This window comes from Vibrio sp. SCSIO 43135, from assembly GCF_023716665.1.
Classification (GTDB): domain Bacteria; phylum Pseudomonadota; class Gammaproteobacteria; order Enterobacterales; family Vibrionaceae; genus Vibrio; species Vibrio paucivorans.
Map to the genome: position 1 here is coordinate 173,015 of NZ_CP071859.1, position 57,671 is coordinate 230,685.

Annotated in this window: 52 protein-coding genes (2 of these 52 running past the window's edge); 37 read left to right on the forward strand and 15 right to left on the reverse strand. The window is 42.6% G+C overall.

Annotated features, from left to right (window positions below; all coding sequences use genetic code 11):
- The 3 genes from metF to J4N42_RS00815 all read right to left on the reverse strand — a co-directional run.
- A protein-coding gene (gene metF, locus J4N42_RS00805; RefSeq protein WP_252029042.1) for a methylenetetrahydrofolate reductase crosses the window boundary here: on the reverse strand, nucleotides 1–673 show its 5' portion. 218 nt of this gene lie to the left of the window's left edge; only the first 673 of its 891 coding nucleotides appear in the window; it begins with the start codon at nucleotides 671–673; the stop codon falls past the left edge of the window.
- Nucleotides 674–930: 257 nt separating this feature from the next.
- Nucleotides 931–3,342, reverse strand: a complete 2,412-nt coding sequence (locus tag J4N42_RS00810; RefSeq protein WP_252029043.1) for a bifunctional aspartate kinase/homoserine dehydrogenase II — start codon at nucleotides 3,340–3,342, stop codon at nucleotides 931–933.
- A 3-nt stretch (nucleotides 3,343–3,345) separates the two neighbouring features.
- Nucleotides 3,346–4,515 carry an O-succinylhomoserine (thiol)-lyase gene (locus tag J4N42_RS00815; protein ID WP_252029044.1) on the reverse strand — a complete coding sequence of 390 codons (1,170 nt, stop codon included), beginning with the start codon at nucleotides 4,513–4,515 and terminating at the stop codon, nucleotides 3,346–3,348.
- A gap of 247 nt (nucleotides 4,516–4,762) precedes the next feature.
- On the opposite strand from J4N42_RS00815, the gene metJ reads away from it, so the two are divergent.
- Nucleotides 4,763–5,083 (forward strand): met regulon transcriptional regulator MetJ, encoded by a 321-nt coding sequence (gene metJ / locus J4N42_RS00820; protein ID WP_006963343.1) that lies wholly within the window; start codon nucleotides 4,763–4,765, stop codon nucleotides 5,081–5,083.
- A 120-nt stretch (nucleotides 5,084–5,203) separates the two neighbouring features.
- On the opposite strand, the gene J4N42_RS00825 is transcribed toward metJ, so the two are convergent.
- Nucleotides 5,204–6,496: a malic enzyme-like NAD(P)-binding protein gene (locus J4N42_RS00825; RefSeq protein WP_252029045.1), complete on the reverse strand. Its 1,293-nt coding sequence runs from the start codon at nucleotides 6,494–6,496 to the stop codon at nucleotides 5,204–5,206.
- Between the two features lie 306 nt (nucleotides 6,497–6,802).
- Nucleotides 6,803–7,021, reverse strand: a complete 219-nt coding sequence (rpmE, locus tag J4N42_RS00830) for a 50S ribosomal protein L31 (protein WP_176286715.1) — start codon at nucleotides 7,019–7,021, stop codon at nucleotides 6,803–6,805.
- 311 nt (nucleotides 7,022–7,332) lie between these two features.
- Between rpmE and priA the strand changes: the two genes are divergently transcribed.
- The 6 genes from priA (at nucleotide 7,333) to J4N42_RS00860 (ending at nucleotide 14,487) form a co-directional block, all read left to right on the forward strand.
- Nucleotides 7,333–9,534, forward strand: a complete 2,202-nt coding sequence (priA, locus tag J4N42_RS00835; RefSeq protein WP_252029046.1) for a primosomal protein N' — start codon at nucleotides 7,333–7,335, stop codon at nucleotides 9,532–9,534.
- Nucleotides 9,535–9,792: 258 nt separating this feature from the next.
- On the forward strand, nucleotides 9,793–10,800 hold the full coding sequence (cytR, locus tag J4N42_RS00840; protein ID WP_252029047.1) for a DNA-binding transcriptional regulator CytR: 1,008 nt from the start codon (nucleotides 9,793–9,795) through the stop codon (nucleotides 10,798–10,800).
- A gap of 153 nt (nucleotides 10,801–10,953) precedes the next feature.
- Nucleotides 10,954–11,499, forward strand: coding sequence for an SPOR domain-containing protein (locus J4N42_RS00845; RefSeq protein WP_252029048.1), 546 nt, complete (start codon nucleotides 10,954–10,956; stop codon nucleotides 11,497–11,499).
- A gap of 215 nt (nucleotides 11,500–11,714) precedes the next feature.
- Nucleotides 11,715–12,257 carry an ATP-dependent protease subunit HslV gene (gene hslV / locus J4N42_RS00850; RefSeq protein WP_049842976.1) on the forward strand — a complete coding sequence of 181 codons (543 nt, stop codon included), beginning with the start codon at nucleotides 11,715–11,717 and terminating at the stop codon, nucleotides 12,255–12,257.
- Nucleotides 12,258–12,307: 50 nt separating this feature from the next.
- Nucleotides 12,308–13,642: an ATP-dependent protease ATPase subunit HslU gene (gene hslU, locus J4N42_RS00855; protein WP_252029049.1), complete on the forward strand. Its 1,335-nt coding sequence runs from the start codon at nucleotides 12,308–12,310 to the stop codon at nucleotides 13,640–13,642.
- A gap of 164 nt (nucleotides 13,643–13,806) precedes the next feature.
- A complete protein-coding gene (locus J4N42_RS00860; RefSeq protein ID WP_252029050.1) occupies nucleotides 13,807–14,487 on the forward strand; it encodes a nitroreductase family protein in 681 nt (226 codons plus the stop codon).
- A gap of 59 nt (nucleotides 14,488–14,546) precedes the next feature.
- Here the strand turns inward: J4N42_RS00860 and frdD are convergent, their stop codons facing one another.
- From frdD to frdA, 4 genes are read right to left on the reverse strand one after another with little or no spacing between them, the layout of a single operon-like run.
- Entirely contained in the window at nucleotides 14,547–14,927 is a 381-nt protein-coding gene (frdD, locus tag J4N42_RS00865; RefSeq protein ID WP_252029051.1) for a fumarate reductase subunit FrdD, read from the reverse strand.
- A gap of 13 nt (nucleotides 14,928–14,940) precedes the next feature.
- On the reverse strand, nucleotides 14,941–15,324 hold the full coding sequence (gene frdC / locus J4N42_RS00870) for a fumarate reductase subunit FrdC (protein WP_252029052.1): 384 nt from the start codon (nucleotides 15,322–15,324) through the stop codon (nucleotides 14,941–14,943).
- A gap of 2 nt (nucleotides 15,325–15,326) precedes the next feature.
- Complete coding sequence (locus J4N42_RS00875; protein ID WP_252029053.1) at nucleotides 15,327–16,082, reverse strand: succinate dehydrogenase/fumarate reductase iron-sulfur subunit; 756 nt, start codon at nucleotides 16,080–16,082, stop codon at nucleotides 15,327–15,329.
- On the reverse strand, nucleotides 16,082–17,899 hold the full coding sequence (gene frdA, locus J4N42_RS00880; RefSeq protein ID WP_252029054.1) for a fumarate reductase (quinol) flavoprotein subunit: 1,818 nt from the start codon (nucleotides 17,897–17,899) through the stop codon (nucleotides 16,082–16,084). Before frdA ends, J4N42_RS00875 begins: the two co-directional genes overlap by 1 nt.
- A 420-nt stretch (nucleotides 17,900–18,319) precedes the next feature.
- On the opposite strand from frdA, the gene epmA reads away from it, so the two are divergent.
- Nucleotides 18,320–19,291, forward strand: a complete 972-nt coding sequence (gene epmA, locus J4N42_RS00885) for an elongation factor P--(R)-beta-lysine ligase (protein ID WP_252029055.1) — start codon at nucleotides 18,320–18,322, stop codon at nucleotides 19,289–19,291.
- A gap of 172 nt (nucleotides 19,292–19,463) precedes the next feature.
- Here epmA and J4N42_RS00890 read toward each other — a convergent pair whose 3' ends face one another.
- The 4 genes from J4N42_RS00890 to J4N42_RS00905 all read right to left on the reverse strand — a co-directional run bounded on the left by J4N42_RS00890 (nucleotide 19,464) and on the right by J4N42_RS00905 (nucleotide 23,548).
- Nucleotides 19,464–21,725: a YjbH domain-containing protein gene (locus J4N42_RS00890; protein ID WP_252029056.1), complete on the reverse strand. Its 2,262-nt coding sequence runs from the start codon at nucleotides 21,723–21,725 to the stop codon at nucleotides 19,464–19,466.
- Nucleotides 21,725–22,531, reverse strand: coding sequence for a capsule biosynthesis GfcC family protein (locus J4N42_RS00895; RefSeq protein ID WP_252029057.1), 807 nt, complete (start codon nucleotides 22,529–22,531; stop codon nucleotides 21,725–21,727). Before J4N42_RS00895 ends, J4N42_RS00890 begins: the two co-directional genes overlap by 1 nt.
- Nucleotides 22,500–23,219, reverse strand: a complete 720-nt coding sequence (locus J4N42_RS00900) for a YjbF family lipoprotein (protein WP_252029058.1) — start codon at nucleotides 23,217–23,219, stop codon at nucleotides 22,500–22,502. The genes J4N42_RS00895 and J4N42_RS00900 overlap by 32 nt, the downstream gene beginning before the upstream one ends.
- Before the next feature lie 77 nt (nucleotides 23,220–23,296).
- Nucleotides 23,297–23,548, reverse strand: a complete 252-nt coding sequence (locus tag J4N42_RS00905) for a hypothetical protein (RefSeq protein ID WP_252029059.1) — start codon at nucleotides 23,546–23,548, stop codon at nucleotides 23,297–23,299.
- A gap of 364 nt (nucleotides 23,549–23,912) precedes the next feature.
- On the opposite strand from J4N42_RS00905, the gene J4N42_RS00910 reads away from it, so the two are divergent.
- From J4N42_RS00910 to cysE, 29 genes are all read left to right on the forward strand, one after another.
- Nucleotides 23,913–24,293, forward strand: a complete 381-nt coding sequence (locus J4N42_RS00910) for a hypothetical protein (protein ID WP_252029060.1) — start codon at nucleotides 23,913–23,915, stop codon at nucleotides 24,291–24,293.
- Nucleotides 24,294–24,297: 4 nt separating this feature from the next.
- Nucleotides 24,298–26,079, forward strand: coding sequence for a polysaccharide biosynthesis/export family protein (locus J4N42_RS00915; protein ID WP_252029061.1), 1,782 nt, complete (start codon nucleotides 24,298–24,300; stop codon nucleotides 26,077–26,079).
- On the forward strand, nucleotides 26,079–26,864 hold the full coding sequence (locus tag J4N42_RS00920; RefSeq protein ID WP_252029062.1) for an ABC transporter permease: 786 nt from the start codon (nucleotides 26,079–26,081) through the stop codon (nucleotides 26,862–26,864). The genes J4N42_RS00915 and J4N42_RS00920 overlap by 1 nt, the downstream gene beginning before the upstream one ends.
- A 79-nt stretch (nucleotides 26,865–26,943) precedes the next feature.
- Nucleotides 26,944–28,518, forward strand: a complete 1,575-nt coding sequence (locus J4N42_RS00925) for a KpsE/RkpR family capsule polysaccharide export protein (RefSeq protein WP_252029063.1) — start codon at nucleotides 26,944–26,946, stop codon at nucleotides 28,516–28,518.
- Nucleotides 28,519–28,520: 2 nt separating this feature from the next.
- Nucleotides 28,521–29,585 carry a dTDP-glucose 4,6-dehydratase gene (gene rfbB, locus J4N42_RS00930; RefSeq protein ID WP_252029064.1) on the forward strand — a complete coding sequence of 355 codons (1,065 nt, stop codon included), beginning with the start codon at nucleotides 28,521–28,523 and terminating at the stop codon, nucleotides 29,583–29,585.
- Nucleotides 29,585–30,454 (forward strand): glucose-1-phosphate thymidylyltransferase RfbA, encoded by an 870-nt coding sequence (gene rfbA / locus J4N42_RS00935; RefSeq protein WP_252029065.1) that lies wholly within the window; start codon nucleotides 29,585–29,587, stop codon nucleotides 30,452–30,454. The genes rfbB and rfbA overlap by 1 nt, the downstream gene beginning before the upstream one ends.
- A complete protein-coding gene (locus J4N42_RS00940) occupies nucleotides 30,455–31,522 on the forward strand; it encodes a DegT/DnrJ/EryC1/StrS family aminotransferase (protein WP_252029066.1) in 1,068 nt (355 codons plus the stop codon).
- Nucleotides 31,519–32,214: a WbqC family protein gene (locus tag J4N42_RS00945; RefSeq protein WP_252029067.1), complete on the forward strand. Its 696-nt coding sequence runs from the start codon at nucleotides 31,519–31,521 to the stop codon at nucleotides 32,212–32,214. Before J4N42_RS00940 ends, J4N42_RS00945 begins: the two co-directional genes overlap by 4 nt.
- Before the next feature lies 1 nt (nucleotide 32,215).
- Complete coding sequence (locus J4N42_RS00950) at nucleotides 32,216–33,181, forward strand: hypothetical protein (protein WP_252029068.1); 966 nt, start codon at nucleotides 32,216–32,218, stop codon at nucleotides 33,179–33,181.
- Nucleotides 33,174–34,058, forward strand: coding sequence for a sulfotransferase (locus J4N42_RS00955; RefSeq protein WP_252029069.1), 885 nt, complete (start codon nucleotides 33,174–33,176; stop codon nucleotides 34,056–34,058). The genes J4N42_RS00950 and J4N42_RS00955 overlap by 8 nt, the downstream gene beginning before the upstream one ends.
- Nucleotides 34,058–36,079, forward strand: a complete 2,022-nt coding sequence (locus J4N42_RS00960) for a sulfotransferase (RefSeq protein ID WP_252029070.1) — start codon at nucleotides 34,058–34,060, stop codon at nucleotides 36,077–36,079. Before J4N42_RS00955 ends, J4N42_RS00960 begins: the two co-directional genes overlap by 1 nt.
- On the forward strand, nucleotides 36,076–37,125 hold the full coding sequence (locus J4N42_RS00965; RefSeq protein WP_252029071.1) for a hypothetical protein: 1,050 nt from the start codon (nucleotides 36,076–36,078) through the stop codon (nucleotides 37,123–37,125). Before J4N42_RS00960 ends, J4N42_RS00965 begins: the two co-directional genes overlap by 4 nt.
- Nucleotides 37,118–39,151, forward strand: a complete 2,034-nt coding sequence (locus J4N42_RS00970; protein WP_252029072.1) for a CDP-glycerol glycerophosphotransferase family protein — start codon at nucleotides 37,118–37,120, stop codon at nucleotides 39,149–39,151. The genes J4N42_RS00965 and J4N42_RS00970 overlap by 8 nt, the downstream gene beginning before the upstream one ends.
- Nucleotides 39,151–40,239, forward strand: a complete 1,089-nt coding sequence (locus J4N42_RS00975) for a stealth family protein (protein ID WP_252029073.1) — start codon at nucleotides 39,151–39,153, stop codon at nucleotides 40,237–40,239. Before J4N42_RS00970 ends, J4N42_RS00975 begins: the two co-directional genes overlap by 1 nt.
- Nucleotides 40,217–41,245 (forward strand): stealth family protein, encoded by a 1,029-nt coding sequence (locus tag J4N42_RS00980; protein ID WP_252029074.1) that lies wholly within the window; start codon nucleotides 40,217–40,219, stop codon nucleotides 41,243–41,245. The genes J4N42_RS00975 and J4N42_RS00980 overlap by 23 nt, the downstream gene beginning before the upstream one ends.
- On the forward strand, nucleotides 41,246–42,385 hold the full coding sequence (locus tag J4N42_RS00985) for a glycosyltransferase family 4 protein (RefSeq protein WP_252029075.1): 1,140 nt from the start codon (nucleotides 41,246–41,248) through the stop codon (nucleotides 42,383–42,385).
- Nucleotides 42,386–42,410: 25 nt separating this feature from the next.
- On the forward strand, nucleotides 42,411–43,784 hold the full coding sequence (locus J4N42_RS00990) for an MBL fold metallo-hydrolase RNA specificity domain-containing protein (protein ID WP_252029076.1): 1,374 nt from the start codon (nucleotides 42,411–42,413) through the stop codon (nucleotides 43,782–43,784).
- Between the two features lie 94 nt (nucleotides 43,785–43,878).
- Nucleotides 43,879–44,529: an ABC transporter ATP-binding protein gene (locus J4N42_RS00995; RefSeq protein ID WP_252029077.1), complete on the forward strand. Its 651-nt coding sequence runs from the start codon at nucleotides 43,879–43,881 to the stop codon at nucleotides 44,527–44,529.
- Nucleotides 44,530–44,573: 44 nt separating this feature from the next.
- Nucleotides 44,574–46,307, forward strand: a complete 1,734-nt coding sequence (locus tag J4N42_RS01000; protein ID WP_252029078.1) for an SLC13 family permease — start codon at nucleotides 44,574–44,576, stop codon at nucleotides 46,305–46,307.
- Between the two features lie 101 nt (nucleotides 46,308–46,408).
- On the forward strand, nucleotides 46,409–47,323 hold the full coding sequence (gene cysD, locus J4N42_RS01005) for a sulfate adenylyltransferase subunit CysD (protein ID WP_279348407.1): 915 nt from the start codon (nucleotides 46,409–46,411) through the stop codon (nucleotides 47,321–47,323).
- On the forward strand, nucleotides 47,323–47,952 hold the full coding sequence (cysC, locus tag J4N42_RS01010; protein ID WP_252029079.1) for an adenylyl-sulfate kinase: 630 nt from the start codon (nucleotides 47,323–47,325) through the stop codon (nucleotides 47,950–47,952). The genes cysD and cysC overlap by 1 nt, the downstream gene beginning before the upstream one ends.
- Before the next feature lie 11 nt (nucleotides 47,953–47,963).
- Nucleotides 47,964–49,376: a sulfate adenylyltransferase subunit CysN gene (gene cysN, locus J4N42_RS01015; RefSeq protein WP_252029080.1), complete on the forward strand. Its 1,413-nt coding sequence runs from the start codon at nucleotides 47,964–47,966 to the stop codon at nucleotides 49,374–49,376.
- Nucleotides 49,377–49,464: 88 nt separating this feature from the next.
- Nucleotides 49,465–50,511, forward strand: coding sequence for a UDP-N-acetylglucosamine--undecaprenyl-phosphate N-acetylglucosaminephosphotransferase (wecA, locus tag J4N42_RS01020; RefSeq protein ID WP_252029081.1), 1,047 nt, complete (start codon nucleotides 49,465–49,467; stop codon nucleotides 50,509–50,511).
- Between the two features lie 47 nt (nucleotides 50,512–50,558).
- Nucleotides 50,559–51,716: a BamA/TamA family outer membrane protein gene (locus J4N42_RS01025; protein WP_252029082.1), complete on the forward strand. Its 1,158-nt coding sequence runs from the start codon at nucleotides 50,559–50,561 to the stop codon at nucleotides 51,714–51,716.
- Between the two features lie 3 nt (nucleotides 51,717–51,719).
- Nucleotides 51,720–52,469 (forward strand): hypothetical protein, encoded by a 750-nt coding sequence (locus tag J4N42_RS01030; protein WP_252029083.1) that lies wholly within the window; start codon nucleotides 51,720–51,722, stop codon nucleotides 52,467–52,469.
- A gap of 124 nt (nucleotides 52,470–52,593) precedes the next feature.
- A complete protein-coding gene (locus J4N42_RS01035; protein WP_252029084.1) occupies nucleotides 52,594–53,028 on the forward strand; it encodes a rhodanese-like domain-containing protein in 435 nt (144 codons plus the stop codon).
- A gap of 148 nt (nucleotides 53,029–53,176) precedes the next feature.
- Nucleotides 53,177–53,647, forward strand: a complete 471-nt coding sequence (gene secB / locus J4N42_RS01040; protein WP_252029085.1) for a protein-export chaperone SecB — start codon at nucleotides 53,177–53,179, stop codon at nucleotides 53,645–53,647.
- A 126-nt stretch (nucleotides 53,648–53,773) separates the two neighbouring features.
- Nucleotides 53,774–54,829, forward strand: a complete 1,056-nt coding sequence (gene gpsA, locus J4N42_RS01045) for an NAD(P)H-dependent glycerol-3-phosphate dehydrogenase (protein WP_252029086.1) — start codon at nucleotides 53,774–53,776, stop codon at nucleotides 54,827–54,829.
- 57 nt (nucleotides 54,830–54,886) lie between these two features.
- Entirely contained in the window at nucleotides 54,887–55,708 is an 822-nt protein-coding gene (cysE, locus tag J4N42_RS01050) for a serine O-acetyltransferase (protein WP_252029087.1), read from the forward strand.
- 124 nt (nucleotides 55,709–55,832) lie between these two features.
- On the opposite strand, the gene J4N42_RS01055 is transcribed toward cysE, so the two are convergent.
- The gene (locus J4N42_RS01055; protein ID WP_252029088.1) at nucleotides 55,833–56,372 is read right to left on the reverse strand and encodes a PadR family transcriptional regulator; all 540 of its coding nucleotides are present in this window, start codon (nucleotides 56,370–56,372) and stop codon (nucleotides 55,833–55,835) included.
- 549 nt (nucleotides 56,373–56,921) lie between these two features.
- Nucleotides 56,922–57,671, reverse strand: partial view of a phosphoenolpyruvate carboxylase gene (ppc, locus tag J4N42_RS01060; protein ID WP_252029089.1) — the 3' portion only. The gene runs 1,884 nt beyond the window's last position; only the last 750 of its 2,634 coding nucleotides appear in the window; its start codon lies off the right edge, out of view; the stop codon is at nucleotides 56,922–56,924.

The following is a 57,671-nucleotide window of genomic DNA, read 5'->3' on the forward strand; positions in this document are numbered from 1 at the left end:
CGGCAAAGCGAGAAGCTTGCTTGAAGTTTGAAACCGGTAGAATCCCTGGAACAATCTCAACGTCGATTCCCGCAGCAACACAGCGGTCACGGAAGCGAAGGTAGCTTTCTACGTCAAAGAAGAACTGAGTGATGGCACGGTTAGCACCAGCATCCACTTTACGCTTCAGGTTAAGCAGATCGGATTGTGCGCTTTTTGCTTCAGGGTGTACTTCTGGAAATGCGGCTACCGATATATCAAAGTCATGACGAGCTTTGAGTAGCTTAACAAGATCAGAAGCGTACATCTCTGGAGCACCGCCACCCGGTGGAATATCACCACGTAGCGCTACAATATTTTTAATGCCGTTGTTCCAGTAATCGTCTGCGATTTGAATCAGTTCTTCACGAGAAGCATCAATACACGTTAAGTGCGGTGCAGCAACGAGACCTGTTTGGTCTTTAATTTCTTTAATAATGGAGTGAGTACGATCGCGCTCACCGGAGTTCGCACCATAGGTGACAGACACAAATTTTGGCTGAAGCGTTTTTAAACGATGAACGGAGTTCCATAGTGTTTCTTCCATCTTTTCGCTGCTTGGCGGAAAGAACTCGAACGAAACATTGATGTTGTCAGAAAGCTCTGCAACGTTCTGGTTTAAAGCGTCGATATGACCTGCGTGTGTGTAACCCATCTTACTCTCCCTGTGGCAATCTCAACCACAAACAAATATCTCAAATCCTTAAATTGACGTTTAGACGTCTATATGTCCACAGAATGTATTGAATACGATTTAATGTCAACAGTGTGACTATGAATTTTCTTCATGTTTAAGATGAGGAAGTTTCAATATAGCAAGGTGAGTGAAATGAAGATATGTATAGAAGAAGTGAGGCTGGCGATAAGCCAGCCTCAGTGCCAAAGAAAGAAGTCTTATGACATGACGGAAAATTAGATAAGACTTGAGAGCAGATTCAAATCAGATTGAATTGCACCCGCGGTGACTTCCCGGCCTGCGCCTGGGCCGCGAATGACTAATGGGTTATCTTTGTACCACTTACTTTCAATGGCGAAGATGTTGTCGCAAGGAAGTAAGTTAGCCAGAGCGTGTTCTTTAGAAAGCGCTTCAACGCCAACGGTTGCTTGACCATTCTTTTCCAGTCTTGCTACGTAACGCAGTACTTTGTCTTCACGCTGAGCTTTTTCTAGCCGTTCCGCTAGGCGCTCGCTGAGGATTTGGCTTTTATCTAAGAAATCGTCGAGAGACAACTGAGCCAGCTCTTCCGGTACCAGAGATTCCACCTTCACGTTTTCTGGCTCAATATCCAACCCTGATTCGCGGGCAAGGATAACCAATTTACGCATGACGTCTGAACCGTCGAGATCAGCACGTGGGTCTGGCTCGGTTAAACCTTGTTGCCAAGCAAGGTCAACCAGTTCAGAGAACGGGACGCTGCCATCATATTGCTGGAACAACCAAGATAATGTGCCAGAAAAGATGCCAGAAAGGGCAGTGATTTCATCACCACTTTCACGCAAGTCACGCACGGTATGATTGATAGGTAAACCTGCACCTACTGTCGCATTGTAGAACCAATGGCGATTAATCTTACTGAAAGCATCTTGTACTTGATGGTAATAAGCGCTTGCTGCTGAGCCAGCGACTTTATTCGCTGAAATTAAGTGCATGCCTTGCGAAGCAATATCTAGATATTGCTCGGCTAGCGCTTTACTCGCAGTCACATCGAGTACGATAAGATCGTCAAAACCTTGCGTCGCCCCCAGACGTTCAATCCACTCATTCCCTTTGTGCGCAATGGCTTCATCATCGAATCGCTCGGCGACGCTATTCGCATTAATACCATTTGAATCGTACCAGTAGGTTTGGCTGTCGATAACGGCAACTAACTCAAAGTTCATTCCACGGCGCTTTTCCAGCTCCGTTTTCTGTTCAGCAAACAGTGATAACCAACTAGAGCCAATATTACCTTTGCCACACAACGCGATGGCAACGCGTTTTTGAGCTTGGAATAACTGGCTATGGATAGCTGTCACTAGAGGTGATACAGGAGTGGTACGCAGAACAGCGACTAGGCTCAAGCCAGAAAGAGATTCAGAGATGAACTCTACGGGTGATGCTTTCAGCTGCTGGTAGAAACCGTAACAGTGGTTCGGGTTTTTAATTACGCCAGCCCCAACAGCGGCGATTAATGAGTAACCTTCTTTTAGTTTAATCTCAGCTTCGATTGCAGCATCTTGCAGATGGCTCAAAGCTCCACTCGCGATTTCGCTGGTGTAGGCCAAGCGCAAAGTAAATTGATCCGGTTGCGCTTCGTAGGCCAGAGGTTCAAGTTGAGCGCGTTTAAGGCTTTGCAAGACATCAGATTCAATGCGTTCAAAGTCGTGACCATGGTCGAAAGTCAGCTGAATCAGTAAAACTTCATCTAAAGAGGTGATGATTTTTGCGCCGCGACCGGAAGCGAGAACACGCTCTATACGAGTAGAACCCGATTCAGGTTGGTAGCTACAACGTAGGTTGAGATCCATGGCACTTTGAGCAACTGGCTGAAGTGTGCGGCTGTGAAGAACAGGTGCCGCCAAACGCGCCAGTTCACTGGCTTCATCAAGACGCAACAGCGGTAGTAGGCAAGCATCGGTAACGACGCGAGGATCGGCGCTGTATACCCCGGCCACATCACTCCAGATAGTGACCTGAGACGCTTCTGCCAGCGCCCCAATGACTGTCGCTGAATAGTCTGAGCCATTGCGTCCAAGTAGAACGGTATTACCTTGGCTGTCTTGGGCCATAAAGCCTGTGATAATCACGCGGTGGTGCGCGTGTTGTGCCAGCACCTCTTTAATCAGTGGGTAAGAGGTACCACGGTCTACTTCAGGCTGCGTGCCTGCTTCAGCACGCAAAAATGCACGTGCATCCTGAGCGACCGCTTGTAAATCGTGTTCACACAACAATGCGGCGAGCAGTCGGGAAGACCAAACTTCACCATGACCAAGTATGGCGGCTTTTTCGGCTTCGGAAAGCGGTGCGACGAGTTCGCCTAACGTGCTGAATTCGTCATTGAGCTGAGCCAATAGGGCTTGTTTCGCGTCACCCGATATCAGGCTCTCGATGAGTTCTGTTTGGAACTGACGAAGCGTTTGAAGGGCTTCGTGTGCGATGCGGCCATCTTTGTGTAGCCCTTCAACAAACTCGATGAGTCTGTTGGTGGTTTTTCCTGCCGCAGAGACCACCACTAAATCTTCACTGTTGGAGTACTCTTTTAAAATATTTATCACGCGCAGGTAGCATTCTGGGTCGGCTAAGCTACTGCCACCAAATTTATGAAGTTGACGTTGAACAGTCATTCCCTAGGCACCTCGCTTAGCCGTTTTTTCAAATGCTTGAGTAAGGTCATCGATAAGGTCCTGCGCATCTTCTAAGCCAACCGATAAACGTAGTAATTGTTGAGAGACTCCTGCTTCAGCCAAAGCCGCTTCACCCATCGCGCGGTGCGTCATTGATGCAGGGTGGCAGATCAGGCTTTCTACGCCGCCGAGTGATTCAGCTAACGAAAACAGCTCGAGTTCGCCAACAAAATATTTCAGTTCTTCAAATGAACCAGCAAGCTCAAAACTCAGCATAGAGCCGAAACCAGATTGCTGCTTTTTCGCAATCTCATGGCCTGGGTGTTCTGGAAGGCTAGGGTGATAGATTGCTCCAACTAGTGGCTCCGACTGTAAGTACGTCAGAATCTCACGAGAGCTTTCTTCATGAACTTTCATTCGAGCGCCGAGCGTGCGAATACCACGCAGTGTCATGTAGCTATCAAATGGTGTGCCGGTTGCACCAATGCAGTTGCCCCACCAAGCAAGCTCTTCTGCGTGTTCTTCTGTTTTCGTGATCACTACACCACCAATGACGTCTGAGTGACCATTAATGTATTTGGTTGTCGAGTGAATAACGAAGTCTGCGCCCAGCTCTAAAGGCTTTTGGAACACAGGTGTCAAAAAGGTGTTGTCGACAGCGACTAGTGCACCAACTTGCTTTGCTTTTTGGCAAGTTTGGGCAATATCAATCACTCGAACCAGAGGATTAGAAGGGGTTTCTAGCAGGATAAGCTTCGGCTTTTGTGCCAGCGCTGCGTCGAATGCAGCAGGGTCTGACTGGTCGACAAACTGTACTTTAAAGTCGCCTTTTTGAGCTCGGGTGTTGAACAGACGGTAAGTGCCACCATAGCAATCGTGAGGTGCGATAATCAGATCATCAGGGCCAAGGAAAGCAGACACCCACAAGTTAAGCGCTGATGTGCCACAATTGGTCACAACGGCGCCTTTACCACTTTCTAGCTCAAATAAAGCGGTTTCAAGTAAGCCACGATTTGGGTTGCCAGAGCGGGTGTAATCGTATTTTGGCACTTCACCAAATGCTGGGAACCCGTAGTTGGTCGAAAGGTAAATAGGCGGCACAACAGCGTGATGCTGAGTGTCTGATTCGATTCCTGTACGTACTGCAATAGTGGCTGGCTTACGGGTGCTCATAGATACTTCCTTTGTGACAATAGCTATCTCGTGGTGACTTATGATTTGGAATGAGCTATACCTAGGGTTTGTTGGTATTAACAACGATTGCTAAGAATCATTCCTTCTAGTTTATTCCACACTTTACTTATCAATTTTTGAGACGTCAACACTTCTAGACGTCTATATGTCTTTGCTTATAGACTTAAATCCCGCTAAAATCGCGCTTTAGAATTTTATAACAGACAAAATTGAGTAAAGGTGCGCAATGGCAGACTGGAATGGCGAATACATTAGCCCATACGCGGAGCATGGAAAAAAGAGTGAGCAAGTAAAGAAGATCACTGTTTCCATTCCACTGAAAGTTTTAAAAGTATTAACAGACGAGCGTACACGCCGCCAGATTAATAACTTACGCCACGCGACGAATAGCGAACTATTGTGTGAAGCGTTCTTACACGCTTATACAGGTCAACCATTACCGACAGATGAAGACTTGCGAAAAGATCGCCCTGACGATATTCCAGCTGAAGTGAAAAAGCTGATGACAGAGATGGGGATTGAGTTCGAAGCGTACGACGAAGAATAATAGCAGCAACAACCCAGCACCTTGTTTTTCGCTGCGAGCTCTGTCTATTGATGAAAATAATAAACCGCTGATTCAATCAGCGGTTTTTTGTTCCTTTTTGACAGGAAAAGGAGGCTGAAACTAGCCTTCCATGTAACCTGAAGGCATTTCGATTCGAGCAACGCCTGAATCTACTGCTGCTTGCGCGACGGCTTTAGCAACACGTGGCAGTAAGCGAGGATCCATTGGTTTTGGAATAATGTAGCCTTTGCCAAATTCTAGCGATTCAACACCTGCAGCACTCAATACTTCTGCTGGTACTTCTTCTTTTGCCAGTTGGCGAATCGCGTCAACAGCTGCTAGTTTCATCTCATCATTGATTTCGCTAGCTCGAACGTCTAGGGCACCACGGAAAATGAATGGGAAGCACAGTACGTTGTTTACTTGGTTCGGGTAGTCACTACGGCCTGTACCCATAATTAGGTCATCACGGACTTCGTGCGCAAGCTCAGGTTTGATTTCTGGATCTGGGTTTGAACATGCAAATACGATTGGCTTATCGGCCATCAGCTTCAATGCTTCTGCTGGTAATAAGTTCGGGCCCGATACACCTAAGAACAGGTCAGCACCTTCGATCACGTCTTCTAGCGTTCGCTTATCTGTGTTGTTGGCGAACAGCAGCTTGTACTCGTTCAAGTCGTCGCGACGTGTGTGGATAACACCTTTACGGTCGAGCATGTAGATCTTCTCGCGCATCGCGCCACATTTAATAAGAAGTTCCATACACGCAACAGCAGCAGCACCAGCGCCAAGACATACGATAGTCGCTTCTTCTAGCTTTTTACCTTGCAGCTCAATAGCATTCAGCATACCCGCAGCCGTTACGATTGCAGTGCCGTGTTGGTCGTCGTGGAAGACAGGAACGTCACAACGCTCGATTAGGCGGCGTTCGATTTCAAAACAGTCCGGTGCTTTGATGTCTTCTAAGTTAATGCCACCAAACGTATCAGCAATGTTAGCAACGGTATCAACGAATTCATCAATGGTGCGGTGCTTCACTTCAATATCAATCGAGTCTAGGCCAGCAAAGCGTTTAAATAGTAGCGCTTTACCTTCCATAACTGGTTTTGAAGCAATTGGACCTAAGTTACCTAAACCAAGAATCGCCGTACCATTTGAGATTACAGCAACCATGTTGCCTTTTGAGGTGTACTTGTAAACGTTATCAACGTTTTGCGCGATTTCACGGACGGGTTCAGCCACACCAGGACTGTATGCCAGAGCCAGATCTTCTGCTGAGTTAGCCGGTTTAGTGACTTCTACAGAGATTTTCCCTGGCGTTGGGTAGGCATGGTAATCAAGAGCTTGCTGGCGAAATTGTTCTTCTGCGGTTAGTTCTTGTGGCGCAGTGTCTTGACGGTTGTCATCTGGCATAGGTGTAGGTACTCATTTTTATATTGGGGGAAAGAGGAAAATTTATTCTAATTGATGTAAGTCAACCTGCATAGATAGGAATGCGACTCACGTCATCAAAAAACAGCAAATGACTGCTGATAAGACCAGATAGCAGTGAACTTGATAGGCACAAGAGGTGGGATTGTTGGATTTAACTTCTTTTTAACAAAAATTCGAGATTAATATCTTTACGTAAAGATAATTTTGTCAGGAAAGCTAATTCACTTAGAGCAAAAAACAAAAAAGGACGCCGTGGCGTCCTTTTTCAGTTCTATGTAGAAAGAATTACTTCTTGCTAGATAGAGCACCGAAACGCTTGTTGAAGCGATCAACACGGCCGCCAGTATCTACGATACGTTGCTTACCAGTGTAGAACGGGTGACATTTGTCACATACGTCTAGGTGGATTGAATCTTTGTCTAGAGTTGAGTTGAACTCAAAAGAGTTGCCGCAAGAACAAGTTGCTTTTACAGCTTTGTATTCTGGGTGGATTCCAGCTTTCATGGGATAACCTCAAATTGGGCCGTGTCGCCATCCGATTCTAAGCCGGACACCACACGTAGTTAATAAAATAGTCAGTGTACCGCTGTATCTTCTTTATGAACTTAAAAGTCATAAGAACAGAAACTAGCCATAGCACTAAGGCGCAGTATAGTAATGAATCCAAAGCGGCGGATCAACAAGTTTGCTAATTATTTCGCCACTTTTTCTCCGCGCCATTGGCTTATGGTCAATTCGCTACGGATTACCGGTTTATACTGCGGGGACTTGGCGGTAGACTGTGATTTGTTACTGTATTTGATACTGCGAAGGTTATGCGCCCATCTATTGCTCGTGTTGCTCTGCCTGTTCCACTGGATAAGCAATTCGATTATCTGATCCCGAATCACTTGTTTCCTATCATTGGCGGGCGTGTATCTGTCCCTTTCGGGCGTCAAACGCTAGTCGGTATTGTGATTCAATTGGTGAACGAATCAGACTTCCCTCGCGAGCAACTTAAACCGATCAAACAGGTGCTGGATGCTCAGCCTGTCTGGCCTGAATCCTTGTATTCGTTACTCCATTGGTGCAGCACTTTCTACCAATACCCACTCGGGGATACTCTGTGCAACGCAATGCCAAGTGCACTGCGTAAAGGAAAAGCCGCTGATTTCACCACGCTGGTGGAGTGGCAGATGACACCGGCTGGAAAAGATCAATTGATGCAGGGGTTTGGCCGCGCAGTCAAGCAAGCCAAAGTGATGAGCATGCTAGAAAGTGGCTCTATTCCTCACCAAGAGTTTATCGATCAAGAAGTGAGCTCATCAGTGCTTAAAACACTGCAAGAGAAAGGCTGGATTGAATCGATAGATAAAAAGCCAAGCTTTGCCCCCTGGCCTAAAGAGATAGAGGCTATCACAGACAAACCTAAGCTTAATGAAGAGCAGGCGATTGCGATTGCGACGGTAAATAGTAATCCTGGTTTTGGTTGCTACCTATTGGAAGGGGTGACGGGTTCCGGTAAGACGGAAGTGTATTTAAACCTCATTAAGCCAGTGCTGGAAAAGAACAAGCAAGCTCTGATCCTAGTGCCTGAAATTGGTTTGACCCCACAAACTATCAATCGCTTCAAAAAACGGTTCAATGTACCGGTTGAAGTCATTCACTCTGGTTTAAATGATACTGAGCGGCTCAATGCTTGGCTTGCCGCTCGGAACAAAATTGCTGGGATTGTCATCGGCACTCGTTCTGCATTGCTGACACCATTTTCAGATCTGGGCATCATCATTGTTGATGAAGAGCATGATGCTTCTTACAAGCAGCAAGATAGCCTACGTTATCACGCGCGAGATGTTGCTGTGATGCGTGCAAATAAAGAGAAGATTTCCGTTGTACTTGGCTCAGCGACACCGGCTTTGGAGACGCTGCATAATGCTCTAACAGGAAAGTACCATCACCTTACTTTAACTCAACGCGCTGGTGTAGCCGTACCGACGACCAATAAAGTGTTGGATGTCAAAGGCTTGTACTTAGAAAGCGGCTTATCTGCCCCTCTCATTGCAGAAATGCGCAAGCACTTAGCGGCTGGGAATCAGGTGATGCTATTTCTCAACCGAAGAGGTTTCTCGCCAGCGTTGATGTGCCATGAGTGTGGCTGGATAGCTGAGTGTCAGCGCTGCGATGCGTACTACACTTTCCATCAATACAGTAATGAGATCCGCTGTCACCATTGCGGTTCCCAACGCCCGGTTATTCACCAGTGTCAGGGATGTGGCTCAACGCACCTCGTTACTGTGGGGGTAGGGACTGAGCAGTTGGAAACGCAACTGGCAGAGCTTTTTCCTGAGTACAAAACCATTCGTATCGATAGAGATAGCACACGTAGAAAGGGCAGCTTGGAAACGGCGCTAGAGTCGATTCGCAAAGGTGACTACCAAATTCTGATTGGGACACAAATGCTGGCTAAAGGCCATCACTTCCCTGATGTTACTTTGGTTGGTTTGCTGGATGTTGATGGCTCTCTTTATAGCAGTGATTTCCGCGCTTCAGAAAGGTTGGCACAGTTGTTCATTCAAGTTGCTGGGCGAGCGGGTAGAGCCAGCAAGCCGGGTGAAGTGATTCTGCAGACTCACCATCCAGAACACAGCTTATTGCAGGCGTTATTGTATAAAAGCTATCGTCATTTTGCACAGACGGCTTTGCAGGAACGTAAGCTGGCGATGCTGCCGCCATACACATTTTTGACTCTATTTCGCGCCGAAGCGAATGATCCCGCATTGGTTGAGGAGTTTTTGCGCCAAGTCCGTCATACATTAGAAGCCCATCCATTGTTTGATGATACCTGCATGGTACTTGGGCCAACGCCTGCGCCTTTAGCCAAACGCGCAGGTAAGTCGCGTTGGCAATTGTTGCTGCAGACACAAACGCGTTCTCTGATGCAAAAGCTGCTAACCAGCGCCAAACCTGCCATTAATTTGCTTCCTGCTGCAAAGAAAGTCCGCTGGACATTGGATATTGAACCGCAGGATCTGAGTTAATATTCGTTCCTGCTTCGTTTTTAGTCACGCAAACGGTTGGCTTTTGCAGCTAAACCGTTTTATTGTGATGCACTTCACGGTTGCTATGCAAAAAATGTTAATCCCACCGTAACTTTCTGTTTGGAAATGAATAAACTAACAGAGTAAATTGAATGCATAATAAGAATGAATTGAAATTCATCTATCCGCGAAACTAATTTCACAATAATTATTATGTAGATTGTCTGCATACGAAGGAATAGAAGAGGGTAAATTTATATGGCGACAATGAAGGATGTTGCCCAGCTCGCAGGAGTCTCAACAGCGACAGTGTCTAGGGCGCTCATGAATCCGGAAAAAGTATCTTCGTCGACTCGAAAGCGTGTCGAAGATGCTGTATTAGAAGCTGGCTACTCACCAAACTCGTTGGCGCGCAATCTGCGCCGTAATGAATCCAAAACCATTGTCGCTATCGTCCCTGATATCTGTGACCCTTATTTCACCGAAATCATTCGTGGTATTGAAGATGCTGCGATGGAGCATGGTTACTTAGTATTGCTGGGTGACAGCGGCCAACAGAAACGCCGTGAGTCTTCTTTTGTCAATCTCGTGTTTACCAAGCAAGCAGATGGGATGCTATTGCTGGGCACGGATTTACCATTTGATGTGAGCAAGCCAGAACAGAAAAACCTACCACCTATGGTAATGGCGTGTGAATTCGCGCCAGAACTGGAGCTGCCAACCGTACACATCGATAATCTGACTTCGGCATTTGAAGCCGTAAACTATCTGACTCAAATGGGCCATAAGCGTGTCGCACAGATCTCTGGGCCAGAGCATGCCGCGCTGTGTCAATTCCGTCAGCAAGGCTATCAGCAAGCGCTGCGTCGTGCGGGTATCACTATGAATCCGACTTATTGCACCAGTGGTGACTTCTCATTTGAATCTGGAGCGAAAGCCGTCCGTGCACTGCTAGCGCTTCCTGAGCCTCCAACGGCTATTTTCTGTCACAACGACACGATGGCAATTGGTGCGATCCAAGAAGCGAAGAAGTTAGGCTTGCGCGTGCCACAAGATCTTTCTGTTGTCGGCTTTGACGATATCCAGTTCGCCCAGTACTGCGATCCGCCGTTAACTACTATTTCGCAGCCTCGTTATGAGATTGGCCGACAAGCGATGCTGATGATGCTAGAGCTATTACGCGGGCACGATGTGCGTGCTGGCTCTCGATTGCTTGAAACCGAGTTGGTCGTGCGCCAAAGTGCTGCGCCACCGAGAGTGGTCTAAATCCGTTACCGATTCGAAACAGCGCATTTTAATGCGCTGTTTTTATTTGTTGGCTCAGAGTACCAATTCATACTGTTTGTCGGTGTCTTCAAGTGACTTAAACAACAAACTGCATTACCATGAAGGCTGACTTTTTTATTTCGATATATCGTTGTGGCAAATAAAGATTATGTAAGGCGTGGCAGAGGAACCGCGAGAAAACCAGCAAAGAAAAAAGCTCCTCGTCGTAAGCCATGGCGCAGTGGTCTCATTGCGTTGCTCCTATTGGGTGGGTTTGGATATGGGTTGTACTTGTTAAGTAATGATCCTGAGCCGCCAACACCTGTAGTGGAAACTAAACCGAAACCAAAGCCAAAACCTAAGCCAGCGAAAGTGATCCCACCTCCACCAGAAGAAAAATGGGATTACGTGGAAACTTTGCCAAGTCGCGAAGTGGAAGTGGAAGCGAAAGAACAGGTTGTATCTGAAGTTCCATACATCATGCAGTGTGGTGCCTACAAAACTTCAGAACAAGCAGAAGCGCGCAAATTGGATATTGCATTCCAAGGCATAAAAAGTGAAGTTCGTAAGAAAGATGGCAGCAGCTGGTACCGTGTGGTGCTAGGGCCATACAAATTTAAGCGTGATGCAGAGCGAGATAAGCACAAACTGCAGCGTGCGAAAATTGAACCTTGCGCAATCTGGAAAGACGCACAGTAGCAAACGAAGACGAGCCTTAGGGCTCGTTTTTTTTATGCGTTTGAATGTGGCGCTGAACTCAAGCACCGCAATTTTTTAGACCAGACAATATCACCACTTGAAGACATTCGACTCCGCCACGAATTAGTACGCCTTGTTCCCCTTGAATTTCCATTTTCCTAACCTCATATATCTGGTATCTACAAGATCAAAACCAATCAGATGAGGCCCTACACGTGACTACCATAGTATCTGTACGTCGAAATAATAAAGTTGTCATTGCGGGTGATGGACAAGTATCCCTAGGTAATACCGTAATGAAAGGGAACGCACGTAAAGTTCGTCGCCTATATAACAACAAAGTACTGGCAGGTTTTGCTGGTGGTACCGCAGACGCCTTCACTTTGTTTGAAAAGTTTGAGAGCAAGCTGCAAATGCACCAAGGCCATCTAACGAAGGCTGCAGTCGAACTCGCGAAAGATTGGCGTAGTGACCGAGCGCTACGTAAGCTTGAAGCGCTATTAGCCGTAGCCGATGAAACGGCATCACTGATCATCACGGGTAACGGTGACGTAGTTCAGCCAGAGAACGATCTGATTGCGATTGGTTCGGGCGGTAACTTTGCTCAAGCTGCGGCAACGGCACTGCTTGAAAATACTGAATTAGATGCACGTGAAGTCGCAGAGAAATCACTGAAAATTGCCGGTGATATCTGTGTGTTCACTAACCATCACCACACTATCGAAGAACTAGAAATCCCAGCGACTCAAGCCGAGTAAACACGCTGAATAAACAAAGATAGTGCTAATAGAATTTAAGGAAATTGATTATGTCTGAAATGACGCCTCGCGAAATTGTTCATGAACTTAACCGCCATATCATTGGTCAAGAAAATGCTAAGCGTTCAGTAGCGATTGCGCTACGTAACCGCTGGCGCCGTATGCAGCTTGAAGAAAGCTTACGTGTTGAAGTAACGCCAAAGAACATCCTAATGATTGGTCCTACTGGTGTGGGTAAAACCGAAATTGCCCGTCGCCTTGCTAAGCTAGCAAACGCGCCTTTCATTAAGGTAGAAGCGACTAAGTTCACCGAGGTGGGTTACGTAGGTAAGGAAGTGGAAACCATCATTCGTGACCTAACAGACGTTGCGATTAAGATGACTCACCAGCAAGCAATGGAGAAAGTAAAATTCCGTGCGGAAGAACAAGCAGAAGAGCGCATTCTAGATGCCTTGCTACCGCCAGCGCGTGATGCTTGGGGCCAAAACGAGCAGCAAGACGAAAGTGCATCGAATACTCGTCAGATTTTCCGTAAGAAGCTACGTGAAGGTAAACTAGACGACAAAGAGATCGAAATTGATGTCGCTGCACCGCAAATGGGTGTCGAGATCATGGCTCCTCCGGGTATGGAAGAGATGACGAACCAGCTACAAGGGATGTTCCAAAACCTTGCTGGTGATACGAAGAAAAAGCGTAAGCTGAAGATCAAAGACGCATTTAAAGCTCTAACGGAAGAAGAAGCCGCTAAGCTTGTCAATCAAGAAGAGCTGAAAGAGAGTGCGATCTTCAACGTTGAAAACAACGGTATCGTGTTCATCGATGAAATAGACAAGATCTGTAAGCGTGGTGAGAGCTCTGGCCCAGATGTGTCTCGTGAGGGTGTTCAACGTGACCTACTTCCTCTGATTGAAGGCAGTACGGTATCGACAAAACACGGCATGGTGAAAACGGACCATATCCTGTTTGTGGCGTCAGGTGCTTTCCAAGTAGCGAAACCTTCAGACTTAATCCCAGAACTGCAGGGCCGTCTGCCTATCCGAGTAGAGCTAGAAGCTCTTTCAAGTCACGACTTTAAGCGTATTCTGACTGAACCTAAAGCGTCTTTGACTGAGCAATACGTTGCGCTGATGAAGACAGAAGAAGTGGATATTGAGTTTACTGAAGAAGGTATCACTCAGATTGCAGAAGCTGCGTGGACGGTTAACGAAACGACAGAAAATATTGGTGCTCGCCGCTTACACACGGTAATGGAGCGCTTGATGGATGAAATTTCGTTTGAAGCAACGGATAAATCAGGCTCTAAACTGACCATTGATGCCGAGTATGTGAAAGCGAAACTGGGCGATACTATTGAAGATGAAGATCTAAGTCGCTTTATACTTTAATATCTAGAATTAATGCTCTGAAAAAGCCGACCTTCGGGTCGGTTTTTTTGTACGTTGGCAAAAGTCGCGACAGTTCGCACTATTCTATTTATGTCATATTTTTGCCCCTCGTGATGTGTGATGCTAAGGCTTGGAATAGCAACCATTCTTAGCAAGGAAGCAATATGTCGAACACGCAGCACCATCCTTTGAATGACTATATCGAGTATCCAGTTGAAGAAATGTCGAGTCGTTCTTTACAAAACTACCTTGATATTAAGCGTCGCCACTCGATCCGAAGTTTCTCTGATAGGCCTGTACCCAAAGAAATTATAGAAAACTGCATCAGAGCCGCGGGGACAGCACCAAGTGGGGCCAATCATCAGCCTTGGCACTTTGTTGCGATTAATAATTCACAAGTGAAGAGTCAAATTCGTCAGTCGGCCGAAGAGTTGGAACAATCTTTCTATCAAGGACGTGCTGGGCAGGAGTGGCTGGATGCACTAAAGCCACTGGGAACCAATGCTAATAAGCCTTATTTAGAAAAAGCACCTTGGCTCATCGCGGTGTTTTTACAAAAGAAAGGTGGAGTGAGCAATGATGGAGCGCAAACCAACTATTATGTGCACGAGTCTGTAGGGATTGCGACTGGGTTTCTCTTGCAAGCCTTGCATAATGCTGGGTTAGGAACGCTGACTCATACTCCCAAACCAATGAGCTTTCTGAGTAAGATTTGTGGTCGTGATAACGATACTGACAGGCCGTATATGTTGATCGTCACGGGCTACCCTGAAGTGGATGCAACGGTACCAGAACATGCTATCAACAAAAAATCATTGGATGATATAGCTACCTTCATCGAGTGATGTTCAGGCAATAAAAAAAGCTGGCTTTAAGCCAGCTTTTTCGTTTTTGACATCTTTAACTAGAAAAGCATAAAGATGAACACAACTGCGAGTGCTGAAATCAAAAATGCAAACGCGTAGCAGGCCACTTTACCTGCGATACCCGCGTGGATTTTTAGATCATGCATACCATGGTGTACACGGTGCATCGCGTGCCACATTGGCAATGCAAGCGTCGCAATAATGAATAATGCTCCAATGATGCTGGTAGCAAAATCGACCACGCGGTCATAGCTCAATGCTTCAGGGCTAATCACCCCCAGTGGAGCCAAAATACCAAGTACCAAGACCGTAATAGGTGTAACCATCGCAAACCAAGTACCGCCAGCGCCAAATAGGCCCCACCAGATAGGCTCGTCTGAACGTTTAGGTGCTCTATCTACAGAGAAGTTAGGTTTCATAGTTAGCGCTCCTTTACACCACGACTAGGACAACAAGCGAGATAAACGCAACCGCTGCCCATTGAGTTAATACAATGATTTTCTTGTCGACAGGTTTACCTTTCAAGCGAATCGGCATTACCTGCGGCATCATGCTAAAGAACGTTTGAGCGTGTAGCAGGCTTCCCGCCAGCGCGACGATGTTAATCGCAATCACAACTGGGTTAGCCATAAAGCCTAACCAAGTTTGCCATGCTTCAGGCCCTTTCACCAATGACCCTAATCCAAAGGTTAGGAAAATGGTGAAGAGTATCAACGGTAGGACGGTTGCTTCACGCAACATGTAGAAACGGTAAAACGGATGATCTTTCCACCAAGTACGTTTTACTTCACGAACGTAAGGTTTACGATTACTCATTTCTATGCCTCCTTCGCTGGTGTGCCATCAGGCTTTAGCATTGCGATTACAAAGTCCATCGATGACTCGACTTTACCTTGGTTAACCGCCGCTGCTGGATCAACACTTTTAGGGCAGACCTCAGAACAGTAGCCAACGAAAGTACAGCCCCAAGCGCCATTTTCGCCATTGATCAGTGCCATACGCTCTGCCTTGCCGTTGTCACGGCTATCTAGGTTGTAACGGTGAGCTAGAGTCAACGCTGCAGGGCCGATAAACTCAGGATTCAAACCAAACTGAGGGCATGCCGCGTAGCACAGACCACAGTTGATACAGCCAGCAAACTGCTTGTACTTCGCCATTTGCTCTGGTGTTTGAATGTTCGTCCCGTCTTCTGGTTTACGGTCGTTACCAATGATGTATGGCTTAATTGCTTCAAGACGCTCAATAAATGGCGTCATATCGACAATCAAGTCTTTCTCAATTGGGAAGTTGGCCAGTGGCTCGATCTTCACGCCATTTGGGTAGTCACGTAAGAAGCTTTTACATGCCAGCTTAGGTACGCCATTGACCATAATGCCGCAAGAACCACAGATAGCCATACGACAAGACCAACGATAAGACAGGTCTTTATCTAGGTTATCTTTGATGTAGCCAAGTGCATCAAGCGTCGACATAGTTTCGTCGAATGGTACTTCAAAGGTCTGGAAGTGCGGTTCTGCGTCTTTCTCAGGGTCATAACGCAGAATCTCTACTTTTTGGATGCGATTTGCTGACATTATGCTTGCTCCTCTGCGTTCTTCTGTGCCGCTTTTGCTGCTTCTTCAGCCGCCGCTTTCTCTGCGGCTTCACCGTATAGACGAGCTTTAGGCTGTGACTTAGTGATAGTCACCTTGCTGTAGTCGATAGTTGGCGCTGCATCTGGTTGGAAGAAAGCCAGAGAGTGTTTGAGGAACTCTACGTCATCACGCTCAGTACAACCATCGTCTAGACGCTGGTGGGCACCACGAGACTCTTTACGCAGGATCGCAGAGTGAACCATAGCTTCTGCTACTTCTAGGCCGTAACCGACTTCGATGGCGTAAAGAAGGTCAGTATTAAATACTTTGCCTTTGTCTTTTACGCTAATGCGCTTGTAGCGTTCTTTCAGCTCAGTGATTTTATCGATGGTAGCTTGCATCAGATCTTCTTGACGGTAGATACCACAACCCGCTTCCATGGTGTGACCCATTTCAGTACGGATGTCTGCCCAGTTTTCATCACCTTCTTGATTCATTAGCGCTGCAATGCGGTCTTCAACCGCTTTGACCTGTTTCGCGATAGAGTCTTCGTTCCAGCCTTTGAACTCGGCTGCACGTTTCACCGCTTGCTCACCAGCCACGCGGCCAAATACCACGAATTCAGCCAGAGAGTTAGAGCCTAATCGGTTTGCACCATGCAAACCAACAGACGCACACTCACCGACCGCAAACAGGCCTTTAATGCGAGTTTCACATTCACCGTTGGTTTCAATGCCACCCATGGTGTAGTGAACAGTAGGGCGAATTGGAATCGGCTCTTTCGCTGGGTCGACGTTCACGTAAGCTTTGGCAAGTTCACAGATGAACGGTAAACGTTCTTGTAGGTACTCTTCACCAAGGTGGCGAAGGTCAAGGTGTACCACATCACCGAGAGGGTGCTTGATGGTGTTGCCTTTTTGCTGTTCGTGCCAGAACGCTTGAGAAACTTTATCTCGAGGACCAAGCTCCATGTATTTGTTTTTCGGCTGGCCAACAGGGGTCTCTGGGCCCATACCGTAGTCTTGTAGGTAACGGTAGCCATTCTTATTGACGATGATACCGCCTTCACCACGACACCCTTCGGTCATCAATATGCCCGTACCAGGTAGGCCTGTTGGGTGGTATTGAACAAACTCCATATCGCGCAGTGGAACACCGTGGCGATAAGCCATTGCCATACCATCACCCGTTACGATACCGCCGTTAGTATTACAATGGTAAACGCGGCCTGCGCCACCGGTTGCTAATACAACAGATTTGGCTTTAATTGTGACTAACTCACCTTCAGACATATGAATGGCAATCAAGCCTTGCACTTCACCGTCTTCTACCAACAAATCCACGACAAAGTATTCGTCAAATCGTTTAATTTGCTCGTACTTCATGGACGTTTGGAACAGGGTGTGAAGCATGTGGAAGCCGGTTTTATCCGCTGCAAACCATGTACGCTCTACTTTCATACCACCGAAGCGGCGTACGTTTACTTCACCATTTTCTTTACGACTCCATGGGCAACCCCATTGTTCCATTTGGATCATTTCGCGCGTCGCGTTTTCAACAAAATATTCAACAACGTCCTGTTCACATAGCCAGTCACCACCGCCAACAGTATCGTTGAAGTGGTTATCTAGACTGTCTTCATCCTTGATAACTGCTGCTGAGCCACCCTCTGCTGCGACTGTGTGAGAACGCATTGGATAAACTTTAGAAATCAGAGCAACTTCTAAATCAGGGTTTGCTTCAGCTGCTGCAATAGCAGTTCGAAGACCAGCGCCGCCTGCGCCGATGACTGCGATATCTGTGGTAAGAATTTGCACAGTTATCCTCCAGTGTGTGATTGCGGATGAATCCGCTTGTTGTAGTGAGTTAGGGCAAGCTGCCCCAAAAGTGGTATAGCCAGTGTAGAAGAGGTTGTTACGAGAAAAATTGATGTATTTAGGTTTTTTCACCGGAAATGCATACAAGAGCATAAAAAATATAGCTTATGTGACTGCTATCACGGCAATGAATTCGGTCTAACTATCTATTGGCACTTCATGTGTTAATTACTTGTTGAGTATGATTTTTGTTATCAATATTCATGTGGTAAGAAAGATAGAAAACTTTACTGTAGTACGTTATTTGCTCACTTCAATCCAGCAGCGTGTAACTGCTTGCAAATTGGGTTAAAGGTGGTAATTTCTCGGCAACCCGCTAACCATTCACTACCGATACATAGCATGATTGAGGCTCACCTGATGCAATCTTCCTGGCAACCTACCGCTACCATTCAACAGCTTAAGCAGCGCGCTGAAACCTTGAAGCTGATTCGCCATTTCTTTGAGTTGCGTAACGTGCTGGGAGTTGACACGCCTGCGATGAGTCATGCCACTGTGACTGATGTGCACTTGCACACCTTTCAAACCGAGTTTGTTGGGCCCGGCTATGCTGGAGGGCAAAGTTTATACCTAATGACCAGTCCGGAATTTCACATGAAACGCCTGCTTGCTGCGGGGAGCGGCTGTATTTACCAGATCTGCAAAGCATTCCGAAATGAAGAGAACGGTCGCTACCACAATCCAGAATTTACTATGTTGGAGTGGTATCGAGTTGGTTTTAATCATCATGATTTAATGGACGAAATGGATGAGTTGCTTCAGCTAGTACTAAAAAGTGAAGCAGCAGAGCGAATAACGTATCAAAACGCTTTCATTAGTGTATTAGGCATTTGTCCACTAGAGGCTGACATGGGTGAGCTAAAGAAAGTGGCAGCAAAGCTTGGTTTAAGTGATATCGCAGAGCCCGAGCAAGATAGGGACACCTTATTACAGCTACTTTTTAGTATCGGCATAGAGCCAGAAATAGGGCAATCCAAGCCAGTATTTGTGTATGATTTTCCTGCTTCTCAAGCGGCGCTGGCTAAGATCAACGAGCGTGACAACCGTGTAGCAGATCGCTTCGAGGTGTATTTTAAAGGTATAGAGCTCGCTAACGGATTCCATGAACTGGATAACCCTGTGGAGCAGCTTTCCCGCTTTGAACAAGATAATGCACTACGTGTGAAAATGGGGTTAAAACCTCAGCCAATTGATCACAATCTCATTGACGCATTAAAAGCCGGTCTACCAGAGTGTGCTGGCGTTGCGCTAGGTATTGATCGCTTGATCATGCTAGCTCTAGGTTGTGAGCATATCGATGATGTCACGGCCTTTCCTTTGCCACGCAGCTAGCCGTTTCCGCGAAGCTAACTAAGATAAAGCTAAAAATGAATGGTGCTCTAGTTGGGTAGCAACCTGTGGTAGGAAGTACATGCTCGGAATATGCATGTGCTGTAGGAAAAGAAAAAGGGTTGATGCATACACATCAACCCTTTTAAGTTTTACCTCGCGATAGGCTTATCGCTTATTCGACGCTGTTTGGTCTTTGGTACCAAGGAGAACGAGAGTCCGTCACACTGTATAAGTAGTGCTGTCTGTTCAGCATTTGGCCACCATCACGCGTTATAGGCTCCCAACCGATATTTGCACGGCCAACACCAGGCTTGATCGTCATGATATCGAGTGGAATCGAGATGTAGAAACCTTTGTTGTAGCTACCTTCACCATATTCTTCAGCCGTTAGGTTAGTAAAGGTTGCATATGCACCAACAGAAACCCCCGACTTAAACTGTTTCGAGAAGTCGATTCGAGCACCTACATCGCCACCTAGGAACTGGCCTGCGCTGACTTTAAACAGTGTGCTATCCAAGAACGACCATTCCGGTGTGTAGTAAGTCGTTAGGTGCCCTGTAAAGCCTTTATTGAGCACGTAGGCTCGACAAGACGTAGGGTTGGCGACACATTCAGCCGAGTTTGGATCAGAACCGTCGTAGTAGAAGTAATCTTCATCATAAACGCCGAACCATGAATCTGGGTCACGTTGGCTAATGAAGTTTGCATCTAAACCAAATGCCCAGTTACTGTTCATTGGACGGTAAAGTACTTCACCACCGACACCAGCGAACATCATTTCCAGATAACCTGCATAAGTCTGAGTATAAATCTCATCCATTGGTTGTTCGAACCAAGTTAATTGCAAGTGTTCTAAACGGACAGGGTTGTCGTGTACATAACTACGGAACATAGTACGAACCCTTGGCGTTGCCTCATTACTCACGTGAGGAGATTGCGGGCTGTCTGTACCATAGTTGTACTTGTCGTAGTTATCGAACAGGTTAAAGTAGATTGAACCACCGAGTTCGATGTTATCCGTTAGCCACACATTTGAATTAGCATTGATACCAAAATGGTATAGGTAGAAAGCTTCAGGACCACCAATACTTTGCTTTAACACTGGAGAGAAGTTGTAATCCCAGCGTTCTTTACTGGAAGCAACCTCTTGGCCTCGCTCTGTAATGGGTTCAGTGGTAGAGAAAGCATCTTCTACGTCCGAGTCGATTGACATATGATTCGCAGCGTTGACAAATGTTTCACGATCAATCGTGGTCTTAGTCATATCTAAGCCATTTTTCTGCTCGACGATTTCAAACGTTTTGATACTTTCAGTTGAGTTGTTGTTCAATACTCGCGCCGCACGGTCGTATGCTTCGCTGCGATCGCGATACTTCTTTTGTTCGCCTTTAACAATGACAGTATCGTCTTTCACGCTAACGGTATTTTGCTTGTAGCCAGCATTGCTTTCGAGCTCTTTTGATACTTTATCCCAATCAGTGTCTTCTACGGTATCAAATGCTGTTGGGCGCATCTCGGCGGCAGGTTTCTCGTCATCACGCCATATTGCTTTCATATCATTAAAGTTGGTGTACACGTTAACACCGAAAGTGATGGTATCTCCCCTTTGGTAACTTAACTTGGCATCACCCCAGTCACCCAAACGGTAGTTCACACCAAAGTTCCACGGTGTGTGCTGTGTCATGTCTTTTGGCTCTGGATTTCGGTCGTTCTCTTGTGTAGGAAAGTCTTCGCTGTAGTCGTTACCTTCGTATTCGATCTTAATTCGAAGAGGCTCATAGGGAGTTTGATATTCTATACCACCAAAGAACGAAGCTGGCCCTTTGAACCAACGCTCAAATTCAACGAGACCACCTTTACCTTTTACGTTGTGAATATCGCCATCTCGGTCACAGAAATCCTCATCTATCTTACAAAATGGGTTAGTAGCACTGCCACTTTGACCTAAATATCCCCAACCGAAGCCCAAGGTAAAGTCGACAGGCCCGAAACGTTTAGTTGCCGCGATGTATTCACCATCAAACATCCCAGTGCCACCAAAATCTCGAATACCGATCGAGGTTTCCGGTATCCAGTAGCTTTCTTCGAGTAGTCTAAATTTAACGTCGATCCCTTTATCTGTGTAGAGATTATCTCCGCTGTAGTTTGGGTCTGGATTGAAGAGAACATCAGGAACGCGAGTGTATCGAATAGTCGCTTCTGCCCAAGGCATTAGCTGAATCGATGCCATATAGTGATGGTAGTCTTGGTTCCAGTTACCACCAATATTGAACTCACCAGGTTCCGCCATTCGACCGGTAGGCGTTTGCATAAGACCAGTACCACCAAAATCGGATTGGGATACTTTCCAATTGGCGTCAGCACTTGCGAAACTTGGTGTAGTTGACAAAAGCCCAATAGAAGCTAGGAGTAAAGTGGGTTTTTGAGTTTTCATCACAAGCCTTTTCTCATGCTAATTAATGTTACGATTTTTCTCTCCAACTCGAGCATTTCTTCCGAGTCGGTATTAAAACCTAGAAACAAAATACTGCCTGGAGCAACAGTTGCTTGGTCATCGTTCCAATAGGCATAACCAGAACGAGTAAACTCGCCATCTGGGTATATTATCCATACGTAACTGCGATGAGCGCTGGATAGCAAACTTGCTTCGGCTAAGTAGTCTGACACGGTGTAGCCGGAACGAATCTCGAGTGTACCAGGACGAAAAAGAAGGCCTTCAACAATTACTTGATTGCTGCGGTTTGGAACAATAATTTCGTATTGACCAGCAAGTATCGGGTTAGATGAAGGGACAAGTCGGATCACATCGTAATCGAGTGAGATTTTCTCACGGTAACCTACATCCCAGCGTTTGATTTGTTCAATGAGCAACTTTGCGGATTCTTTGAATGTATCTTCTTCAGCAACAAGTTGATTCAATTGCTTGAGTACGCCTGTTTTTAGTTGCTCCGCTTCATGCTCTTTGGATATATCAAATATTTGATTAGCCAATGGGTAGGCGAGTGGGGAAGATTGCTTACTGTTCGCGATGGTATCTTTAAAAACCTGCTCCAATCTAACTGGCTCAGGATAAGAGAGTGTGATGCTTTCAGAAGGTATCTGTATTGATAACTTGCTATTCGTTTCCGCAGAGAGAGTAGGTGATGAAAGGCACAAAGCGGAAAAAAATGCGATGCCGTATTTGAGGTTCATAGAGCGGCCCTGCTTACTAATTACTTGAATAAGGTTTGAGAACTTCATAGCTGATCGATAGCTGTTCAGGGATTAACCACTGGTCACTTTTAACAACATTGCCTGAATTATCCACCCAATATTGGTTTGCCAATGATGCCTTGCTATTCGAGAAGACGATATGCTCTTCGATAAGTGACGTATCTCTACTCCAAAGTAATGAATTTAGTTTTTCTTCACGCACTTTTGCTGATGTGATAATTGTATTGTTGCCAAATCGATAGTTTGGCTGCCAATCATATGTTGCCTGCCAGTTGGTAACAGAACTAACCAGCGGGAGTGGTAAGTTATCGCCGCTTGCGTTTTCCTTGGCTACTGAAATACCAGCGATGTTGGCTTCTTCTAGGTTAAGTGTTTTAACAATGCGGCCATTTTCAGTAACGATCATAGCACTGTCGGCAGATAGCCATTTTAATCTTTCAGCACCTGTGGCTGGGTTCTTTTCTGCAAATGCCAGCACCATGAAGATACGTGGGCCATCATTAATTCTTACGTACATGCTGGCGTATGGAATGTTTTGCACTTGCTCTTTAGTTAGAGCAACATCGTCAAAGCCGTATAGGGCTTCTTCGATAGTGGCATTTAAGCCTTGAAACTTCTGGCTGCACCCTGTTAGCAACATGAAAGAAAGAGCAAAAATTGAACGGGGTATTTTTTTTACGCGCAGGGAATGCTTGCCGCTTAGGAAATAAAACATTGTATTGCCTCGGAAACTTAAAAAAACACCCTTAGCGCGAAGCTAAGGGTGTTTGATCTAGCAACGATACTCAGCAATTACTGAGTAGTACCAGTAGTACCAGTAGTACCAGTAGTACCATCGTTGTCTGATGATGCAACTGCAACAACAGCAACAGCAGCAACAACACCTACAGCAATAGCTGAAGTTGTAGCCGCACCTGTAGCTGCAGCAGTTGAAGCGCCAGCAGAACCCGAAGTAGTACCTGTAGTAGTAGCTTCTTCAGTTGCTGCAAAAGCACTTGTTGAAGCGCCTAGCGCAACAAGCATTGCCAAAGCAATATTTTTCATTGTTAGTTCCTTGTAAATTTACAATGTTTACATCGATGTAGGTGCAAAAAAGATGCACCTAATGAACATTGTATTCAACACGCTAGTTTATGTAAAAAGGTATTTTGCATAATTTGAGAGCAATCCCGGCATAAAAATCATGCAAGGCTTTTCTTACAAGGCATAAAAAAAGTATACTGCTCCCAGTTTAATTGACAGGTATGTCGGATTTGTGAGGTAAGGAAACAACTTCCATAAGCCCCCTCCATACCATACTGATTTTATTATTAATTATTTGTAATTGTCCAACGAATGACAATGTGCGACGTTTGGTTATCGCTGAAATCAACGGGCGGTAGCGTGCCTAAAATTTAAGAACAAAAGTATGATGAATAACAAATGGCTTTTGGGGTTATGTGCATTAATCCTTGCGGGCTGCAGTAGCCAGCCACGGCATGTTGAAGCCTCCCTACCACTAGTTGCAGCAAGTATAGAAAGTGTTGGAACTAAAGTGCCAGCAAGCTACAGGCAAGATTTAGAAGACATGTATAAAACAGAGTTGATACATGACAAATACCACATATCCCTGGGGCCTTTTTATATATCCAGTTTAGGAAACGAGTGTCGTGAATTGACAATCGAAGAACCTGAACAAGGAAAAACAACGAGAGTTGTTTGCGCTGAAAAGAAACAGTACGAAGATCAAATTCGAGCTTGGTACTTAGTTCCTGATATTATCCAATCCTCCTCATCTATCCAGCTGTAATCCCATGCCTAGATTAAAACAAAGAACTTTCAGCAAGCTACTGGCTCTGGCAGGTATTGGCTTTGCTTCGTTTGTATCTGCTAACCCTGTACTGAATCAGCAACAGGGAGCAAGTACCTATGCTTTACCTAGCAGTGCGGTAACGGTTGCTCCGCAGTCCGGCAATACTAATTCCGCAGGTGGTTCTGGCTCGACGCCTACACAAGCCCTTGAACAAGGTGGTTACACAAGCGAAAATCGCCGCAACTTAATGTTACCGGGTGAAACAGACGTCCGGGAATTACTACCTTCTAGTGGAGAAGAGTACCCACCTCCATATGGAGCAAACTTATTTGCTGGTGGATATGAGACAGAAAGAACAGATGGATTAAATGATAACTATCTGATTGCTGCAGGTGATAAGATCAATATTTGGTTATGGGGTGCAGTGAACTACTCGAATGTAGTCACGGTAGATAATCAGGGCAATATATTCATTCCTGAAGTGGGCCCAATTAAAGTGCAAGATTTGCGCGCCAGCGAAGTGAACGCATATGTTACTTCGAAAATTAAACAAATTTACACCAATAACGTTAGCGTTTACGTGAACTTGTTAACCTCGACTCCTGTGAGTATTTACCTTTCTGGGCCTGTAATTCGCCCTGGGCAGTATGCAGGTATGGCCTCTGATAGCGTTCTTTATTATCTGAAAAGAGCGGGAGGGATAGACCCAGAGCGCGGCAGTTACCGCGAAATACAAGTATTACGAGATAATCAAGTTATCGAGACGATTGACTTATATGATTTTGTTCGCACTGGGGTAATGCCAACCCTTAGTTTTAAAGATGGTGACGTGATCTTAGTTAAGCCTCAAAAAGCTGCGATAACAGTAGCTGGCGGTGTACGAAATCCATTTCGTTTCGAATTAGAAACAAATGTTGCTGCGGGTTCAAAGCTTACTGAGTATTCACGTCCGCTCGCGAAAGTTAGCCATGTTGGTGTTATTGGAAATAGAGAATCGGGCCCATTCTCTTTATATATGCCTTACAAAGAGTTCTTAAATTTCGCTCTTCAAGATGGAGATAAAGTCCTATTTAATGATGACTTACATGCCCAAGTTATTGATATACAAATAATGGGTAGCTATCTTGGACCATCCTATTTTGCTGTAAAAAAAACCACCCGACTGCATGAGTTACTCAGCCACATTCCAATAGAGCCTGAGTTAGCTGATTTTGATTCGATTTATATTCTTCGCGAAAGTGTTGCACAAAAACAGAAAGAGATGATTGAAGAATCACTCAATCGTTTAGAGCGCAGTGTATTCACTTCACCAGCCTCTTCTGATGGTGAAGCTGCAATTCGAGCAAAAGAAGCTGAAATGGTGATGTTGTTTACTGATAGAGCAAGACGAGTCGAGCCATTAGGAAAAGTCATAGTTTCGGATAACGGAAACATTGCGAATATTCGCCTAGAGCAAGGTGATAAGGTGGTTATTCCATATAAAAGTGACCTTATCCAAGTGGCGGGTGAAGTGTTGATGCCACAAGCTGTAGTTTATAACCCGAATGCGACTGTGGACGATTACATTGCCTGGGCAGGTGGCTTTACAGACAGGGCAGAAGATAGCCGAATAGCTATTGTTCGCGCCAATGGCTTGTTCGAGTTTGATTTAAGTAAGCCGATTAGAAAAGGCGACCAAATTTTGGTACTCCCTAAAGTCGACACTAAGACGATGCAAGCAGTCAAAGACATCACGCAGATCATCTACCAAATTGCTGTGGCAGCTAATGTGGTACTGGAGTAATGGCTGGAGTAAATAAAAGAACAACCCTCCAAGTATGGGGGGATGTGATCTTTGCAATATTTTTGCGGGAGATAAAAAGCAAGTTTAACGATAAATTAGGGGTGAGTTGGGCGGTAATACAGCCCGTTTCGTTTATTTTTATACTCTCTTTTATTAGAGGGCGGCTAGATGGAGGTGACACACACACTATGCCTTCATTTGTATTCATTGTTTATGGAATGTTAATAATGCAAACATTTCTAAATACAATGAGGGCCTCTGCAGGAAGTATTAAAAGAAACAAACCATTATTTGCATTTAGGCAAGTTCAACCAATCGCTTCCACTGTTGCTATTGTAGGTTTTGAATTTCTTGTGAAGGTGTGTGTAATGGCTGTTATTGTTTTAGCTATGTATTTCCTTGGTATTGAGATATATATTCATGACCCACTTGGTTTTATTGTTATTTACTTAACAATTTGGTTGCTTGCTGTAAGTGTAGGAATCTTATTTGCTTTACTTGCAGCGTTTATTCCGGAAGTGGATAAGGCTAGAGAAATGATGCAACGACCATTGTTGTTTATTTCTGGTACTTTTTTTTCGTTGCAGGACTTACCAAGGGAGTCATGGGGGTACTTCGATTGGAATCCAATATTGCATGCAATTGAGCTCTCTAGGCAAGCAGCATATCCGACATTTGGAGCAGTTGGAGTGAGTCAACTATACCTTAATATAGTTACATTGGTGTTTACATTCTTGGCATTGTCGAGCTACAGAGTTTATTGGAAACAATCAATCAGTAGATGAACAAGTATAGTTATCAAAATAATTATGAAAACTAACCTTTTCTATTTTATATAACTAGGTTATTGAGTATATATATAGTATGAAAGAACAGGAATTGTCTGAAAAATTTAAGCAGTTTAGAATATCACTAAAGCCAAGTCAGTTTAATAGTATTGAGTTTTTATCTACGCATGCAGAAGCTATTAAAGCTACAGATCCAGAACTGAGTCTACGAATTTTCAAAAGAGTTAGAAATCTGCAAGCTAACGCGGTTAAACGAACCGATAAAAAAATTCGAACACGTACGAAAAACTCATCAATTGATCCACCATCTGAAGAGCAATTGATTGAGAAAAAAGAAGTAGAAATCAAGTCTCCTCAACATACTGATACTAAAACAATAAGCTCTAGTGAGGCTAAATACCTCACTGAGGGAGAAGGTAAAAAAGTTACTATTGATGAGTCTGAATCTCGACAAGCATTAGAAAAACCTGAGCTTGAATTACAACAAGATGAGTTTGTTGAAGAAAGAAATAACCTAAGCTTTTATGCTACATGCAGAAACTGGATTGGGCTGAATTCATTCAAAGTATTCGTGGTATTTCCCGTTTTACTTTTCACATTTTATCAGACTATTTGGGCAAGTCCTCGTTATGAGAGCCGAGCACAGTTAATTGTTCAGCAACCTGATGGCATGGCTACTATGGATGCAAGCATGGCGTTGTTGAGTGGCTTAGGGGTCAACACTGCTAATACAGATACACAATTAGCCCAAGCGTATATATATTCAAACGATATGCTGACTTTCCTTAACAATGAACTAGGGCTTCGCGAGCATTTTGAAGGTAATGGTGACTTTTTTAGTCGAATGCATGCCTGGAATTCTCAAGAAGATTTTATAGCGTATTTTGCTAAGCGTGTAGTTGTAGAAATTGATGAAAAGTCACAAGTGATTACTGTTTATTCTCAGGCATTTACTGAGGACTTTGCCCAGAGGTTGGCTACAGCGATTGCGGATAAAGCTGAGTGGTACATTAATGACATAGGCCACCAATTAGCTGATGCGCAATTAAAGTTTATTCGAGGTGAACACGAAATAGTCGAGCAACGGTTGCAAAAAGCTCAAACTGATTTACTCACTTTTCAACAGCAATACAACTTACTCAACCCTGAAGCAGAAGGAAGTGCGCTATCACAGATTGCTTATGGCATTGAGGGGCAAATTGCAAGCAAGAGAGCCGAGTTAAAAGCGCTGAAAAGTATTATGAGTGAATCTGCCCCGCAAGTAGTTAATCTAGAGAACCAACTTAGGGCTCTTGTCTCTCAGTTGGATGTAGAAAAACAACGGCTGACACAGCAAGGACAAACTAGCGTTGCTCCGGAACATGAGGGAGACCAGTTGTCAGTCAGTGAAGTACTTGCCAAGTTTGCAGATTTGAAGATTGAGCTGGAGCTAGCTCTGAAAGCTTTTACCTCTTCGACTATATCTTTGGAAAAGTCGCGAATAGAAGCCTATCGTCAACTGAAGTATTTAGTTGTTGTCGAATCTCCAACATTGCCGGAGGACAATAGCTATCCACAAGCAATTTACAATATTACATTACTTAGTGTATTGCTCTTAATGCTATATGGTATTGGACGTATTGTTTTCGCTACAATAGAAGAATTGAAATAATAATGAAAATACTAGTAACTGGTGGGGCTGGGTTTATTGGCTCAGCCGTAATTCGCCACATTATCAATAATACGAGTGACTCGGTAGTGAATGTCGATAAACTTACGTATGCAGGCAATTTAGAATCTTTAGCTGAAGTTGAAGAGAGCAGTTGTTATGCATTCGAACAAGTCGATATTTGTGATAGTGAGAGCTTGAAGAGAGTTTTTGAAGCACATAAACCAGATAAAGTGATGCACTTAGCGGCTGAATCTCATGTAGATCGTTCAATAGATGGCCCTGCAGAGTTCATCGAAACTAATATCATTGGCACTTATAACTTGTTGGAAGTTTCTCGTCAGTACTGGAATAGTTTAGGCGAAGAAGCAAAAAGTGAGTTTCGTTTCCATCATATATCTACCGATGAAGTGTACGGCGATTTAGAAGGCACCGATGATCTATTCACTGAGTCGACCTCGTACGAGCCATCAAGCCCTTATTCAGCTTCTAAAGCATCTAGCGATCACTTGGTAAGGGCATGGCAAAGAACATATGGCTTACCAACAATTATTACTAATTGCTCTAATAACTATGGCCCGTATCACTTCCCGGAAAAACTGATTCCTTTAATGATACTCAATGCGCTAGATGGTAAGCCATTACCTGTATATGGGAATGGAATGCAAATACGTGATTGGTTATACGTAGATGACCATGCACGTGCTTTATATAAAGTGGTAACGGAAGGGGCCGTGGGTGAAACGTATAACATTGGTGGCCATAACGAAAAAGCCAATATAGAAGTAGTTAAACTGATTTGTTCTCTACTCGAAGAGATGGTACCAACTAAGCCCCCAGGTGTGTCGAGCTATGAAGAGTTAATCACCTATGTAGCGGACCGACCAGGGCACGACGTTCGTTATGCAATTGATGCATCAAAGATCGAGAAAGAGCTTTCTTGGAAACCAGAAGAAACGTTCGAATCAGGTATTAGAAAAACTGTGGAATGGTACTTAAATAACCGAGAGTGGTGGAGCCGTGTATTGGATGGCTCATATTCAAGAGAAAGGCTAGGGATAAATAAATAGTGAAAGGAATAATTTTAGCGGGTGGTTCTGGCACACGCTTATACCCAATAACCAAAGGGGTGTCGAAACAGTTACTCCCTGTTTACGATAAACCGATGATTTATTATCCATTGTCGGTGCTTATGTTAGCAGGTATCCGGGAGATCTTGATTATAACCACACCAGAAGACCAAGAAAGCTTCATGAGGCTACTTGGAGACGGAAGCCAGTTTGGTATCTCACTAGAGTATGCAATTCAGCCAACCCCGGATGGGCTAGCGCAAGCCTTTATAATAGGTGAAGACTTTATTGGTGATGACTCGGTGTGTTTAGTACTAGGCGACAATATCTTTTACGGACAAGGCTTCTCTCCGAAGTTAAGGCAAGCAGCCCAATTGATATCAGGTGCAACTGTCTTTGGCTATCAAGTAAAAGATCCCGAACGTTTCGGGGTGGTTGAGTTTGATCAAGAAAGAAGGGCGGTTTCGATTGAAGAAAAGCCAGCTAAGCCTAAATCTAATTTTGCTGTTACGGGTCTTTATTTTTATGATAATCAAGTCGTTAAGATTGCGAAGTCGATTAAACCCTCTGACCGTGGAGAACTGGAAATTACCTCGATCAATCAAGCTTATCTAGAGCAAGGTAAGCTAAATGTAGAGCTTCTTGGTCGAGGGTTTGCGTGGTTAGATACGGGAACATACGGTAGCCTGTTAGAAGCGGCCCACTTCGTTGAGACGATTGAAAAAAGGCAAGGTTTTAAAGTGGCTTGTCTAGAAGAGATTGCTTACCTCAATAAGTGGTTAAGCGAAGATGAGTTAAGAGCGCTTGCTAAGCCACTAATGAAAAATGGCTATGGGCAATACTTGTTAAGCTTAGTGGAGGAGCAATAAGTGACTCCAGTAACTAAACCCTATTTGCCAAATAAAGATAAGTATAAATCTTACATAGATCGTATCTATGAATCTGAGCATTTAACCAACAATGGCCCTCTTCTGAAAGAGTTAGAGCAACGTTTAGCAGAGTATTTGGGTGTAAAACATGTTATTTGCGTTGCTAACGGTTCATTAGCTCTGCAAGTTGCATATAAAGCGCTAAACATTACGGGTGAGGTAATTACTACGCCTTTTACTTTTGCTGCTACTTCTAGCACTTTACTATGGGAAGGATTAAAACCTGTATATTGTGACATAGATAGTAATAGTTGGAATATTGATTCAACTGATATAGAGAAGCTCATAACTAAAGATACTTCGGCAATTGTTCCGGTACATGTGTTTGGAAACCCTTGTGAAGTTGAAAAAATTCAAGAGATAGCGAATAAATACAGCCTTAAAGTTATATATGATGCAGCACATGCCTTTGGTGTCAAATACAAAGGAGGAAGCGTATTAAAGTATGGTGATATCAGTACCTTAAGCTTTCATGCAACTAAGTTATTTCACGCGATTGAAGGTGGTGCAGTAATCACTGAAAGTGATGAGGTAGCTGAGCGTATTCGTAAGTTAATCAATTTTGGGATTACAGGGCCAGAAACTATTGAAGGTCTTGGTACAAACGCGAAAATGAATGAGTTTGAAGCTGCCATGGGCCTTTGTGTGCTAGATGATATGGAAGGCATTATTGATAGCCGAACTAAATCGATTTGTGAATATAAAAGAAATCTTGGTGATGAAGTTAGCTTTCAGAGAGTGCATGAAAGTGCAAATGATCTTGTAGCATACTTCCCTATACTCATGAAGTCAGAAAGTGCAGTTCATAGCGTAATGAAGGCACTGCAAAATCAAGCAATTTATCCTAGAAGATATTTCTATCCATCTTTAGATGGTGTCTATGGGAGCAATAATCTCTGTAAAAATTCGAATGAAATAAGTGAATCAATACTTTGCCTTCCACTATTTCACACTATGGATAAAGGTTTGATAAATAATATTTGCCGTATTATAAAGGAGGGGTTATGAAATTAGCATTAATGCAACCCTATATTTTTCCTTATCTAGGCTATTACCAATTAGCATATGAATCTGATGTGTTTGTTTTTTATGATGATGTTACCTATATAAAAGGTGGTTATATTAATAGAAACAACATATTGGTTGGTAATAACCCGCAACGCTTTACTATTCCACTTGTTGGAGCCTCTTCTAATAAGAAAATTAATGAAATAGATTGCTCCAATAATATGAAAAAAATAGTTAAAACGGTTAGACAGGCATATATTAAATCACCGAACTACAAAAAGGTTATGCCCCTAATTGAAAGCGTACTTTACCAAGATAATAGAAATCTTTCGTGCGTTGCTACATCATCGATTTTATCTGTATTTGATTATTTAGGTATTGAAATTAATTATAATCATTCTAGCAAGTTGAACTATATGCGAGAAGGTCGTGCCGAAGAAAAAATATATAGTATTTGTGGTCTATATGAAGCAAGTGAGTATATTAATACAATAGGTGGACTGTCATTGTATAATAAGAAAGATTTTTCTGAAAACGGCATTGAATTAAGCTTTATTGAAAAGCGACCCGTAAAGTATTCTCAAGGCCTTAAGGGTGAGAACTTCGTTGACAACTTATCTATTATCGATGCCTTAATGTGGTGTAGTAAGACTGAAGTGAAAGAGTTGTTGAATCAAAGTACAAGGATTTAGTATGAAATTTGGTTTTGGAGGCTATGGAGAGCTTGAGTTACCGGTTAGACACAATCAACTACATGATGATGCAGTTGCGTTACAATCGGCTAGAGCCGCCTTTTATCTATATTTATCATCTAATAAAGTACGAAAAATATATATTCCAGAATATTTATGTACTAGCTTGGATAATGTTTTTTCATCGTTAAATATTTCTATACAGAAATATACAATTAATTCTAGATTTTTGCCATCCAAAAAATTTGAATTAATGAATGATGAAAGATTAGTTATTGTTAATTATTTTGGTTTATGTGATGAAGGAATATCAAAGTATCTTAAGAGCTATTCTGATTTTAGTAATGTGATAATTGATAATTCTCAAGCGCTATTTAGTCCCGTAATTGGTGGCATTACGACAATCTATTCTCCAAGAAAGTTTTTAGGCATTCCAGATGGTGGTTTCCTATACTCTCGTGATATCAATGATGATCCAGTAGAATTTTTTGACTCTAGTAGGAGCTCTGTACATTTACTATTAAGAGCAGCTGGAGAAATAAACAAAGGTTATGACGAGTTTCTTAGAGCAGAAGCCGCATTAGAAAATCATGAGCCTAGAAAAATGTCAAAAATTTCGAGGCGAATTATTGATTCAATTGAATTGAAAAATGTGATAGATAGAAGGGTTAACAACTTTACCAAAATGCATGAGTATTTTAGTTCTATTAATAGCCTTACCTTCGACTTGTCGATCAAAACTGTCCCTCTTTGTTACCCATTAAAATTAAATTCCAGTATAGATAGCATATGGAAGAAATTGCTTACGTATGATGTCTATTTGCCACGATATTGGGAAGTAGAAAAATCGTCCTCATCCTATGAGTACTATGATAAGACGTTGTTTTTGCCAATAGATCAACGTCTTGATGATCAAGATGTTGAAAGACTCGCTTGTCTAATAATAGAGCTGATTAATAATGAATGAACTAGATATTATCTCCGAGTTAGGGTTAAGGTTGGAGAGCGTTCAAGAATCTATTAACTCAGAGATTAAGAATACGACTGCAAAAAGCTTACCAAATGTTTATATAGTAGGGTGCCCTAGGAGCGGTACAACGGCACTTCTTCAATATCTGTCGAGTACTAACTATTGGTGTTACCCTTCAAATCTAATTACTAGGTTTTCTAAAAGCGTATATATTGGCTCATTGGTTCATCAGCTAATTGATAATAATGAAACTATCACGTTTGAATCTACTTATGGTAGAAGTCACGGTTTGCTGAATACAAATGAGTTTTTTCACTTTTTTAGGCGATTCTTTCCTAATAACGATATTCGCTACCTTAGTGATGAAGAACTGCAGTTGGTAGATACTGATAAAATAGCCATGGAAATTTCATCAATTTGTAAGGCTTTTGATAAGCCTTTTGTTTCAAAAGCCCTTATGATGCAAGCAAATTTAGCCCACTTTTCGCGTTTGATGCCAAATGATATATGGCTATATATTTCGCGAGAGCAAGGTGATATTGAGAGGTCTATATTTAAGGCTAGACTAGATGAATATGGCGATGCATCCGTATGGTGGTCAGCAAAGCCGAGTAATTATTTAGATATTCTTCACTTAGAGGCAAATGAGCAGATCAGTATGCAAGTTGAAGGGATAACTAGGGATATAGAGAATGGTTTAGCCATGGTTCCAGAGAGTAACAAGCTCGAGGTTAGTTATGAAAACTTTATAACAAACCCAGAGGAAGTTTATCTTGAGCTTCAAAAGAAATATATAGCTTTGTCTGGGAGGGATATTAAATTTCCTTCGCCTCCTAGCAACTCTGGAATTAAAAATTCAAAGGTAAATAAGTAATGTTTAAATTTGACTTTCGGACATTTTTATTTGGTTTTGTTCGATCGAAAATATGTGTGGAAAAATATAAAGAACACTTAAAAATTAACTGTTCTTTAAATAAAAATGAGTGCTTAGAACATTATCTATTACACGGAAAAAGTTCTGGTCATAATTTACTAGAAGATTGGAATGAGTTAGCGTATAAAAATGAGTATGGGAAAAATTATATTTATAGATACCTATCGGATGTGTTTCTTTCAAAAAGGAATGATGTTCTCATACCAACAATGAAAGCGAAAGGCATCAGAAGTAACTTTGAAGTTGATGATAAAGATTATGTGAATGTCATCAATAAGATAGAGTCTGACAAATATAAATATATAGAAATTTCTGATAACTATAAGATCAAGCATGATCATTTTATTGACCTCACTACGAAACTAGAAAACCTAGAACCATTTACGTATTTGAAAGTTAATCATGGTCACTTTGATGTGGTTGAGGCACTATTCGCTACCGTTGATAGTTTTGAAAACTCAAATGGTAACTTGAACCAAGAAGATTGCATCGAGTTAGCTTTGCAGGCTTACAGAAGCCAAAAACCAAATAGTAAAATTATACGAAATTTTGGTAATGCAAAGTTCTTTATGGATTGGTTTGCGTCGATTCGACATAAAAATGATAACTACCATATTGCATTATCTCCTGTAGGTAACCCTTGCCATGGGATTACTCCGGTTGGCATGCAAAAAGTAGCGCAAATATTAGCGCGTGTTGGTGTGTCACCTCAGACATTTCTAGATGGTATGGCCCTGCGTAACATTACATATACGGGTGAACTCAATAGAGTGTTCAAAGCGCTTGAGTCGTATAATGTGTTACTTGTGGCCAATGAAAAAGTCGGCTACCTCTTTGATAGAAATATAGTGAAAGGGAAACATATATGTATTCCAAAATCTGGTGCTATCTATCGATTTGATGAAATCTTAGAGAATATCGAACAGTCGATCTCAGATTTCAACGGCAGACCTATCGCAATACTTTATCAGTGCGGAAACTTAGCTCAGGTTTTTTGCCATAAAGTTTATCTGAAATATCCATCTGTAACACAGATTGATATGGGGCTCACTCTAGACTCTTACTCTCCAGAGCTTGCCACTAATTTTGGTTGGTATAAATGGAACAGAAAGGAGTTGATGAAAAAGCTACATCTTCCTTCGGATCTTGAATATGCTCTTCAACTAGAAGATGCGAGAATTATAAGAGAGTATGCTGACCTATATTATGAAATGAAAGATTTTGGAAATGCTTATACTTTATATTCAAAAGCATATCATAAAGCCAAGAAACCAGGAAAGCACATGATAAAACGCTTATCTGCCCTTAAGAAAAAGCTCTTACCGGACGCAGATAAAGTTTTTATTATTGGAAAGAATAAAACAGGTACAACCTCAATTGAAAAGCTTTTCAGAAGTTTAGGGTTCTCTTTAGGAAATCAGACCTATTTTGAAGGGTTAGTATGGGACTATGAAAACGGTGATTACCAGTCTATATTGGAAGGTTGTGAAACTGCACAAGTATTCCAAGATGTCCCTTTCAGCCTAGAGAAAATGTACCCTGTGTTACATTCTCATTTTCCTGATGCCAAGTTTATCCATTTAGAAAGAGAAGATAAAGATCAATGGTATAATTCTCTAGTGAGGTATCATAAGAAGTTATTAAAAGGCAAAGGTATCGAACCTATTTTATCTTCAAGTAACTTGAAGAAATATAAATATAAAAGTTTCGACCAGTATCTTTTAGAAATGCAAAGGATAAATTACGGAATCACAGATGAAAATAGACTATATGATTATGATATTCTGACTAGTAATTATGTTAGGTATAACAGAGAAGTCAAAGATTACTTTAAGGGTAATAGGAACTTTATATCTATAAGTCTTTCTGATGATAACTGCCGAAGAGATTTGGCTGATTTTCTTGGCGTAGATCTTGAATTAATCACTATTCCGCATATTAATAGGTCTAAATTGTTATGAATGATGGTAGTCAATTTAGTGCTGACTCTCTCCTTAATGCTGTTAAACACAATGGTTATTATGAATCAAGTGGTATAGTAAATAATGTCTACTATAGGTGTAAAGTTACTGACCTTGAAAAACCTTTAGTGGTTTGCTTCGCAAATGCCGGAAAAAAGAATATTGCATCATTGGAAGAAGCGAAAAGCTTAGAGTATAGCCCTTGGGGTTTTGAGTATATTAGCTCCAAAAAGGATCTTAACGTTATTTCCTTTTCCTGCATCGGGGAAGCAATGTGGTATAGAGATGTTGCATTTATTGCTTTCTTAGAGTCGCAGGTAACCAGAGTTACTAGGTTATTTTCTCGTGTATATGGTTACGGCGGAAGTATGGGAGGGTACGCAGTAGCTACTTTTCAAAAATTACTCAACATGGATCGGGTTTTATTATTGAATCCAATTAGTACGCTAAATAGTGAAGTAGTCCCTTGGGAAAAGCGCTTTAGTAATGCACAGAAAAACCTAGATTGGTCTTCAGATTATAGTGATTCAGCATTAAATGAGATGCAAGGATACGTAATATATGATCCTTTATTTAGTGCTGATAAGAGACATGCAGATAGATACAGAGGACTTAAAAAGCTTAAGATTCCTGGAGTAGGGCATAAAATGCCGCTACATCTTAAAAATCTTAAGATGCTGTCTTGGGTATTTGATTCTTTTCTAAATGACTCTATTGATGAAAAGAAGTTTAATAAGATGGCGAGAAAGCGTAGAAATTATATTAATTATTATAAGTGGCTTCTAAGTAAGCAGAATACTCATATCTCACCTATTAGAAGGTCTATCATCTTGAGACACTACAAGGCTCATCAAGTTAAAGAGGGTGATAACTTTAATAAGATGACTCGGGACGAAGTTGATATGATTCGAGACTCTGCAGTTTTGTTGGAAGATGTTGATATAGAGTACAGCTATAAACTAATGATGATTGCGAAAAAACTGCGTCCTAAAGGTAAGTTTATAAGCTCAAAATTAAGTCAGTATAGAAGGACGTTAAGTGATTAATATTCCAAGGATTGTAATCCAACATTTAAACTCTAATAATAAGTACAGTTTTGTTTCATCTATTAATGACTCCTTGGTTGATATTGAAGTTGGTAAAGTTTTTGGTATTTCTTGCGACTATGAATTATCTCATAAAGAAGGCAACGCTATTGCCTTCTTAGTTAAGTTGGAAAACAATGAATTATTGATTTCACACTGTCGTTATGTTGTTGAGTATTTTCGATTACAGGCTTCTATTGACTTTATTAATGCAAGACATGTTATTGGCGATGAGTATGTCTTAGAACTATTAGTTAACATTGGTGGTGAGTCATTTTCTACGAGTATTGATGTGGCTTGTAGTCTACAATCCATTCCGAAAACTATTGACGTCGAAGGCTACGAAATTGCTTTATTACTAAACAAGTTTTCAGCAATAGTAAATGCTTTAGAGTTCAAAGCTAAAAATAATGGTTATATCTCCGTTACTCCTACTGGCGGCTTAGTAGAGTTTTTAGATGTTAAATGCAAAAATAGTGCTTTAACATTCTCAACAAAGTATAAGCCTAATCTAACTAAATCTTTGTCTTGTAAAGCGAATCTGAGATATTTTGTTAGGGTTGGTGAGCAGCTACTTTCAGCAAATATATCTGATGGACGTTTTGAGGTTGACCTCAATGAATTGTCCGTGGATGATGGAAGTTTTACTTTGGATTTTATGATTGAATCTGACTCTATCTTAGTTGATGTGCCAATTAAAGTTTTATGTAAAAGATCTAAAGAAAACTACGCACCATTTTATGTTAGTAAGCTTAATTCATCATTATATTACTTACGTCTAACAGGCCATGGGACTGTTATTCTCACCCAAAGAAAGTATACTGACGTTGAGCAGACTCTTAGATTTAAACTGTTAGAGTCCGAAGTAGTTCAAAAGGTTTTCAAATACTCAGCTGCTATTGTTAGGCGATTAAGGAAGAGAAGAACTGTTCTTCTTTTTGAGAAGGAAAGTTGTTCATCTCAAGAAGGGGTATTAGATCTAACAAGAAGGATTAATCGAGATACAAATACTCGCGCATATTTCATCATTGATGATTTAAGTAAATTGTCGGAGCATGAATATGCTTTGAAGAAGTATTCAGTTAAATACTACTTCCATACGTATTTGGCCATGACTTATATATCTACCGAAGCTCCGATGCACATCAACATATTACAATCTGCGAATCGAACTCTCAAAAGAAATGTGGCTCATAAAAAGTTTGTCTTTCTACAACATGGCATTACGTACATGAAATCACAGACTAAAGCTTCATCCTTTTTGAAAGGAAAAGAAGCTTACCCCGATTTGATGGTTGTAAGTAGTGAGAAGGAACAAAAAGTTGTATCAAGGATGCTTAAGATCCCTAGTTCTAGATTACTAAATACAGGTATGTTGATTTTCGACGATTTAGAAAGAGACCATTTGAAAAACTGTAAAGATGTAAATTTGTTGGTTATGTTCACTTGGCGGCCATTCGAGATGGATATGTTGCCCGAAGAGTCAACTCTATACAAAATGCTTCAAGAGGTTACATCTACCATTAAGTCGAAAGTAAGCCAAGATAACTTAAATGTTCGAGTCTGCTTACACCCTAAGATTAGGCACCTATTTACCGAAGAGTTTAATGGATATTCAATTCATGACGATGATGTTTCAGAAGCTTTAAGTTGGGCCAATCTTGTGATTACGGATTATTCTTCTATTTGTTACAACTCATTCTATCAAGGTGCATCTGTCCTTTTCTATCAGCCTGATCTTAGTGTATTTGAAGAACATGTAGGTCAGTTGATTCCTGATGAGCATGAGTATATTGGTTTTCGATCTTTTGATTTACCCGGTTTTGAGGAGTCGCTCATTAAAGCGTGCGATGAACAAGGAATTTTGGTTCCTAATAAGTTGAGGACTATTGAGCACGAAAATAACTATCATCAGATTAATGAGTTTTCTGATAATAAAGCAAAGGACAGAATTATCAATGAGCTCAAGCGAAGGAAATATCTGTAATGATTAAAGCACTAAGGAGAAAAGTTTTAAAATATTCGCCTAATTGGTTACTTGTACTGGTTTCTAATATTCTTGTTACGATCACACGGTCGAGGCGAATAGCACCAGCAGAAGATGTCGAACATGGCTTAGATATACCCATTGATATGGTATATACATGGGTTGATTCGAATGACCCTAAGTGGATTGCTAAGAAGAGCTTTTATGCCTCAATAGGTGTAATCAGCAGAAAAAAGGTAACTGAGAGTGATAATGATGCAAGGTTTAGACAGTTTGACGAGCTGAAGTACTCTCTGAAATCTGTTTTTCGATATGCAAACTGGGTTAGGAATATTTACATCGTTACTGATGGACAAGTTCCAGAGTGGTTTGTTGCTTTTGATTCTCGAATTAAGTTCGTTAAACATGAAGACATATTTAAAGAGCAGACAGATCTCCCAGTTTTTAATTCTCATGCGATAGAATCTAATCTTCATCGTATTGATGGTTTGTCCGAAAATTTCATATATATGAATGATGATTTTTTCTTTCGATCGCCAGTTTCCCCCTTTGACTTTTTCACTGAAAATTTTTCAAAGACAAAGTTTTTTTTAAGCTCATGTGCATTCATACCGGAAGTGATAGATGACAATTCTTTTCCTGTTGATATTGCAGCAAAAAATAACGCTACCCTTCTCGAAAAAAGATATGGTTATGTCACTACTAATAAGTTTCAGCATACCCCAATGGCTTTAAAAAAATCGGTTCTAGAACTTTTTGAGAAAGAAAACCCGGATGTATTTGAAGTTACTTCTTCTGCACGATTCAGGAGCTGGACTGACTATTCAATTGTATCCTCACTTATTCACTTTTACGGTCATCATATCGGCACAGCGGAGCCTGCAAAAATCCCTTACTTCTATGTAAGTTTCGACGACAAACTTTTTGAATTGAAAATGAACATTTTGTTGCTTAAGAAATTCAAATGTTTTTGTATCAATGATGTCGAGCTCGATAATAACAGCGAAGACGTTTTCGAGATTTTTGAGAAAAAGATGAAGATATTATACCCAGAACCAAGTAAGTATGAAAAAGACACAACCAATTGATGTTGTTTTGCTTTGGGTCGATTCAAACGACCCAAATTGGCGACGTTGCCTAGGTATGCACTCCTCTCAGAAGATTGATATTTCAAATAGTACTAGCCGATTTAGGTGCTGGAATTCTCTAAACTATATATTCAGAGCGTTTGATACTTTTATACCTTGGGTTAATAAAGTTCATTTCGTAACATATGGTCATTTACCTAGCTGGCTTAATATAGACCACCCAAAGCTTAATGTTGTTAACCATTCAGATATTTTTCCCAAAAGTCACCTTCCTAGCTTCAACTCAAACGCAATAGAGGTTAATTTAAATAAAATTCCATCATTAAGTGAAAGATTTATTCTATTCAATGACGATACTTTTGTCTTAGCTCCACTGCCCAGAGAGCGTTTTTTTAATGGTGGTAAACCTGTTGACTTTTTGGAACAAGGTATTAAACGAAAAGGTTGGCTATATCGACTAGTTAAGAGAAAAAATTTATTGAGTACATCTACGATCAATAATAATATTGAAATCATTAATGGTATGTCCTCTTTTTCTAGTTTGGACCCTGATATATATCTTTCTGAACGATATAGCGCAAGAACACGAGCTAAAAATTGGTTTTTTAAGAAACTATACAAAGAATACTCTTGGTTTAAGTTGAATCACGTCCCTCAGCCTCACTTGAAATCTACGATAGATGACTTATGGGTTTCACACCCCGCAGTCCTCAACAGGACATCGTCAAATCGTTTTCGATCCGAGAGCGATACCACGCAGTACCTTTTTCGTTATCTTAATTTGGTTCGCGGTGACTTCATACCTAGCAAGCTTGAAGATACGTTGTCTATTAATATTAATAGTTCGAAGGACATATCCCGTTTGATAAATAGACTTGATGGTATAAATTTGCTTAGCATTACCGATACAGAAAAGTTAATGGGTGAGGATTTTGAAAAAGCGACGTTGCTATGGCGGAGTTACTTAGATTCCATTTTGCCACATAAGTCCACATTTGAGCTTTAAATGAAAAAAATAGTCATCACTTCAAATACCTCATGGTTCGTCTTTAATTTCTTTCGTTCCTCTATTGTTGAATTTATGAAAGACGGTAACGAGGTTTATGTTCTTGCTCCTAAAGATGCTTATTCCTCTCGATTGGTTGAATTAGGCTGTAACTACCAAGAAGTTAGCGTTGATCGCAGTGGTGCTCGTATTGCTACAGAAGTCTCCACTTTTCGTTCTTTGTGTCAGTACATTTATCGTATTCAGCCTGATTGTGTTCTTAATTTTACACCTAAAATGAATATCTATTGCACGCTTGCCGCACGCCTTCACTCTATCAAAGTAGTGAATAGTGTTGCGGGGTTAGGGTCAATATTTTCAGAAAAGGGGTTTAAGCCTCTTTTAGGGAAAGCGCTACTTAGGATGACTCAACCGCTTGCGCATCACGTGGTCTTTCAAAACCCTGATGATTGGAAAGTCTATTTAGATAATAAGCTAGTAAAGCGCGAGCTAAGCTCTCGAGTACACGGCATTGGTATCAACTTGAAAAGGTTTCGGCCTCATCCTGCGCCGAATGATGGGGTTACACGTTTTATTTTAGTTGCTCGAATGCTAGTGAATAAAGGGGTGGTGGATTTTGTAAATGCAGCTAAGGCTGTAGACGAATACTATCAACTACGTAAGCAAGCTGGGTTCTCTGTGCCACAGTACGAGTTTTCCCTGCTCGGATTTGTTGATGAAGATAACCCTCAAGGCATCCCTCTGAGTCAATTGGAATGGTGGAATGACAATACCCCAGTAAAATTCCTTGGCGAGACAGATGATGTGTTCGCTGTGGTTAAAGAGCAAGACTGTGTAGTACTACCTTCATTCTATCGAGAGGGTATGCCTCAGTGTTTGATTGAAGCTTGTGCAATGGCGAAACCAATCATCACAACGGATAACGTAGGGTGTCGAGAAACTATTATAGATGGTGAAACTGGGTTACTAGTAAAACCACAAAGTGTACCTGAGTTAAAAGAAGCGATGATCAGCATGATTGAAATGGGGCACAAAAAACGCTTACAGCTTGGGCGAAAAGGGCGCAAGAAGGCCGAAAAGGATTTTTGTCATCTAAAAGTATCGCGCCACTATTTACAAGTGATTGAATCCCTTATTTGAATTTTCTGCATGACCAAGGAAGATCATGGACATTCTACATCATGGAGCGGTAAATGGTGTCACGGGATCGTGTCATCAGCTCATTATTGATAGACAAAATAGCTTACTTGTCGATTGCGGTTTGTTTCAAGGGGCGGAAACATCAGGCCGTGACGAGAATGAACTGCTGTCCATAGAGTTTGATATCTCGACAGTAAAAGCACTGCTGGTGACTCACTGCCATATCGATCATGTTGGCCGCATTCCTTATATACTGGCGGCAGGTTTTGATGGACCTATCATTGCTACAGAAGCAACAGCTGCATTGTTACCTATGGTGATCGAAGATGCATTAAAAGTAGGTGTTACGCGCAACCGCTCGATTATTGATGCGTGTTTAAAGCGTCTTAATCATCAACTGGTCGCTGTGCCTTATAAGCAGTGGTGGAATGTAAGCCTAAACGGTAATGTGAAAACTAAGGTGAAGTTTCAACCAGCGGGTCATATCTTGGGTTCTGCTTATATTGAAGTGGATGTTCAACTTGAGAGCCAGCCCAGTAAACGGATAGTATTTTCTGGTGATTTAGGGGCAACTTATTCGCCCTTACTCGCCGCGCCGAAAAGCCCTTATAAAGCCGATGTTGTGGTGCTCGAGAGCACTTATGGTGATAAAAATCACCAAAATCGCCGCGATAGAGTCAAAAGCTTAGAGCGAGTATTAACAAAAGCGGTCTCGGATAACGGCGTAGTGATTATTCCTGCTTTTAGTATCGGCCGAACTCAAGAGCTGCTTTATGAGCTAGAGCATATCGTATCTCACTCTGCCAACGAAAAGCTCAATGAGATTGAAGTGATTGTAGACTCCCCTATGGCAGCGAAATTCACTACTTTCTATCAACAGTTTCAATCTCTCTGGGATGCAGAGGCCAAGTGCCGTGTAAAGCATGGCCGTCACCCATTGAACTTTGACAGTTTATATACTGTTGATTCCCATCAAGAGCATCTCCAAACGATTGACTACCTGGCTAATCGAGATAAACCAGCGATTGTAATTGCGGCAAGTGGTATGTGTAGTGGTGGCCGAGTCGTCAACTACCTCAAACGGTTTCTCGATAAACCATCTGCCGATGTGCTATTTGTAGGCTATCAGGCACAGGGAACGCTTGGCCGAGATATTCAAAAATACGGCTCTCGTGGTGGCTACGTTTTCATTGAAGGTGAAAAGCGCTATGTCAAAGCTGGAGTTCATACCATTTCTGGTTATTCAGCTCATGCAGATCAAAACAACTTGGTCAACTTTGTGAAACGTATACGCCATCAGCCACAAAAAGTGGTTTTAGTTCATGGTGATGATGAGGCCAAAACTATCCTTAAAGAGAAGATAGAAGCGGTGGGAATCACTGCGACTATTGGTGTTTAGGTTTTGAACCTTTATACTGCTAGCTTCTATTTCTATTGTTACTTGAGAGCCTCTAACAAGGCGATTAGCACCTCAAGTTAACCGAATGCTTGTTATGATCCAACTTCAAAACCTGACTAAATATTACCCTTCTGATTTAGGTAACCAATATATATTTCAAGACATTGATTTTACCTTCCCAGAAGGAAGGAATGTCGCCTTGCTCGGTTCCAATGGTGCTGGTAAATCAACTCTATTTCGAATCATTGCGGGGAGTGAGTATCCTAATTCAGGTAAAGTGATCACCGATAAAGCCATTTCTTGGCCAGTTGCGTTAGCAACGGGTATACATCCCCAGATGACTGGACGCGAAAATACCCGTTTTATCGGTCGAGTGAATGGTGTGGCCAACCTTGATGAATACGAACAAAAAGTTCGAGACTTCGCCGAGCTGGGGATTAAGTATGATTTACCGGTAAAAAGCTATTCAAGTGGTATGCGTTCTCGCTTAGCGTTTGGCTGCTGCGTTGCGATTGACTTTGATATCTACTTAATTGACGAAGCAACCTCGGTAGGTGACCAAAAATTTCGTAAAAAAGCTAAACAGGCATTGTTGAATAAAAGTAAGACAGCTAGTGTGATTATGGTCAGCCACGATATGAAAGAGATACGCCAGTTTTGCGATAGTGCGATCATCCTCCACAAGGGCTCGCTACAATTTTATGATGATCTAGAAGAAGCATTAGATGTATATAAACAACTTTAACCAGGAACTGCTGAAACCAACCAATAGTTTCGGCCAATACTGTAATGCCTGACTTTTTTTCTGCGTATTTTGTCCTTACTGCATTTGCTTTAACCATCGTTGGACTTATAAAGTTTCAAGCTCAGCCGGAGCGTGTGTTTGGCGTCTTGCTTCTTGTTTTGGTCGCAACTGGAATGGTGACTAATGAACAAGTTGTTGCAAGCTTTGCCAATCAAGGTGTTCTAACCTTAGTACTGCTCATGGTTTGTTCGCTTGCGCTAGAGAAAACTAAATTGTTGCGCAAGGTTGCCAGTTATGTGGTGCGCCCAAGCTATCGTCGTTCCTGGTTGAATTTATTTGCTTTTAGTACTCTATCTTCCGCTGTTTTGAACAATACTGCTGTTGTCTCTGCGATGTTAGCGCCGATCCGCGCTAATCCGCATCATCCTGCTAGTAAGTTACTGATTCCTTTGTCTTACGCCGCTATATTGGGTGGGACACTTACGCTTGTGGGCACTTCAACCAATTTGATTGTTAATTCGATGGTGGTGGAGTCGGGACTACCTAGCATAGGTTTTTTTGATTTCACTCTAGTAGGAAGTCTACTGGTATTGGGCTGCGGCGCGGTTCTGTTTTTTTGTTGTCGTTGGTTGCCTAAGAGAGCAGAAGAATATAAGACAGTAGCGGATTACTTCATAGATACAAAAGTGATGAAGGGATCAACGTTAATCGGGCGAAGTGTCGAAGAAAATGGCTTAAGACATCTAGAATCTCTCTTCTTGGTAGAGGTCCAGAGACATGGGAAGTTAATTTCTCCGGTAACCCCAGCAGAAGTTTTGCAAGAAGGCGACAGATTGCTTTTTAGTGGTGATGTAAAAAAAATCACGCTATTGAATCAGTTTTCAGGCCTGAAGTCGTTTGCTAATGAAAACGGTTTACCGCTTGATAATTTGTCTGAAGTGATTGTACGGCCGGAAAGCGTGTTGGTCGGAAAAACATTAAAGCGAGCTGGGTTTCGTGCACTTTTTGATGCAGCGGTTGTGGCCGTTAAACGAGATGGTGACTCTATTTCGGGTAAATTAGGTGAGGTAGTATTACAGCCTGGTGATAACCTCGTATTAGCAGTTGGTAAAGATTTTAAATCACGACACAACCTCGGTAAAAACTTCTTTTTTGTTAGCGGAGTAGAAACAGAGGCCACTCTGAGTGATAAACAAGAAGTTTTTGCTGTATTCGGCTTTGTGATTTCAATAGCCCTTTCGGCAGCGGGTTTTGTTTCACTGTTCAAAAGTTTGCTGTTATTTTTAGGAATATTACTCTTTTCTAAAACTCTGAAACCAAACGAAGTACTGCAGCGATTACCCACTCAAATATGGCTTATTATCTCATCGGCTTTGTTGCTTTCGTATGCGTTGTCTAACAGTCAAGCTACTTCGCTGTTGGATTCTGTAATTCTTGGTAACCAAGATATGTTTAGCCCCCTTATTGGTTTGTGTATTGTCTATATCGCAACTTGGTGGCTTACTGAACTTGTTACCAATAACGCTGCGGCCGCTTTGATGTTTCCAATAGCAATGGGATTGGCTGATAGCCTGAATGCAGAGCCTATGGCTTATATCATGGTCGTGGCATTTGGTGCGAGCGCTAGCTTTTTGAGCCCTTATGGTTATCAAACCAATTTAATGGTTTTTAACGCAGGGCGTTACAAGATTGCTGACTTCTTGAAAGTGGGTTTTCCTGTAAGTGTGGCTTATGGTGTAATTACCATTTTAAGTATCTCGCATTTATATAATGTTTAAATTCTATTCGTTACGTATATGTAACGAGATTTGAAACTAAAAGAGCATTTTCGTAAGCAGTTTAGTAAACTGTTGCACAATTGAACAAATGGAAGATGGAAATGAAGATTTCACCGGAACGTATGACTCACTTAAAGCAGTTAGAAGCTGAGTCCATTCATATTATGCGCGAAGTCGCGGCAGAGTTTGATAACCCAGTAATGCTTTACTCAGTGGGGAAAGACTCTTCTGTAATGCTGCACCTTGCAAAGAAAGCATTTGCACCAGGTATTCCTCCATTTCCACTAATGCACGTTGATACAACGTGGAAATTTAAGGAAATGATTGAGTTCCGTGATTACATGGCAAAGAAACTGGGTATGAAGTTGATTGTTCATCAAAACCCAGAAGGGCTAGCGATGAACATTAGCCCGTTTGTGCATGGTAGTTCGAAACATACCGATATCATGAAGACGCAAGGCTTGAAGCAAGCTTTAGATAAGCATGGTTTTGACGCTGCATTTGGTGGTGCTCGCCGTGACGAAGAAAAATCTCGTGCTAAAGAGCGCGTATACTCATTCCGTGATGAGCATCATCGTTGGGACCCGAAAAACCAACGCCCTGAGCTATGGAATATCTACAACGGTAAGGTCAACAAAGGCGAAAGTATTCGAGTTTTCCCGCTGTCTAACTGGACAGAGCTGGATATCTGGCAATATATCTACCTAGAAAGCATTGAAATCCCAAGCTTGTATCTGTCTGCTAAACGCCCTGTTGTGGAACGTGATGGTATGTTGATCATGGTTGATGATGAGCGTATGGAGCTTGAAGAAGGTGAAGTTGTTCAAGAAAAAATGGTTCGTTTCCGTACCCTTGGCTGTTACCCATTAACAGGCGCAGTTGAGTCTGAAGCGACCACATTGCCAGAAATCATCCAAGAAATGCTGCTGACCACCACATCAGAGCGTCAGGGTCGTGCAATTGACCATGATAGTGCGGGCTCGATGGAGAAGAAGAAGCGCGAAGGTTACTTCTAATGAACGTGCCTTACGAGCGAAAAGAAAACGAATCGGTCAGCGATGATGTTGTGTGGCACAACACTACAGTTACTCATCAGGATAGAGTTCAACTTAAAAAGCAGCAGCCAGTGGTTTTATGGTTTACCGGCCTAAGTGGTTCAGGTAAATCGACAGTAGCGAATGCTGTAGAAAGCAAATTACTTAGCCTTGGCAAGCACAGTTACTTGTTAGATGGTGACAATGTTCGTCACGGATTAAACAAGGATTTGGGCTTTAGTGACGCCGATCGTGTTGAAAACATTCGTCGTATTGGTGAAGTCGCCAAGTTGTTTGTAGATTCTGGCGCTATTGTTCTCACAGCGTTTATTTCTCCTTTTATTTCAGATAGACAGCAAGTACGTGACTTGTTGGATGACTCGCAGTTTTTGGAAGTCTTTATCGATACTCCAATAGAAGTGTGTGAGTCGCGTGATCCTAAAGGTTTATACAAGAAAGCGCGAGCAGGTGAGATTAAGAACTTTACCGGTATTGATTCGGAGTATCAGGCTCCAGTAAATCCAGAAATTCATGTAAAAACGGCGGATTGCACAGTGGAAGAGTGTGCAGAATTGGTAGTTCGTGCGTTGCAAGATAAAGAATATATTTAAGGAATAATACGATGTCTCATAGTTCTGAGCTAATCGCGCAAGATATTGAAGCGTATCTAAAAGTTCATGAAAACAAAGACCTTCTTCGTTTTTTAACCTGTGGTAATGTTGATGACGGCAAATCGACACTGATCGGTCGTCTTCTATTTGATAGTAAGCTTATTTATGAAGACCAAATGGCTGCTATTGAAAAGGACTCTCAAAAATTCAACACCACTGATGAAGATTTTGACCTTGCATTATTGGTGGATGGTCTACAATCGGAGCGTGAGCAAGGTATTACCATCGATGTTGCTTACCGCTACTTCTCGACCGACAAACGTAAGTTTATCATTGCCGACACTCCAGGGCATGAGCAGTACACTCGTAACATGGTAACGGGTGCCTCGACTTGTGATCTTGCTATCGTGATGGTGGATGCTCGCCATGGTATCCAAACTCAAACTCGCCGCCATAGTTACATTTGTAGCCTGTTAGGTATTAAGCACATTATCGTTGCTATCAACAAAATGGATTTGATGGATTACAGCCAAGATGTGTATCAAAAGATCAAATCTGATTATCGTGAAATGGCTGAAAACTTCGATATCGACGATATTCGTTTTGTGCCAATCTCTGCATTGAAAGGCGACAACGTAGTAACACCAAGTGAGCAAATGGACTGGTACCCAGGCGCAACGTTGATGAAACTACTGGAAACGGTGAAAATTGATCAAGATAAAGACCTCGATCATATGCGCTTCCCGATTCAATATGTCAATCGTCCGAATTTAAACTTCCGTGGTTTCTGCGGAACGCTAGCATCTGGCCTCGTTCAAGTTGGCGACGAAGTCACAGCTTTACCATCTGGTAAAACATCTGTGGTGAAGAGCATCTATACTCATGATGGCGAACTGAAACAGGCTCAGCCAGGTCAAGCGATTACTCTGACCTTGGAAGATGAAATTGATGTGTCACGCGGTGATATGCTAGTGCATACTGGGCATGAACCAACGGTGACGAGTAAGCTAGATGCTCACATTGTTTGGATGGACGATACGCCACTTCGCACTCATAAAGAGTATATTTTCAAGTTTGCGACTAAGTCCTGTACGGGTAAAGTGTCTGAACTGAAACACAAAGTGGATGTGAATACGCTCAAAGAGCATGCTGAAGGTAGTGAAACGTTAGATCTTAACGAGATTGCTCTTACCAACGTATCTTTGACAGACAAAGTCGCGGTTGATGAGTATCGTGCTCTGCCTCAAACGGGCTCGTTTATCGTTATTGATCGCTACTCAAACGTTACGGTTGGTGCTGGTATGGTCAGCTCAACTTCTGTGGCAAATGAGCAGGGTGCTCAGCGAGAATATTCATCAGCTGAAAAAGAACTCAATGCTTATATCCGCAAGCACTACCCTGAATGGGGCTGTAGCGAGGTTTAATCGTTAATTCTATGTATAGAGCAGCTTCGGCTGCTCTTAGATTATTTATAAGTAGACTCTATTAATGCAGATATTCTTATATGTACTGTTGGCAGCGTCGGTTTCAACAATCTCGTTGGTGCTGTTAAGAGGGTTGGCAGTAAATATAAAACTTGTCGATGTGCCGTGTGAGCGAAAATCTCATAATGGTCACGTTCCACTGGTTGGTGGTGTTGCGACTTTATTTGGGGTGATCGCAGTTGCTATTGCTCAAAGTGGCAGTAGTTTCTACCAAATGGAGTACATAGTATTTAGTTGTATATTAGTCTTGGTTGGACTAATAGATGACAAACTCGACATTAGTGCGACTTTCCGGTTGATTATACTGATGTTGTTGTCCACTTGGTTAGTTGAGAAAGAAGGATTATCCCTTTCGTATTTAGGTGACCTCTTTGGTACGGGGAACATCTATCTTAGTCAAGGAGCCTTAGCTTTTACTACAATAGCAGTAATTGGCTGTGTAACAGCATTTAACATGGTAGACGGCATTGATGGGCTTTTGGGTATGCTGGCAGCCTGTACTATTGCTAGTTTAGGTCTATTATTCTATTTGTCTGGGCAACACACCTTGGCTTTGTTTTGTTTAACCTTTATTGCCGCTATGTGTCCGTATGTAGCATTTAACTTGGGTCTTAAAGTTAAATCCAAATATAAGGTGTTTATGGGGGACTCTGGCAGCTTCCTTGTGGGCTTTACCATTATTTGGCTATTGGTATTTGCAACTCAAAATATCAATGGTTATTCCAGTCATCTGGCGATGCGACCAGTCACTGCTCTTTGGATTATCGCAATCCCATTAATGGACATGGCGCTAGTGATGATCAAACGGGTTTTAAAAAAGCAGTCTCCTCTTAAAGCGGATCGTACGCATATTCATCATGTGTTGATGCTAGCAGGCAACTCTCCTCGAAAAACGCTCTTTATTGTGACGGCCTTGGCTTGCGCTCTAGCGTCGATTGGCTTGATAGCTGAGGTGAATCAGGTTGAGGAGAGCAAAATGTTTGCTGCTTTCTTACAGGTTTTCGTTGTATACGGAATTGCTAATATTGTTTTAGAAAAACGCGCTAAGCAAAAGTCTGCAAACTACATGGGCTAGAAACTTCTCAACACCGCTTCCACTTAACCTCTCACTCTGAGACTTTAATGTATCGAAACCTTTCCTTGTGTTTAGCGCTTTCGCTAGGCACCTCTTCGGCTTTTGCTGAAGTGAAACCTTTATTTGAAACGCCTGAAGATATGGAACCCACTTGGGTTGATAATATCTTGGAGCATTTTGGCGCTGATGGTGAATTCGACGATAGCAAGTCAATTGATATGAGCTATCTACCCACAGCTTATTACACGCCTGAGAAAAAGTTTGGCGTTGGTGTGTTAATGGTTGGGGTGTATGACCTTGAAGACCAAATAGACAGTCAGCCTTCCTCTCTAGTGGTGAATTCATATATCTCAATGAATCGTTCTTACGGTGTGACAATTGAGAACATGAACTATGTCAATGGTGGTAAGAATCGATTGTCCTTTGACGTAGAACTGCACAACGAAGCCGCAGTGTACTATGGCCAAGGGGTAGATGCCGGAAATACTGAACAAAACAAGCACGAGTTTGAGGAGATTGTTTACTCCTTCAAACCGATGTGGATGACTGAGCTTTCAGACAACTACTTTTTAGGCTTTGGCGGTGATGTTACTTACGCTAAAGCGGAAAATTTAGAACGTGTGGAAGGCGATGAGTCTTTCCCATCTTTGTATGAGTTGCCGAGTAATTTAAGCTCGGGCGTTTTGCTTAGCAGTATTTATGACTCTCGAGATTATCGACTTAACGCAACCAAAGGGTGGTTATTCCAGGTTGATGCAGGTTTTTACTATAACGACCATAGTGAATCGAGTTTCTCTAAATACGGTGTCGAGGTGGCGAATTATATTGCCCTTGAAAACATGCCGGGTTTGATTGCCTGGCAGGTAAAAGGGGAGTTTACTGGTGGAGACACGCCTTGGAACATGTTGCCTGATTTAGGTGGCTCTAGCGCGCTTCGTGGCCTTTACCAAGGGCAATACCGAGACGCAAATATGGCAATGGCACAAGTCGAATATCGATTACCAATCTTTCAACGTTATGGGATGGTTTTCTGGGGTGGAGCAGGTAATGTCGCTGATGAGATCTCAAACCTAAACGATGACTTGCTGACCAGTGTAGGCACTGGCTTTCGATTCAGAGTCAAAGACCGTATCAATCTGAGAGTCGATATTGGTTACGCCGAAGGGGATACTAATTTTTACTTGAACGTCAATGAGGTGTTTTAGTCGATGGGAGCACACCTTACTGGTTACCAATGGCTCTTCGCTATTTTGATTCTCTCTAGTGTTGGTCATGACGCGTTGGCATCGGAGAGTTTACCTAGTGCAGATGATGGGGCAATGCAGCTGTGTGAAAAATCATTGGAGTACGCCCTTTATCTAGGTGGTATACGAACCGGAAAAATGTCACGTGTGGAGTACTGGAAAGGCGATCAAGTTAATGCAACGAGTAAGAGTCGGGCCAGTATCTTGGGGATTGGGACTTCTTATCGGCAAGAGTCGAGCATGACATTCGATCACGATTTGCAGGCCTGGGTAACAAAATCATTCCATCAGATTGTCACCGGCTTCAAGAACCGAGATATGAAAGTGACTTTCCCTGAAGGCCCATATCGCTCAGATGTGGACTTAGATGGAGAAAAGCAAAGCTATTATAGCGATGAGATTCCGCTACGTGATCTGGATACCCTATCAGCGCAGATTCGCTTCAATCTGATTAATGGTTCAAAAGAATTTGAGTTAGTTAGGCAGGCATCGGATACCGTTGAGCCCTATCAATACACGGTGCTAGAAAGTGAAACGCTTGATCATGACAAATTCGGTAAGCTGACTTTAATTCCAGTCAAACAAGATGGAGCCGATGAGATTACCTTTTACATCGCACCTAGCCTTGATTATCAAGTCGTAAAAGCAACCTATCATGGGTTTATTTTGAACGGTGTGGCTAAATTGACAGGATTTACATCCAGTTGTAATTGAGGCTATAGCTTACACCCTTTATCCCCGCTATACTCCTTGTCTGAATTTATTGAGCCCTGCAGCCTTAAAGGCTCGTGGGTCTTAGCGAAACGTATTAACGATAAACATTGCAAGAGCACAAGATATGCAAGAGTACATTGAGTTTTTCCAACAGAATATGATCCTATCTTTAGTATGGGTTGGTCTTTTTATCGCTCTAATTATGAGCATTGTGAAGTCGTCTACAGCGGCATATAAAGAAATTACAGCGTCTGAAACTACGCTATTGATGAATCGTGAAAACGGTGTAGTAGTGGATATCCGCTCGAAAGATGAATTCAAAAAGGGTCACATTACCGATGCGGTTCACATTTTGCCTTCAGATATTAAAGCGAATAACTTGGGTAGCCTTGAAAACCACAAATCAGACCCAATCATCGTTGTATGTAAAACAGGTCAAACTGCTCAAGAGAGCGCTAACCTATTAGCGAAAGCTGGCTTTGAAAAAGTAAACCTACTGAAAAACGGTTTGGTTGCTTGGAATGAAGCTAATCTACCTCTGGTTCGCGGTAAGAAGTAATTCTTTCGCCAACGCTTTGCCTAAAAAGGCAGCGCTTAACTGAGAGAGATGTGACGCTTTGCACGTAATAGCGGTTTAACCTAGTCAAGGTATGATCTCTCGGTTAGGCTCAAGGCAGATTTAGTAAACAGAATTTAAGGATTTAACAATGGCTGAAGCAGCACCACAACAAGAAGCACAAAACTTCGCAATTCAACGTATCTTCCTAAAAGACGTTTCTTTCGAAGCGCCTAATTCACCAACAATGTTCCAAAAAGAGTGGAACCCTGATGTTAAGCTAGACCTTGACACTCAAAGCCGTGAGCTAGGTGAAGGTACATACGAAGTCGTTCTTCGTTTGACTGTGACAGTGAAGAATGCAGAAGAGACTGCTTTCCTATGTGAAGTTCAACAAGGTGGTATTTTCACTGCAGATAAAATGGAAGCAGGCCAACTGGCTCATTGTCTAGGTGCATTCTGCCCTAACATTCTATTCCCATACGCACGTGAAACTATTTCAAGCCTAGTTGTTAAAGGTACGTTCCCTCAACTAAACCTTGCGCCAGTAAACTTTGATGCATTGTTTATGAACTACCTACAGCAGCAAGCAGCTCAAGGTGAAGGCCAAGCTGAAGCGTAATTTGGACACAGTCCTAGACGCTATTCGTTGGCGTTACTGCTAGTAAATAAAATGCACAAAGCATCTTCATTACGGTGCGATGTGCATTTTTTGTTTTATCTTTATGATTAGTTATCGGGCGGAACAATGACACAATCCAATCAACCTCATGCACAAAGCGCTGACAGTGTTTACGGAAAAGAAGTCACAATGTCGGTAATCGGTGCAGGTTCTTACGGCACTTCCCTAGCGATTTCTTTGGCTCGTAATGGTGCGAATGTCGTTCTATGGGGACATGAGCCAGGGCATATGAGCAAATTAGAAGCTGACCGTGCTAACCACGAGTTTCTGCCAGGCATCGACTTTCCAGAATCGTTGATTATTGAATCAGATCTAGCCAAAGCTGTGTCTGCGAGCCGTGATTTGCTGGTGGTAGTGCCAAGCCATGTATTTGGTATTGTATTGAATAGCTTGAAGCCTCATCTTCGAGAAGATACCCGCATCTGCTGGGCGACCAAAGGTCTCGAGCCGGAAACTGGTCGCTTGCTTAAAGAAGTGGCTCATGATGCTATTGGTGAAGGTTATTCACTTGCAGTACTTTCGGGACCAACATTTGCCAAAGAATTAGCGATGGGCATGCCCACTGCGATTTCTGTTGCCTCTCCAGATGCTGAGTTCGTTTCTGATCTACAAGAGAAAATTCACTGTAGCAAAACTTTCCGTGTCTACGCCAATAATGACTTTATTGGTATGCAATTGGGTGGCGCAGTGAAAAACGTCATCGCAATCGGCGCCGGTATGTCGGATGGTATTGGTTTTGGTGCTAATGCTCGAACTGCGTTAATCACCCGTGGGTTAGCTGAAATGACACGTTTAGGAGCGGCTTTAGGTGCCGAACCTGAAACTTTTATGGGGATGGCTGGCCTAGGTGATCTAGTTTTAACCTGTACTGACAATCAGTCGCGTAACCGCCGCTTTGGTTTGGCGCTTGGCCAAGGTAAAGATGTCGATACTGCTCAAGAAGAGATTGGCCAAGTGGTTGAAGGGTATCGCAATACCAAAGAAGTGTGGCTGCTGGCTGATCGTATGGGTGTGGAAATGCCAATCGTCGAGCAAATCTATCAAGTGTTGTATCAAGGAAAAGACGCCCGTTTAGCGGCGCAAGATCTATTGGCTCGTGACAAAAAGTCTGAAGGCAAGTAGATTGGGAAGTGCGCGAGTCAACTTAGTTATGTCAGGCTCGCGATTAGGGAAGAATAAATGAAACATTGCGAAAAACAGAAAGTATGGAAAGCGATTGTTCGTGAGGCGAGAGAGCAATCTGAACAAGAGCCAATGTTGGCGAGCTTTTACCATGCGACCATCATCAAGCACGATAGTTTAGCCGCAGCGCTCAGCTATATTTTGGCGAACAAACTGAAGACTGCTTCAATGCCAGCTATGGCGGTGAGGGAAGTTGTTGAAGAAGCGTTTGCCGCAGATCCATCCATTACCGAATCTGCCGCTTGTGATATCTGTGCTACGGTTAACCGTGACCCTGCGGTCGCAATGTACTCTATGCCGCTGCTGTACCTAAAAGGTTACCATGCTCTGCAAGGTTACCGAGTTGCGAACTGGTTATGGAAACAAGGCCGTATTGCACTGGCTACCTATTTACAAAACCAGATCTCTGTAGCATGCCAAGTGGATATTCACCCTGCTGCGCGAATTGGTAAGGCGATCATGCTCGACCATGCGACAGGTATCGTCATCGGTGAAACGGCAGTGGTTGAAAACGATGTGTCTATTCTTCAGGATGTCACATTAGGTGGTACCGGCAAAGAGTGCGGCGATCGTCACCCTAAAATCCGAGAAGGCGTGATGATAGGTGCAGGGGCGAAAATACTTGGCAATATTGAAGTTGGTGAAGGTGCCAAAATTGGCTCTTGCTCCGTTGTCCTTCAACCTGTACCCGCTCATACCACCGTTGCTGGTGTGCCTGCTAAGATTGTTGGTCGTCCGAAAACGGATAAACCGTCATTGGATATGGATCAGCAGTTTAATGGCAAATCACAAAGCTTTATTGGTGGTGACGGAATCTAAACTGATACCGAGCTGTATACTTAAAGAGTTAGCGTTTTCGCTAGCTCTTTTTTGTTTCAGGTAAACCTTTTGATTCCAATAAAAAAGGCTGCCAATTGGCAGCCTAACTTTTGATTATTGTCATTTAAGACAGTGCATCAAGTTCTGTAAGCGTTTCTTCTGCCCAAGTGATCCAAGCTTGGCGAAGCAGCAGATTGCGACGAAGCGTTAAGCGCTCTAAACGCTGCTGCTTGTCTAGAGTAGCTGGGGTCGCATAGTAAGCTGTTTCAATTTCTTGATAGTGTGATACTAGCTTACGAGACTCTTCAACTAGCTCTGAAAGTTGTGTTTTAAAAGGTGCAGAGGCTTGAACGGCACAAGCCATGAGCTTAGCTGAAAACTCATCACGTACTGTTGGGTGAGCTGTAGGTTGGTCGAACCATTCACCAAGAGCGCTGCGCCCTGAATCAGTGATTGAATAAACCTTACGGTCTGGTTTGCCTTCTTGAGGCTCTAGTACACAGGTGACAAGCTCATTTTGAGCCATTTTGTTAAGCTCACGGTACACTTGCTGGTGGCTAGCTTTCCAAAAGTAACCAATGCTCGCAGAGAACTCTTTAGTAATGTCGTATCCGGTAGCATCACGAGTGCTTAAAACGGTTAGGATAACGTGTGGTAATGACATGTCTTCAATCCAAATGATCAATGATGCCAGTATCAAAAGTAACGAAGAGTATTGGAGGCGGATATCTTTTCTAAGCTAGGCTCAAACTTTCTAAGCTAGGTTTAAAGTAGATAAGGTGCGTTCAATACATGCCAGATCGTTTCTGTTGAGTGGCACAAATAAAACAATTTTGCTTAAGCGTTAAATGCACTTCTGTGGTGCTTATTTAGTTTCGTTGCTTGAAGCAATACCAACTTTATATTGTCGGTTCTGTCACCTTGGTTAAGCCGTATGTCACCTAGAGTGAGTACCTAGAGAGGTATCTAAGCTACGAGTTATGGGTATTAATTTGTTCTCGTAGTGGAGCAGTAGTATATCTAAATAATAAGCATAAAGTGGAATAGATGGCCAGTTTTGCCTAAAAAGCTGACAAAAAACTCAATAGTGGTTTTGTTATGGTTGATAGTACTGGTTTTGTGGGATCTTTTGTCTGGTTTTTGAATTTAAAATGAAGTGTTGAGCAAATTGGCAGATGAATAAAAAGTATCCATCTGCCAATTGAGCAGGCTGTTAGCCAGTATTTCGCATACCTGCGGCAATACCAGCAATCGTAACCATGAGTGCTTCTTCTAATTCAGGTGAAGACTCCTCATTTTGTCGAGTACGGTACAGCAGTTCTGCTTGTAGCATGTTCAATGGCTCAACGTAGATGTTACGCAAACGAATAGACTCTAGGCCCCATGGGTCGCTTTGCATTAGGTTCTCGTTGTTTTCCACATTCAATACAGCTTTGATGTCCTTTTGCAGTTGATCTCGTAGACGATCACCCAGTGGAAGTAATGGCTCATCAACCAGGCGCTCATCGTAGTAACGTGAAATCTCCATGTTACACTTGGTGTATACCATCTCCAGCATGCCTAAGCGAGTGGAGAAGAACGGCCATTCACGACACATTTCTTCCAGCAGCGCTTGATGTCCTTTATCGACAGAGTATTGAATCGCTTCACCAGCACCTAACCATGCAGGAAGAACAAGACGGTTTTGACTCCATGAGAATATCCATGGGATTGCACGTAAACTTTCTACGCCACCTTTTGGATTACGCTTCGCTGGGCGAGAGCCCAATGGAAGTTTACCAAGCTCAAGTTCAGGAGTGGCTTGACGGAAATATGGAACAAAGTCCGCTTCACCACGCACTACGCTGCGGTAAGACTCACAACTAACTTCAGATAGCACGTTCATTAGATCGCGCCACTCTTGTTTAGGCTCTGGTGGTGGCAGTAAGTTCGCTTCTAAGATTGCACTTGCATACAAACTAAA

Excerpts from the sequence above, each read along its gene's own strand:
- J4N42_RS01000 (WP_252029078.1), top strand. The coding sequence starts at position 44,574 with ATGCCTGACTTTTTTTCTGCGTATTTTGTCCTTACTGCATTTGCTTTA.
- rfbB (WP_252029064.1), top strand. The coding sequence starts at position 28,521 with ATGAAAATACTAGTAACTGGTGGGGCTGGGTTTATTGGCTCAGCCGTA.
- J4N42_RS01035 (WP_252029084.1), top strand. The coding sequence starts at position 52,594 with ATGCAAGAGTACATTGAGTTTTTCCAACAGAATATGATCCTATCTTTA.
- J4N42_RS00950 (WP_252029068.1), top strand. The coding sequence starts at position 32,216 with ATGAAATTTGGTTTTGGAGGCTATGGAGAGCTTGAGTTACCGGTTAGA.
- frdD (WP_252029051.1), bottom strand. The coding sequence starts at position 14,927 with ATGAAACCTAACTTCTCTGTAGATAGAGCACCTAAACGTTCAGACGAG.
- J4N42_RS00815 (WP_252029044.1), bottom strand. The coding sequence starts at position 4,515 with ATGAGCACCCGTAAGCCAGCCACTATTGCAGTACGTACAGGAATCGAA.
- J4N42_RS00975 (WP_252029073.1), top strand. The coding sequence starts at position 39,151 with ATGATTAAAGCACTAAGGAGAAAAGTTTTAAAATATTCGCCTAATTGG.
- J4N42_RS00890 (WP_252029056.1), bottom strand. The coding sequence starts at position 21,725 with ATGAAAACTCAAAAACCCACTTTACTCCTAGCTTCTATTGGGCTTTTG.
- J4N42_RS00895 (WP_252029057.1), bottom strand. The coding sequence starts at position 22,531 with ATGAAGTTCTCAAACCTTATTCAAGTAATTAGTAAGCAGGGCCGCTCT.
- cytR (WP_252029047.1), top strand. The coding sequence starts at position 9,793 with ATGGCGACAATGAAGGATGTTGCCCAGCTCGCAGGAGTCTCAACAGCG.
- J4N42_RS00900 (WP_252029058.1), bottom strand. The coding sequence starts at position 23,219 with ATGTTTTATTTCCTAAGCGGCAAGCATTCCCTGCGCGTAAAAAAAATA.
- J4N42_RS00985 (WP_252029075.1), top strand. The coding sequence starts at position 41,246 with ATGAAAAAAATAGTCATCACTTCAAATACCTCATGGTTCGTCTTTAAT.
- metJ (WP_006963343.1), top strand. The coding sequence starts at position 4,763 with ATGGCAGACTGGAATGGCGAATACATTAGCCCATACGCGGAGCATGGA.
- J4N42_RS00995 (WP_252029077.1), top strand. The coding sequence starts at position 43,879 with ATGATCCAACTTCAAAACCTGACTAAATATTACCCTTCTGATTTAGGT.
- epmA (WP_252029055.1), top strand. The coding sequence starts at position 18,320 with ATGCAATCTTCCTGGCAACCTACCGCTACCATTCAACAGCTTAAGCAG.
- J4N42_RS00955 (WP_252029069.1), top strand. The coding sequence starts at position 33,174 with ATGAATGAACTAGATATTATCTCCGAGTTAGGGTTAAGGTTGGAGAGC.
- J4N42_RS00990 (WP_252029076.1), top strand. The coding sequence starts at position 42,411 with ATGGACATTCTACATCATGGAGCGGTAAATGGTGTCACGGGATCGTGT.
- J4N42_RS01055 (WP_252029088.1), bottom strand. The coding sequence starts at position 56,372 with ATGTCATTACCACACGTTATCCTAACCGTTTTAAGCACTCGTGATGCT.
- J4N42_RS00860 (WP_252029050.1), top strand. The coding sequence starts at position 13,807 with ATGTCGAACACGCAGCACCATCCTTTGAATGACTATATCGAGTATCCA.
- J4N42_RS00980 (WP_252029074.1), top strand. The coding sequence starts at position 40,217 with ATGAAAAAGACACAACCAATTGATGTTGTTTTGCTTTGGGTCGATTCA.
- hslU (WP_252029049.1), top strand. The coding sequence starts at position 12,308 with ATGTCTGAAATGACGCCTCGCGAAATTGTTCATGAACTTAACCGCCAT.
- priA (WP_252029046.1), top strand. The coding sequence starts at position 7,333 with ATGCGCCCATCTATTGCTCGTGTTGCTCTGCCTGTTCCACTGGATAAG.
- cysE (WP_252029087.1), top strand. The coding sequence starts at position 54,887 with ATGAAACATTGCGAAAAACAGAAAGTATGGAAAGCGATTGTTCGTGAG.
- J4N42_RS00910 (WP_252029060.1), top strand. The coding sequence starts at position 23,913 with ATGATGAATAACAAATGGCTTTTGGGGTTATGTGCATTAATCCTTGCG.
- frdC (WP_252029052.1), bottom strand. The coding sequence starts at position 15,324 with ATGAGTAATCGTAAACCTTACGTTCGTGAAGTAAAACGTACTTGGTGG.
- cysN (WP_252029080.1), top strand. The coding sequence starts at position 47,964 with ATGTCTCATAGTTCTGAGCTAATCGCGCAAGATATTGAAGCGTATCTA.
- J4N42_RS01025 (WP_252029082.1), top strand. The coding sequence starts at position 50,559 with ATGTATCGAAACCTTTCCTTGTGTTTAGCGCTTTCGCTAGGCACCTCT.
- secB (WP_252029085.1), top strand. The coding sequence starts at position 53,177 with ATGGCTGAAGCAGCACCACAACAAGAAGCACAAAACTTCGCAATTCAA.
- J4N42_RS00920 (WP_252029062.1), top strand. The coding sequence starts at position 26,079 with ATGGCTGGAGTAAATAAAAGAACAACCCTCCAAGTATGGGGGGATGTG.
- cysD (WP_279348407.1), top strand. The coding sequence starts at position 46,409 with ATGAAGATTTCACCGGAACGTATGACTCACTTAAAGCAGTTAGAAGCT.
- J4N42_RS00960 (WP_252029070.1), top strand. The coding sequence starts at position 34,058 with ATGTTTAAATTTGACTTTCGGACATTTTTATTTGGTTTTGTTCGATCG.
- J4N42_RS00945 (WP_252029067.1), top strand. The coding sequence starts at position 31,519 with ATGAAATTAGCATTAATGCAACCCTATATTTTTCCTTATCTAGGCTAT.
- rpmE (WP_176286715.1), bottom strand. The coding sequence starts at position 7,021 with ATGAAAGCTGGAATCCACCCAGAATACAAAGCTGTAAAAGCAACTTGT.
- J4N42_RS00965 (WP_252029071.1), top strand. The coding sequence starts at position 36,076 with ATGAATGATGGTAGTCAATTTAGTGCTGACTCTCTCCTTAATGCTGTT.
- J4N42_RS00905 (WP_252029059.1), bottom strand. The coding sequence starts at position 23,548 with ATGAAAAATATTGCTTTGGCAATGCTTGTTGCGCTAGGCGCTTCAACA.
- gpsA (WP_252029086.1), top strand. The coding sequence starts at position 53,774 with ATGACACAATCCAATCAACCTCATGCACAAAGCGCTGACAGTGTTTAC.
- cysC (WP_252029079.1), top strand. The coding sequence starts at position 47,323 with ATGAACGTGCCTTACGAGCGAAAAGAAAACGAATCGGTCAGCGATGAT.
- J4N42_RS01030 (WP_252029083.1), top strand. The coding sequence starts at position 51,720 with ATGGGAGCACACCTTACTGGTTACCAATGGCTCTTCGCTATTTTGATT.
- J4N42_RS00915 (WP_252029061.1), top strand. The coding sequence starts at position 24,298 with ATGCCTAGATTAAAACAAAGAACTTTCAGCAAGCTACTGGCTCTGGCA.
- J4N42_RS00925 (WP_252029063.1), top strand. The coding sequence starts at position 26,944 with ATGAAAGAACAGGAATTGTCTGAAAAATTTAAGCAGTTTAGAATATCA.
- J4N42_RS00825 (WP_252029045.1), bottom strand. The coding sequence starts at position 6,496 with ATGCCAGATGACAACCGTCAAGACACTGCGCCACAAGAACTAACCGCA.
- J4N42_RS00810 (WP_252029043.1), bottom strand. The coding sequence starts at position 3,342 with ATGACTGTTCAACGTCAACTTCATAAATTTGGTGGCAGTAGCTTAGCC.
- J4N42_RS00875 (WP_252029053.1), bottom strand. The coding sequence starts at position 16,082 with ATGTCAGCAAATCGCATCCAAAAAGTAGAGATTCTGCGTTATGACCCT.